Annotated in this window: 41 protein-coding genes (1 of these 41 cut by a window edge); 19 read left to right on the top strand and 22 right to left on the bottom strand. The window is 65.7% G+C overall.

The features are described from left to right. Nucleotides 1-16: 16 nt before the first annotated feature. Nucleotides 17-1,417: a TolC family protein gene (locus LGM89_RS23150; protein WP_226273999.1), complete on the bottom strand. Its 1,401-nt coding sequence runs from the start codon at nt 1,415-1,417 to the stop codon at nt 17-19. An 81-nt stretch (nt 1,418-1,498) separates the two neighbouring features. Here LGM89_RS23150 and LGM89_RS23145 point away from each other — a divergent pair, with 81 nt between their 5' ends. The 5 genes from LGM89_RS23145 to LGM89_RS23125 all read left to right on the top strand — a co-directional run bounded on the left by LGM89_RS23145 (nt 1,499) and on the right by LGM89_RS23125 (nt 9,759). Next, the gene (locus tag LGM89_RS23145) at nt 1,499-2,095 is read left to right on the top strand and encodes a TetR/AcrR family transcriptional regulator (protein ID WP_226273998.1); all 597 of its coding nucleotides are present in this window, start codon (nt 1,499-1,501) and stop codon (nt 2,093-2,095) included. 29 nt (nt 2,096-2,124) lie between these two features. After that, entirely contained in the window at nt 2,125-3,243 is a 1,119-nt protein-coding gene (locus LGM89_RS23140; RefSeq protein WP_226273997.1) for an efflux RND transporter periplasmic adaptor subunit, read from the top strand. Next, nucleotides 3,240-6,380 carry an efflux RND transporter permease subunit gene (locus tag LGM89_RS23135; RefSeq protein ID WP_226273996.1) on the top strand — a complete coding sequence of 1,047 codons (3,141 nt, stop codon included), beginning with the start codon at nt 3,240-3,242 and terminating at the stop codon, nt 6,378-6,380. Before LGM89_RS23140 ends, LGM89_RS23135 begins: the two co-directional genes overlap by 4 nt. 138 nt (nt 6,381-6,518) lie before the next feature. Next, on the top strand, nt 6,519-7,646 hold the full coding sequence (locus LGM89_RS23130) for a porin (protein WP_226273995.1): 1,128 nt from the start codon (nt 6,519-6,521) through the stop codon (nt 7,644-7,646). A gap of 490 nt (nt 7,647-8,136) precedes the next feature. After that, entirely contained in the window at nt 8,137-9,759 is a 1,623-nt protein-coding gene (locus tag LGM89_RS23125; RefSeq protein WP_226273994.1) for a long-chain-fatty-acid--CoA ligase, read from the top strand. A gap of 229 nt (nt 9,760-9,988) precedes the next feature. On the opposite strand, the gene LGM89_RS23120 is transcribed toward LGM89_RS23125, so the two are convergent. The 3 genes from LGM89_RS23120 to LGM89_RS23110 all read right to left on the bottom strand — a co-directional run bounded on the left by LGM89_RS23120 (nt 9,989) and on the right by LGM89_RS23110 (nt 16,785). Further along, nucleotides 9,989-11,173, bottom strand: a complete 1,185-nt coding sequence (locus LGM89_RS23120) for an acetyl-CoA C-acyltransferase (RefSeq protein WP_089498480.1) — start codon at nt 11,171-11,173, stop codon at nt 9,989-9,991. A gap of 54 nt (nt 11,174-11,227) precedes the next feature. Next, the gene (locus LGM89_RS23115; protein WP_226273993.1) at nt 11,228-13,051 is read right to left on the bottom strand and encodes an acyl-CoA dehydrogenase; all 1,824 of its coding nucleotides are present in this window, start codon (nt 13,049-13,051) and stop codon (nt 11,228-11,230) included. Nucleotides 13,052-13,593: 542 nt separating this feature from the next. Next, on the bottom strand, nt 13,594-16,785 hold the full coding sequence (locus LGM89_RS23110) for a cytochrome P450 (RefSeq protein ID WP_226273992.1): 3,192 nt from the start codon (nt 16,783-16,785) through the stop codon (nt 13,594-13,596). Between the two features lie 91 nt (nt 16,786-16,876). Here LGM89_RS23110 and LGM89_RS23105 point away from each other — a divergent pair, with 91 nt between their 5' ends. After that, nucleotides 16,877-17,506, top strand: a complete 630-nt coding sequence (locus LGM89_RS23105) for a TetR/AcrR family transcriptional regulator (RefSeq protein ID WP_226273991.1) — start codon at nt 16,877-16,879, stop codon at nt 17,504-17,506. A 971-nt stretch (nt 17,507-18,477) separates the two neighbouring features. Here LGM89_RS23105 and LGM89_RS23100 read toward each other — a convergent pair. After that, the gene (locus tag LGM89_RS23100; protein WP_226273990.1) at nt 18,478-19,980 is read right to left on the bottom strand and encodes an efflux transporter outer membrane subunit; all 1,503 of its coding nucleotides are present in this window, start codon (nt 19,978-19,980) and stop codon (nt 18,478-18,480) included. Between the two features lie 112 nt (nt 19,981-20,092). Between LGM89_RS23100 and LGM89_RS23095 the strand changes: the two genes are divergently transcribed. From LGM89_RS23095 to LGM89_RS23085, 3 genes are read left to right on the top strand one after another with little or no spacing between them, the layout of a single operon-like run. After that, the gene (locus tag LGM89_RS23095; protein ID WP_089499046.1) at nt 20,093-20,689 is read left to right on the top strand and encodes a TetR/AcrR family transcriptional regulator; all 597 of its coding nucleotides are present in this window, start codon (nt 20,093-20,095) and stop codon (nt 20,687-20,689) included. A gap of 46 nt (nt 20,690-20,735) precedes the next feature. Then, a complete protein-coding gene (locus LGM89_RS23090) occupies nt 20,736-21,944 on the top strand; it encodes an efflux RND transporter periplasmic adaptor subunit (RefSeq protein WP_089498485.1) in 1,209 nt (402 codons plus the stop codon). After that, a complete protein-coding gene (locus LGM89_RS23085) occupies nt 21,941-25,057 on the top strand; it encodes an efflux RND transporter permease subunit (protein WP_089498486.1) in 3,117 nt (1,038 codons plus the stop codon). The genes LGM89_RS23090 and LGM89_RS23085 overlap by 4 nt, the downstream gene beginning before the upstream one ends. A 257-nt stretch (nt 25,058-25,314) precedes the next feature. Here the strand turns inward: LGM89_RS23085 and LGM89_RS23080 are convergent, their stop codons facing one another. Both LGM89_RS23080 and LGM89_RS23075 read right to left on the bottom strand, forming a co-directional pair. Beyond that, entirely contained in the window at nt 25,315-27,021 is a 1,707-nt protein-coding gene (locus tag LGM89_RS23080; protein ID WP_089498487.1) for a DUF1302 domain-containing protein, read from the bottom strand. A gap of 17 nt (nt 27,022-27,038) precedes the next feature. Further along, nucleotides 27,039-27,311 carry a hypothetical protein gene (locus LGM89_RS23075; RefSeq protein WP_144023160.1) on the bottom strand — a complete coding sequence of 91 codons (273 nt, stop codon included), beginning with the start codon at nt 27,309-27,311 and terminating at the stop codon, nt 27,039-27,041. Between the two features lie 517 nt (nt 27,312-27,828). Between LGM89_RS23075 and LGM89_RS23070 the strand changes: the two genes are divergently transcribed. The 4 genes from LGM89_RS23070 to LGM89_RS23055 all read left to right on the top strand — a co-directional run bounded on the left by LGM89_RS23070 (nt 27,829) and on the right by LGM89_RS23055 (nt 31,147). Then, on the top strand, nt 27,829-28,113 hold the full coding sequence (locus LGM89_RS23070) for a hypothetical protein (protein ID WP_226274205.1): 285 nt from the start codon (nt 27,829-27,831) through the stop codon (nt 28,111-28,113). After that, the gene (locus LGM89_RS23065; protein WP_226273988.1) at nt 28,041-28,379 is read left to right on the top strand and encodes a transposase; all 339 of its coding nucleotides are present in this window, start codon (nt 28,041-28,043) and stop codon (nt 28,377-28,379) included. Before LGM89_RS23070 ends, LGM89_RS23065 begins: the two co-directional genes overlap by 73 nt. Before the next feature lie 543 nt (nt 28,380-28,922). Next, nucleotides 28,923-29,642, top strand: a complete 720-nt coding sequence (locus LGM89_RS23060) for a response regulator transcription factor (RefSeq protein ID WP_039353478.1) — start codon at nt 28,923-28,925, stop codon at nt 29,640-29,642. Next, a complete protein-coding gene (locus LGM89_RS23055; protein WP_226273987.1) occupies nt 29,642-31,147 on the top strand; it encodes a sensor histidine kinase in 1,506 nt (501 codons plus the stop codon). The genes LGM89_RS23060 and LGM89_RS23055 overlap by 1 nt, the downstream gene beginning before the upstream one ends. Before the next feature lie 23 nt (nt 31,148-31,170). Here the strand turns inward: LGM89_RS23055 and LGM89_RS23050 are convergent, their stop codons facing one another. Next, nucleotides 31,171-32,271 carry an AraC family transcriptional regulator gene (locus LGM89_RS23050; protein WP_089498490.1) on the bottom strand — a complete coding sequence of 367 codons (1,101 nt, stop codon included), beginning with the start codon at nt 32,269-32,271 and terminating at the stop codon, nt 31,171-31,173. A 368-nt stretch (nt 32,272-32,639) separates the two neighbouring features. Between LGM89_RS23050 and LGM89_RS23045 the strand changes: the two genes are divergently transcribed. Continuing rightward, nucleotides 32,640-34,274, top strand: coding sequence for an AMP-binding protein (locus LGM89_RS23045; RefSeq protein WP_226273986.1), 1,635 nt, complete (start codon nt 32,640-32,642; stop codon nt 34,272-34,274). Nucleotides 34,275-34,380: 106 nt separating this feature from the next. After that, entirely contained in the window at nt 34,381-35,439 is a 1,059-nt protein-coding gene (locus LGM89_RS23040) for an AraC family transcriptional regulator (protein ID WP_264172597.1), read from the top strand. A gap of 101 nt (nt 35,440-35,540) precedes the next feature. Here the strand turns inward: LGM89_RS23040 and LGM89_RS23035 are convergent, their stop codons facing one another. From LGM89_RS23035 to LGM89_RS22980, 12 genes are all read right to left on the bottom strand, one after another. Beyond that, nucleotides 35,541-36,191, bottom strand: a complete 651-nt coding sequence (locus LGM89_RS23035; protein WP_226273984.1) for a membrane integrity-associated transporter subunit PqiC — start codon at nt 36,189-36,191, stop codon at nt 35,541-35,543. Beyond that, nucleotides 36,188-37,858, bottom strand: coding sequence for an intermembrane transport protein PqiB (locus LGM89_RS23030; RefSeq protein ID WP_226273983.1), 1,671 nt, complete (start codon nt 37,856-37,858; stop codon nt 36,188-36,190). The genes LGM89_RS23035 and LGM89_RS23030 overlap by 4 nt, the downstream gene beginning before the upstream one ends. Further along, on the bottom strand, nt 37,855-38,502 hold the full coding sequence (locus LGM89_RS23025; RefSeq protein ID WP_226206258.1) for a paraquat-inducible protein A: 648 nt from the start codon (nt 38,500-38,502) through the stop codon (nt 37,855-37,857). Before LGM89_RS23025 ends, LGM89_RS23030 begins: the two co-directional genes overlap by 4 nt. After that, entirely contained in the window at nt 38,499-39,146 is a 648-nt protein-coding gene (locus tag LGM89_RS23020) for a paraquat-inducible protein A (protein ID WP_089498496.1), read from the bottom strand. Before LGM89_RS23020 ends, LGM89_RS23025 begins: the two co-directional genes overlap by 4 nt. Nucleotides 39,147-39,270: 124 nt before the next feature. Next, complete coding sequence (locus LGM89_RS23015; protein WP_226273982.1) at nt 39,271-40,845, bottom strand: Na+/H+ antiporter; 1,575 nt, start codon at nt 40,843-40,845, stop codon at nt 39,271-39,273. A 146-nt stretch (nt 40,846-40,991) separates the two neighbouring features. Then, the gene (locus LGM89_RS23010; protein WP_226273981.1) at nt 40,992-41,504 is read right to left on the bottom strand and encodes a DUF3331 domain-containing protein; all 513 of its coding nucleotides are present in this window, start codon (nt 41,502-41,504) and stop codon (nt 40,992-40,994) included. Nucleotides 41,505-41,627: 123 nt separating this feature from the next. Next, nucleotides 41,628-41,834 carry a hypothetical protein gene (locus tag LGM89_RS23005; protein WP_089498499.1) on the bottom strand — a complete coding sequence of 69 codons (207 nt, stop codon included), beginning with the start codon at nt 41,832-41,834 and terminating at the stop codon, nt 41,628-41,630. A gap of 50 nt (nt 41,835-41,884) precedes the next feature. Further along, on the bottom strand, nt 41,885-42,574 hold the full coding sequence (locus LGM89_RS23000; protein ID WP_089463835.1) for a response regulator: 690 nt from the start codon (nt 42,572-42,574) through the stop codon (nt 41,885-41,887). A gap of 112 nt (nt 42,575-42,686) precedes the next feature. Then, nucleotides 42,687-44,129 (bottom strand): efflux transporter outer membrane subunit, encoded by a 1,443-nt coding sequence (locus LGM89_RS22995; protein WP_089429472.1) that lies wholly within the window; start codon nt 44,127-44,129, stop codon nt 42,687-42,689. A 4-nt stretch (nt 44,130-44,133) separates the two neighbouring features. Then, complete coding sequence (locus tag LGM89_RS22990; RefSeq protein ID WP_089463836.1) at nt 44,134-47,277, bottom strand: multidrug efflux RND transporter permease subunit; 3,144 nt, start codon at nt 47,275-47,277, stop codon at nt 44,134-44,136. A gap of 20 nt (nt 47,278-47,297) precedes the next feature. Then, nucleotides 47,298-48,455: an efflux RND transporter periplasmic adaptor subunit gene (locus LGM89_RS22985; RefSeq protein WP_089498502.1), complete on the bottom strand. Its 1,158-nt coding sequence runs from the start codon at nt 48,453-48,455 to the stop codon at nt 47,298-47,300. 445 nt (nt 48,456-48,900) lie between these two features. Next, nucleotides 48,901-50,040: an ATP-binding protein gene (locus tag LGM89_RS22980; protein WP_226273980.1), complete on the bottom strand. Its 1,140-nt coding sequence runs from the start codon at nt 50,038-50,040 to the stop codon at nt 48,901-48,903. Between the two features lie 560 nt (nt 50,041-50,600). Between LGM89_RS22980 and LGM89_RS22975 the strand changes: the two genes are divergently transcribed. Continuing rightward, nucleotides 50,601-51,515 (top strand): alpha/beta hydrolase family protein, encoded by a 915-nt coding sequence (locus LGM89_RS22975; RefSeq protein ID WP_226273979.1) that lies wholly within the window; start codon nt 50,601-50,603, stop codon nt 51,513-51,515. A gap of 357 nt (nt 51,516-51,872) precedes the next feature. On the opposite strand, the gene LGM89_RS22970 is transcribed toward LGM89_RS22975, so the two are convergent. Further along, entirely contained in the window at nt 51,873-52,442 is a 570-nt protein-coding gene (locus LGM89_RS22970) for a hypothetical protein (protein ID WP_226273978.1), read from the bottom strand. Then, nucleotides 52,439-52,915, bottom strand: coding sequence for a hypothetical protein (locus tag LGM89_RS22965; protein ID WP_144023162.1), 477 nt, complete (start codon nt 52,913-52,915; stop codon nt 52,439-52,441). Before LGM89_RS22965 ends, LGM89_RS22970 begins: the two co-directional genes overlap by 4 nt. Nucleotides 52,916-53,504: 589 nt before the next feature. On the opposite strand from LGM89_RS22965, the gene LGM89_RS22960 reads away from it, so the two are divergent. The 3 genes from LGM89_RS22960 to bktB form a co-directional block, all read left to right on the top strand. Further along, the gene (locus LGM89_RS22960; protein WP_226273977.1) at nt 53,505-55,295 is read left to right on the top strand and encodes an acyl-CoA dehydrogenase; all 1,791 of its coding nucleotides are present in this window, start codon (nt 53,505-53,507) and stop codon (nt 55,293-55,295) included. Between the two features lie 81 nt (nt 55,296-55,376). Then, nucleotides 55,377-57,005 carry an electron transfer flavoprotein-ubiquinone oxidoreductase gene (locus LGM89_RS22955; protein WP_373452577.1) on the top strand — a complete coding sequence of 543 codons (1,629 nt, stop codon included), beginning with the start codon at nt 55,377-55,379 and terminating at the stop codon, nt 57,003-57,005. Between the two features lie 48 nt (nt 57,006-57,053). Beyond that, on the top strand, nt 57,054-57,671 hold the 5' portion of the coding sequence (gene bktB / locus LGM89_RS22950) for a beta-ketothiolase BktB (RefSeq protein ID WP_226273976.1). 576 nt of this gene lie beyond the right edge of the window; the window shows 618 of its 1,194 coding nt (coding positions 1-618); the start codon lies at nt 57,054-57,056; the stop codon falls past the right edge of the window.

Here is a 57,671-nt window from a genome sequence, read left to right as displayed (position 1 = left end):
GCATCGGCGAGGCCGCCTAGACGGCCCCGGCAAAGGTGCGGCGCAGGCCGACCGCGGCCTCCCACTGTGCGCCGATTGCCGTTTCCAGCGCGTCGCGGGACCGCAGGTGCGCGTGGCGCGCGGCGAGCACATCGCTCATGTCGGCCTGGCCGGCGTCATACAGTCTGGCCGCATTGCGTGCGGCCACCTTGCCGGCCGCCTCGGCGCGTTGCCACTCCTGCATCGAGCGATCCGATGCGGACCACCGGGCCAGGCTCGTCTCGACGTCGACGAGCGCCGCCAGCATGGCCTTTTCGTATTCGGCCATCGCTTCCCGCGCGCGCGCATCGTGTACCGCGACGTTGGCGCGAATCCGGCCGCCGTCGAGGATGGGCAGCGTCACCGACACGCCATAGCCGACCGCCACGCGAGGCGCGGCGCCATCGCCGACCGCGGCCAGCCTTTCCTTCGTCCCGGCCCACTCGATCTGGAGCCGCGGATAGACCTCTTTCCGGGCGGCGCCGGCACGGGCGAGCGCGGCGTCGAGCGCACGCGCCTGACGCTGCACGTCGGGCCTGCGCTCGAGCAGCGTGGCGGGCAACACCGTCGCGGGCGGCGCGGGCAGTGCGGCCGGCACGGCTTGCGCGCCGAGCTCGGGCGCCTGGGGGCTGCCGACGAGCAGCGCGAGCTGGTGCAAACGCACCCGGTGTTCGCCATCGAGCTGGGCAAGCGACGCCTGTTCCTGCGCCAGCTCGGCACGCCAGCGTTCGACGTCCAGCGCCGTCACCTGGCCCGCGGCGAATTTGCGCTCCGCCACGACCGCCTGCCTTTGCGCAACCTCGAGCGCCTCGCGCTTGAGCGCTGAGCGCCGCTCCAGCGTGCGCAATTCGAAGTAGGCGGTACTGACGTCCGCGGCCAGCGCGATGCGGGCCGCGCGGAGCGCCTCGCGAGCGACATCGCTGTCGGACCGTGCGGCGTCCACCAGCAACGCACCGCGTCCGAACAGATCGACTTCCCACGCGGCACGCAAGCCGACGCCGCTGCGCTCCGCACGCGGATCGACGCTGTTTTCGCGCCCGCGTTCGCCACGCGCCATCGCATCCAGCCGCGGACGGCGCTCCGCCTCGGCGCTGTCGCCGAGCGCGCGCGCCTGCGCGAGGCGCGCCGCGGCAACCTTCAGGTCGCGGTTGGCGTCGAGCGCGCTGTCCACCAGTCGATCGAGCACCGGATCGCCAAAATCCCGCCACCACCTGTCGCCGACGGCGCCCAGGTTCCCGGGCGACGTCTCGGCCCATTGCGAGGGCGCCGCAACGGCGGGCGTCGTGGCAACGTGGCTGGGCGGGGCGATCGCACAGCCGCCGAGGGCGAGTGTCGCGGCAAGAGCAAGACAGGTCAGCGCGCGGTGCGCGGAAATGGGGCGGGAAACAACGGTCGTCATGGATTTACCTTGAGTCTTGACATGGAGTTCGTGAAACTATACTGTACGTATAGTTTAGTTTCAATCCCAAGGAGATGCACCATGTCGACTTCCGAGCGACGAGCCGGCCGCAGCAGTTCACGCGACCGTCTTCTCGATGCCGCGGCCGAGCTCGTGGCCAGCCAGGGTATCCAGAACCTGACCATTGAAGCCGTGGCCGCTGCCGCGAAGGTCACGAAAGCGGGCCTTGTCTACCATTTCAAAACGCGCGACGACTTGCTGGCTGCGCTGATCGAGCGGGTGGTCGGCGAACTGGACATGCTGGACCTGCGGGCGCAGGAGGCGCGTGACACGCGTGACGCGCGTGAGGCGGACGATTCCGCGAAGCCGCTGAAGTCGTCGCTGGCCGAACTGTCGAAGCTGACCTTCGACATGCCGGAAGACCGCCGCCTGCTGCTGGCCAACCTGCTGGCCGCCACGTCGTTGTATCCGCATCTGGCCGGTCCCGTGCGGGATTTCTACACGCGCAGCTATGCACGGGTCGCGCAAAGCGGCCCCGATGCGGGGCAGGTGCTCGCGCTGGTCGTCGCCCTCGACGGCATCGCCCTGCTCGAATTGCTCAATCTGCACCGGTTCACGCCCGAGCAGCGCCAAGTGTTGCGCGACACGCTGGAAAGCGCGATTCGCAAGCTTCCCTGAGCTCCCTCATTCATTTCGAAGGTTTTACGATGCATTCCCGTTCCATGCCTCAAGCGGGCAGGCTGGTACTCTGCGCGCTCGTCTCGGCAACGCTGCTGTCGGCATGTCAGCCATCTGCCGCGCCGGTTGCCGACGTACCGCGGCCCGTCAAGGTCGAAGTGGCCGGCGGTGCCGGCCAGGCACATGCCGACACGTTCGTCGCGACGCTGCGCGCGCGTCAGCGCACCGACCTCGGCTTCGAGTCGTCGGGCCGTGTCGTCGCGATGCTGGTCGACGTGGGTGATCGCGTCCGGGCCGGGCAGGTGCTCGCGCGACTGGACGAGTCGCCGGCACGCTGGCGGCTCGACAAGGCGACGGCCGATCGTGCCGCCGCCGCCGCGACCCTGGCCGAGCGTCGCACCCACCTGCGTCAGCAGGAGGAACTCGCCCGCGACGGAATCATTTCCGCGCCCGCGTTGCAGGCCGCACAGGCATCGCATCAGCAGGCCGCGAGCCAGCTGGGTGTCGCGGAGGCCGCGGTGGCGAGCGCTCGGCGCGATCTCGCGTTCACGCGCATCACGGCCCCCTTCGACGGCGAAATCGTCGCGCGTCAGGTCCAGCCGTTCGTGGATGTCGCCGCAGGCCAGCGCGTGCTGCAGATGGAAGCTGGCCGCGCGCTGGAAGCCGTCGTGATGCTGCCGGACACGATCGCCGCGACGCTTGCACCCGGCGCCGAAGCCCACGCGGTCAGCGGCACGGATCGCGTGACGCTGACCATGGAACGGCTGTCCGGCCGGAGCGACAACGGCTCGCTGGTGCAAGCCATCTTCCGGGTCCAGGGCACCCCTTCCGGGCTGCGCAGCGGCGGCGTGCTGTCCGTGGCGCTGCCGCGCGGTGAAGCGCATGACATCACGCTGCCGGCGGCCGCCGTCATGGCCGGCACGGAAGCCGGCCGCGGCAGCGTCTTCGTCATCGACGGCGCCAGCCAGACGCTGAAGCGTCGCGCGATCCGCACGGGCGGGCAGCTGCTGCCGGGCGGGCGCGTCGCCGTGACGCAAGGCCTGCGCGCCGGCGAGCAGGTCGTGGTCGCGGGGACTTCCGTCCTGAACGAGGGCCAGTCCGTCGTCACGTATCGGGCGCAGACCCTTCTGCAGGGAGCGCGCTCGTGAAGCTGACCCAGGCCGCACTCAATTCCAGCCGGCTCACCTTCTTCGTCGCGCTGCTGATTCTCGTGACCGGCGCGTTCACGTTCCTCACGTTCCCGTCCCAGGAGGAGCCCTCCACGACCGTTCGCGACGCGCTGGTGTTCGTCGCGAACCCCGGCGTGCCGGCCGAGCGGATGGAGCAGCTCGTCGCCCGGCCGGTGGAGGAGCGCCTGCGCCAATTGAACGAACTGAAGCACGTCACGAGCACCGTGCGTGACGGCAGCGTGATCCTCCAGGTTTCGTTGCGTGAAGACGTGCATGCACTGATGCCGGTGTTGCAGCGCATGCGCGCCAAGGTCGAAGAAGCGGTGCCGCTGTTCCCGGCCGGCACGCTGCCTCCGCAGATCGACGACGACTTCGGCCGCGTGGCGATCGCGTCCATCGCGGTGACCGCGCCGGGTTTTTCGATGAGCGAGATGCGCGAACCGCTGAAGCTGCTGCGCGAAGGGCTGTACCGCGTGCCTGGCGTGCAGGGCGTCAGCTTTCATGGGCTGCAGGAGGAGCGCGTCTATATCGAATTCGACCGCGCCAGAATGGCGGGGCTGCATTTGTCCACCGCGTCGGTCATGCAACAGCTGCAGAAGCAGAACGTCGTGCAGTCCGGCGGCCGGCTCGTGGTGTCGGGCCTGAACAGCGCGGTCGTCAGCTCCGGCGAAATCCGCTCGCTGCAGGCGCTGCAGGATTTCACGCTCACCGTGCCGCCGGCCGGCGCGCGCGCGGAAGCCGCGCCGGGCACCGTGCGCCTGGGCGACATCGCGCAGGTGCAGGTCCGGCCCGTCGACCCGCCCGAGTCCGCGGCGATCTTCCGCGGCGAAGACGCGGTCGTCCTCGGCATCTCGATGCGCAAAGGCCAGAACGTCAAGGCGGTCGGCCAGGCGCTGCGTGCGCGTCTGGACGAATTGAAGCAGCAGTTGCCCGCCGGTTTTTCGCTCGACTACGTGACCTTCCAGGCGGACGTGGTCGAGCGGGAAATGGGCCGCATGAACCAGGTGATGATCGAGACGATCGTGATCGTGATGATCGTCGTCGTGCTGTTCCTCGGCTGGCGCGCCGGCGTGGTGGTGGGCGGCATCGTGCCGCTGACCATCCTGGCCACGCTGCTCGTGATGCGCTCGCTGGGCATCGAACTGCACATCGTGTCGATGGCCGCGATCATCATCGCGCTGGGCTTGCTGGTCGACAACGGCATCGTGATCGCGGAGGACGTCGAACGCCGCCTCGCCGCGGGCGAGGAGCGCCGTCACGCGTGCGTCGAAGCAGGCCGTACGCTCGCGATTCCGCTGCTGACGTCGTCGCTGGTCATCATCTTCGCGTTCTCGCCGTTCTTCTTCGGCGACACCGCCACCAACGAATACCTGCGCCCGCTCGTGGTCGTGCTCACGCTGTCGCTGCTCGGGTCGTGGCTGCTCTGTCTGACGGTGACGCCGCTGCTCTGCTATTTCTTCCTGAAATCCGGCCATCACGGCGGAGGCGATGCGCACGAGCACGATGCCGACGCGACGGTCAAGCAAAGCCGCTTCTACGGTGCCTATGCGCGCCTGATTCGCCGCGTGCTCGACCACAAGGGGCGGTTCCTGGTCGTGATGACTGCGTTGCTGGTCGGTGCGCTCGCGATCCTGGCCACGCGTCCGGCCGGGTTCCTGCCGGCTTCCGACCGGCCGCAGTTCCAGGTCGAACTCGAGCTGCAGCCCGGGAGCGATGCACGGCTCACGCGCGACGTGGTCCGCGACCTGAGCCGTTGGCTCGACGATCGCAAGCGCAATCCCGAGGTGACGACCAGCATCGGCTATGTCGCCGACGGCGGCCCGCGTGTCGTCCTGGTGCTCAATCCGCCGCTGCCTGCGTCGCATATCGGCTACGTCACGGTCAGCGTCGCGAAGCCGCAGGATCTCGACGCCGTGATCGCGCGAACCCAGGCGTGGATGACGCAACACCATCCCGAAGTGCGAACCGATGCGAAACGCTTCTCGCGCAGCGCCCACGACGCCGGCACGGTGGCGTATCGCGTGTCGGGTCCCGACGAAGCCGTGCTGCGCGAGATCGGCCGCAAGATCCAGGCGGCGTTGCATACCGAGCCGGGCATCGTGCAGATCCACGACGACTGGGGGCCGCGCGTGCCGCGTGTCGACGTCGAGATCGACCAGAACAAGGCACGGCGCCTGGGCGTCAGCAGCGAGGACATCACCACGGCGCTGGCCACGCGCTATACCGGCGTCAACGTGTCGGTGTTGCGCGACGGCGATACGCTGGTGCCGCTGGTCGTGCGCGGCGCGCAAGCCGAGCGCACGCGGCCCGAAGATCTCGCCAATACGCTGATCCATCCGGCGGCGGGCGGCGCGCCGGTTCCGCTGTCCGCGGTCGCGACGGTCACGTTGAATACCGAGCCGTCGACGATTCGACGCCGCGACCTGATGCGCACGCTCACCGTGAAGGGCCGCAATGCCCACGGCACCGCGCAGCAGGCGGTCGATCAGCTCGCGCCGACCATCGGCCGGATCGCGTTGCCGCCGGGGTACCGGATCGAGCTGGGCGCCGAAATCGAGGAGTCCGCCGAGGCCAACGTGGCGCTCAGCGAGTATCTGCCGCACGCGGTGGTCGCGATGCTGGTGCTGTTCATCTGGCAGTTCGGCTCGTTCCGCAAGCTGCTGCTGATCGTCGGGATCATTCCGTTCGCGATGATCGGCGTCGGGCCCGCGCTGATCATCGCCGGCGAACCGTTGGGCTTCATGGCGAACTTCGGCCTGCTGTCGCTGGCCGGGATCATCGTCAACAACGCGGTGCTGCTGCTGGAGCGTATCGAGGTCGAGCTGGCGGCCGGCAAATCGCGCCGCGAAGCGGTCGTCGCGGCGGCCGTGGCGCGCCTGCGGCCGATCGTGATGACCAAGCTGACCTGCATCGCCGGCTTGATTCCGCTGCTGCTGTTCGCCGGCACGCTGTGGACCGGCATGGCCGTCACCATCATGGGTGGGCTGCTGCTCGGGACGCTGATCACGCTCGGCATGGTGCCGGTGCTGTACGAACTGCTGTTCAGCGACAGGCTGTCCGGCTGGAGCCGGAAGTTCTTCGGTTCCGGCGCCGTCGATGCGCCCGGGAAATGTTGAAACGGATCGCCTGACCCTATGGCGCCCGTCGATGCGGGCGCATTGGAACCCGGGGGTGACCAACAGGACAAGGTCCTCCCGATTTTTTATGAACGAGGTCGCGAGACCTGCCTCTTTTTTTTGAATGGAGCTTCACGAATGAACAAGACGCTGATCGCTGCAGCAGCTGCAGTATCGTTCTCCACCGTCGCACACGCGCAAAGCAGCGTCTCGCTGTACGGCGTGCTGGACGCGGGCCTGACCTATCAAAGCAACGTCCAGACCGCATCAGGCCAAGGCAAGTCGCGCTTCTCGATGGGCTCGGGCATTGACCAGAGCCGTTTCGGCCTGCGTGGCTCGGAAGATCTCGGTGGCGGCCTGAAGGCGATCTTCACGCTGGAAAGCGGTTTCAACCTCGGTAACGGCAAGTTCGCGAACGGCAACGGCGGCATGTTCAACCGCCAGGCTTTCGTCGGCCTGTCGAGCCAGTACGGCACGGTCACGCTGGGCAAGCAATACGACGCGACGCAAGACTACCTGGCACCGCTGACGGCAACGGGCTCGTGGGGCGGCACGTACTTCGCGCACCCGCTGAACAATGACCGCCTGAGCACGAACGGCGACGTCGCGCTGAACAACACGATCAAGTACACGAGCGTGAACTATGCCGGTTTGCAGTTCGGCGGCACGTACTCGTTCTCGAACAGCACGAACTTTGCGAACAACCGCGCATACAGCGCCGGCGTGTCGTACCAGTTTGAAGGCCTGAAGCTGGGTGCGGCGTACTCGCAAGCGAACAACGCCGGTCTGTCCGCGACGGGCGCGGTGAACCCGTCGGTCGATTCGATCAATGGCACTGCATACGGAATCCAGGGCCGCAGCCGCACGTATGGCATCGCGGCAAAGTATGCATTTGGCCCGGCACTGGTTGGCGCGGCATGGACGCAATCGCGCCTCGATAACCAGACGAACGGTGCCGGTACGCTGCGCGCCGACAACTACGAAGTCAACGCGAAGTACAACCTCACGGCGGCTCTCGGCCTGGGCGCAGCCTATACGTATACGAATGCGAAACTGAACGGTAACAGCACGCACTGGAATCAGTTCGGCGTGCAAGCCGACTACTTCCTGTCGAAGCGTACGGACGTCTACGCTCAGATGGTGTATCAGCGTGGTACGAAGGGTGCCGGTTTGGGTTCGTCGATCTACAACGGCGATATCAACGCGTTCCCGAGCTCGAAGGTCAGCCAGACTGCGGCAACGGTTGGCCTGCGTCACCGCTTCTAAGCGTCACGGCGGTCGTTCCGCATGGGCGGAACAAACGGGCACGATTCGCGTTTTAATGGACGCCTCGCGCAACCTCGACGAACTTCAACACCGACGATCCGTGTTTCGGTTCGAGTATGGCGTCGACAGATCCCGCGTCGCAGCCTCGTGCAACTACCAAGTTGCCGCAAGTTTCCCTGTATGGTCAAATGACCATATCATTTGACCAGTTTTGGTGTAGCCCCCTGATTCGGAAGTCGCGTCTCGGGGGGCAAGAATTTGCCTGCCAAGCAGGGTGCGATGAAGGCGAAACAAACGGATGGTGGCCGTCGCCCGTCAACTGTCTGCCGACAACGTGATCCACGGCGCCGCTGACTGTCGGCCGACCACGCAGCCCTATCGTTGCGACGAGGGATGTGTCTCGCGTGTTCGAGGCATCCCGGCATATTCACGCGCGTGATGAGGAGATTGGCGTCGCGCAATTATTCAAACGGGACAGAGGAGATTGGGTATGGAAAAGATCTGGCTTGATGCCTATCCGCCGGGGGTTCCGGCAGAGCTTGATTCAAGCGCGTATCGAAACATCACTGCGTTGATCGAACAAAGCTTCAGCAGGTTTCACGCGAAGCCGGCGTTTGCGTGCGATGGCAAGCAGATCACCTATGGTGAGCTCGACGTGATGTCCCGAGCACTGGCCGCGTGGCTGCAGTCACGCGGCCTCGAGCGGGGTGCGCGGGTCGCCATCATGATGCCGAATGTGTTGCAGTACCCGATCTCGATTTGTGCGGTGTTGCGCGCCGGCTACGTTGTCGTCAACGTCAACCCGCTCTATACGCCCCGCGAGCTGCAACACCAACTGAATGACAGCGGCGCGGAGGCGATCGTCATTCTCGACGGCTGCACGGCAACGCTGGATGCCATCCTTGCGCACACGCAGGTGAAGCATGCACTGGTTGTCGCGCAGGGCAACGCTTCCGGCGCGGAACGGAAGCCGAGCCCGTATACGACATTTGACGACGCGATCGAGGAGGGACGTCGGGGCACATTCGTACCGGCTTCCCAGTCGCCGGACGATATCGCTTTTCTCCAATATACGGGCGGGACAACCGGGGTGTCGAAAGGCGCGACGCTGTTGCATCGGAACATCGTCGCGAATGTAGTGCAGTCGGACGTCTGGCTCAAACCGGCTCGCGATTTGCGCCCTGACGTGACGCAGCTCATCACGGTGGCTGCACTTCCGCTCTATCACATCTTTGCGCTCAATGTTTGCTGCCTGTTGACGATTCACATGGGTGCGCTTTCCGTACTGGTGCCGAATCCGCGGGACATCGGCGGGATGATCGAGTCGCTCGCCGGATACAAGATCACGAATTTTCCGGGCGTCAACACGCTCTTCAACGCGATGCTCCATCATCCTGAATTCCCGCGCCTCGATTTCTCCAATCTGCTGCTGGCCAGCGGTGGCGGGATGGCCACGCAGGAAGCCGTCGCCAGGCGCTGGAAGGAGATGACCGGCGCGCCGATCATCGACGGATACGGGCTGTCCGAGACATCACCTTGCGTCGCGGTCAATCCCGTGACCGGGAGTGAGTTCAACGGCACCATCGGCCTGCCGTTGCCTTCCACGGAAGTGTCGATCCGGGACGACGACGGCAACGAATTGCCGCCCGGCGCAGCCGGAGAGCTGTGCATTCGTGGCCCGCAGGTGATGGCGGGTTACTGGCAGCGGCCGGACGAGACCGCGAAGGTGATGACCGCGGATGGCTTCTTCAGATCGGGTGATATTGCGTCGATCTCGGAAGCGGGCTTCGTGCGAATCGTCGACCGCAAGAAGGACATGATTCTCGTATCCGGTTTCAACGTCTACCCGAACGAGATCGAAGAGGTCGTCGCCAACCACCCCGGCGTATACGAGGTCGCGGCGATCGGCGTGCCCGACGAGCATTCCGGAGAGGCCGTCAAGCTGTTCGTGGTCAGGAAGGATCCGGCGCTGACGTTCGAAGACCTGATGGCGTTCTGTAAAGGCCAGCTGACGGGTTACAAGCGCCCGAAAAGCATCGAGTTTCGCGACAGCCTGCCAAAGAGCAACGTCGGGAAGATCCTCCGGCGCGAGTTGCGGGTGTTGAACAATTGACGTGGTGACCGAGGTGATGCCGGGAGATTGAGTGGCCGGCATCACCCGTCTCCTAACCGGCACGTGAATGGCAGCGCGGAAAAAGTCCGGCGCGCGTCGGCGCCTGGTGCGATGGCGCATCAGGCGCGCTGGCGACACAAAGTCCGCTCAAGCATCCGCGGAAACGTAGGCAAGGCCCGCAAGAGCGGGGCTGCCGCCCCATTCGTGCTGCGGGTAAAGGCGCGTTCCGTCAGACGACTTCGAACAAGCCGGCTGCCCCCATGCCGCCCCCCACGCACATCGATACGACGACGTAGCGCGCGCCGCGTCGTTTGCCTTCGATCAGTGCGTGTCCAACCAGGCGGGCGCCCGTCATCCCGTACGGATGGCCGATCGAAATGCTGCCGCCGTTGACGTTGTATCGGGCCGGATCGATTCCCAGCTTGTCGCGGCAGTACAGCACCTGGCAGGCAAATGCCTCGTTGAGCTCCCACAGTCCGATGTCGTCGACTGTCAGGCCATGAAGCTTCAGGAGCTTGGGGATCGCGTAGAGGGGGCCGATGCCCATCTCCTCGGGCGCATTGCCGACGACGGTCATGCCGCGATAGATGCCGAGGGGCGTTGCGCCGATCTGTTCGGCGGTCTTGCCGTTCATCAGCACGCAGGCGCTTGCACCGTCCGACAGCTGGCTGGCGTTCCCGGCGGTCACCACGCCACCGTCAATCACCGGTGCGAGCGCTGCGAGCGATTCGAGCGTCGTGCCGGGACGATTCCCCTCATCCTGCGAGAGCGTGACCTCCCTCCGCCACGTTTCGCCGGTCGCCTTGTCGACGACCAGCATCTGTGTCGTGATCGGGACGATTTCGTCCGAGAAGCGGCCTTCCTTTTGTGCGGCGGCAGTGCGCAGCTGGGAATCGAGCGCGTACTGATCCTGCACGTCCCGCGCGATCCCGTATTTGCGGGAAACGAACTCGGCGGTCTCGAGCATCGGCATGTAGGCGGCGGGCTGCACGGCCAGCACGTTGGGATCCTGGTCGGCGCGCGTCCACTCGAAGTAGCGCGTCTGTACCGCCGAGATGTTTTCCTGGCCGCCCGCGACCACCACCTGCATCCCGTCGCACATGATCTGTTTGGCGGCCGTGGCGATCGCCATCAGGCCCGATGCACATTGGCGGTCAAGCGTTTGCGCGCCGACCGAAGCAGGCAGCCCGGCCGCCAGCGCACCTTGTCGGGCGACATTGTTGCCGGCGGTACCCGCGTTGAGCACCGAACCGATGACGGCGTCCTCGATGCGATCCGGTTCGATCCCGGCGCGCAGCACGGCATGCCTGATTGCGTGACCGAGCAGGGTGGGCGAGTGCGTGAGGTTGAATGCGCCACGATAGGCCTTGCCGATCGGCGTGCGCGCGGTGGAAACGATGACGGCATCAATCATATGACATCCTCATGAATTAAACGAAAGCAACGAAATGGAGGCTGCGCGCACGGGTCAGAACCAATGCTCCGGCATCGTCAGGGGCGTGGTTTCCACGGGATTGAGCACCGCCAGCCACGCGGCCACCTTGGGCATTTCCCACCCGAAGAAGTAGTCGCACGCGGCGAGCTTGCCGCGATGGAAGTCGCTGCCGGTGGGGCCGCTCTCGAGCGTGCTGGCCACGAGCGCCTGATCGAGCCAAAGCCAGCCGACGACGACATGGCCAAATGCTTCGAGGTAGGCCGCCGCATTCGCCAGCTGGAGCTCCGGGTCGTCGAGCCGGTGCAGCGCGTGGGTGACGAGTCGGATGCGCTCCCACGCGCATTCGAGCGTGTCGGCATGGCCATGGAGCGGACGGATCGACCGTGCCTTGAACACCGTCGCGGCGATTTTCCGGTCGAGCGCATTCATCGCGGCGCCGCCGTTTGCACGTGTCTTTCGACCCAGCAGGTCGAGCGCCTGGATACCGAATGTGCCTTCGTGTATCGGGTTGAGCCGATTGTCGCGATAGAACTGTTCGACGTTGTATTCGCGCGTGTAACCGTAGCCGCCATGAACCTGAATGGCGAGATCGTTGGCGACGAGACCCCATTGGGACGACCAGCTCTTGACGACGGGCGTGAGCAGGTCAAGCAGGCCATGCGCGTCCTCGCGGTCGCAGGCGTCTTCCTGCGAATGGATATCGTCGCTCAGTCGAGCCGCATACAGGCACAACGCGAGTGCCCCCGACACATAGGCCTTTTGCGCGAGCAGCATGCGCCGGACATCGGCATGACGAATGATGGGGACCTGTCCCGACGCGGGCGATCGGTCTCCGCGTGTCCGGCCCTGCAGGCGCGTCTTCGCATAATCCAGCGAGTGAAGGTAGCCGGTATAGCCGATCGCGGCGGCGCCGAGGCCGACCGAGATACGCGCCTCGTTCATCATGTGGAACATGTAGGCCAGGCCTTTGCCGGGCTCGCCGACGATCTCACCGATGGCGCCCGCTTCGCCTTCCGGGCGGTAGCGACCCTCACCAAAGTTCAGCAGGCAATTGACGGTGCCGCGGTACCCCATCTTGTGATTGATGCCGGCGAGTACGACATCGTTTCGCTCGCCGGGCAGCCCGTCGGCGTCGATCAACTTGCGCGGTACGGTGAAGAGCGATATCCCTTGAATGCCCGGAGGAAGCTGGCCGTTTTCGTCGGGAATCTTGGCCAGTACCAGGTGGACGATGTTCTCGGCAATCTCGTGATCGCCGCCGGAGATCCACATCTTGTTGCCGAACAGGCGGTAGCGGCCATCCCGGGCCGGAACCGCGCGCGTGCGGATATCGGCAAGACTCGACCCGGCTTGCGGTTCCGACAGGCACATCGTGCCAAAACATCGCCCTTCCGCCATGGCCTTGACGTAGGGCTCGACCCGGTCGCGCTCGCCGTGGGCCATCAGCAAATTGGCGTTGGCGATCGTGAGAAAGGCGTAGCCCGCGGTTCCCGGATTGGCTGCCAGCAAATACGCCATGCCGGCCCGCTCCACGGTGCTCGGCAGGCTCATGCCGTTCCACTCGTTCGGGAACGACGCGCTGATCAGGCCGGCGGCCGCAAATGCGCGCAATGCGACCCCCACTTCCGGGTTGATGGTGACGCGTTCTCCGTCGAATGCGGGTTCGTTGCTGTCGTTCTTCTTGTTGTGCGGTTTGAAGAGATCCGTGGCAAGCGATTCGTACACATCCAGCACGGAGGTGTAGTCGAAGCGGTCCTGCCCGGCAAATCGTGGCCGATGGGTAAGCGATTCGACCTGCAGCCAGTCGAAAAGAATGAACTCCACGTCGCGGCGGGAGAGGGTGAGTTCGCTAGTCATGGCATCGAATGAGTGTGTATCTGGTGTCTTGGCGCGATTTCGAATCGCTTCAATAAATTCAGGAATGCGAAATTATGGGTTCGAAGCGATCGAGATGGGAGACGCTGGAGGACATCATGGGGTGATCGGCATCGTCCATCCCGCCACGACATCGGGGTGATCGATCACGCATATCCAGAGGCGGCATGCATGGAGCGATTCACGTGGTTTCCAGGGGGACGGCATATCCATACCAATGTTGATCAAATGACCAAGTCATGTGGCCGATGAAATTAGCATGGTGTTCATCGACGGTCGATCGTGGTTAACCCGTCGCTTTCCGAACCGTCCGTCATTGAAAGAGGTGCGGTCGATTCGACGCAGTCATGCGGTGTGTGATCAATCCCTGGTTCCGGTCGGAACTCGACCGGAACCAGGGTGAAGGACGCAAGGAAAACAGGGCACGGGCCGGGATCGAAGCACGTGTCGCATCCGTTCCGGAAAGCGGTGGCGGGGCAGCTCAGATGTCTGAAGCAACCGGACGTGGCATGATCACGTCACCGTCATGCAAACACGTCGGCAACATATCTGCCATGCTCCCGCTCCATCGTGTCGATCCACGCGCTGGCGATTTCATCGTTCGCTCCCGTTGCCTCCTGATAAATGCGGGCAAGCGTGGCGCGTACGGCAGGCGCCATATTCTTTCCATCCCCGCAGACGAAGACGGTGGCGCCTTGCGCAAACAGTGCGGCGATCTTCTCGCGCTCCAGCCAGACTTTGTCCTGAACGAACCGGGCACCTTCCTCCGGTCGGTTCGAGTAAGCCGGCATCACTTCGACCACACCGCATCGAGCCCATTCGTCGAGTTCGTCGCGATAAAGAAAGTCGACGTCGGGGTCATCGATTCCGAAGAAGAGCAACGACTTGCCGACGGTTTCCCCCTGCTGCTTCTGTAGTGCGCGCTCTTGCAGGAAGCCGCGGAATGGGGCGATACCGGAACCGGCACAGATCAGGATCATCGGAAGGCCGGTCTCGGCGGGTGGCCGAAAGTGTGCATTCGATGGCCTGACTGCAACGGACAGGCTGTCCCCGGTGTCGAGTCGCGCAAGATACGACGACGCCACCCCTTCATGGCGACCATTGCCGGAGAGCGCCGGTGCATCGACCACGGCTACCGTCAGCGTGACATGGTCTGCTTTCCAAAGCGGGGAAGACGAGATCGAATACTGGCGTGCTTTCAGCGCGGGCAGCATATCGAGGAATTTTTCGAGCGGCAGATCGACGGATCCGAAGCGTTCGAGCAGATCCATGACGGTGGTCCGCTTTCCGAGGATCTCGCCTTCGAAATCGTCGGCGCTCAGGCGCTCGAGCTCGACCTTCTCGGGAGGGCAACGCGTGGCGGCGGCCAGGGTCGATACTTGTGATCGGGTGGCAGGAACGGCGAGTTCGACATAGCTCGAGAACAGGTCACCACAACTGATGGGCTGGCCGAGCGGAAGGCGCGGATTACTTGACGTGCCTTCAATCACCACCGGCGTGTCCCAGCTCACGCGAAACCGGCGCAAGACGCGATCGACGTTGTTTTTCGAGTTGCGCGGCAGAACAGCCAGGTAATCTCCCGATCGATACGTCATCGCTTCCGGCAGTTTCAGTTCGATATGCTTTTTGGAGCGGCTTCCGGCCACGCTGATATCGACCAGTTCCCTGTTGTCGACGATGGACGCATGCGCCATGTCGCCGAAGTTCAGCAATTTTTCACGGGTGTTCTCGGCGAAACTGACTTTCAGTGCGGTATCACCATGTTGCACGGTCGAGACTTCCTTCCCGGCACTGATCGCAAAGCGGTCCCACATTTCGGTATACCAATTGTCAAATTCACCGAAGAAGTCGCCACCGGAATCGAGTTCGCCTCTGACGTGCACTCTCGTGGCACCGGCCTTCTCGAGCGCCTCATCGACTCGCTTGGGAATCGCCTGGTAGGTCCGTGCCCATTGTTTGTTGCCGCACCCGAGTACCGAAAAATGGACACCGTCCAGCGCGCCTTCGCCGAGTGCTTCGACATACGGGACGAATGATCTGGCGTTGTCGGGCGGCTGTCCTTCGTAGGAAGCGGTGACGATCACGATGGCCGGATACCCGTCGAGCTTTCCCGCGAAATCGTCGAGGGGCGCGCACGTCGCGTGAAATCCGTGACGACTCGCGTCTCCTGCAATGCGTCTTGCAAAGGATTCGGCGGAGCCCGTATTTCCCCCGAAGAGGACGAGCATGCTCGACACGTCTTCGCTGGCAGGGAGCGACTGAACCGGGGCGACGCTCGGGTTTTGCGCGCTCGGGCGGGCGCGAACGGCCGTATCGGGCACTTTGAGCGCACCCCGGGCCCGCGGTTTCACGTTGATCCGGAAACCGGTCGGCTTAAGCGTAAGCGTTTCGGCGACGTCCAGCTCGTAGTCCGGATCGGCGAACGAGAAATCGAATCGCTGAAGCAGCATGATCAGGACGAGATGCGCTTCCTGCATCGCAAACGGGCGGCCGATACAGGCACGTGCCCCATTGCCGAAGGGCTTCCATGCATTGGGCGGGAGTTGCTCCGCATTCTCCGGGGCAAATCGCTCCGGACGAAACGCCTCGACGTCCTCGCCCCAGACGCTCACATCCCGATGCAACATGGGCGTCAGGATCATGATGATGTCGTCGGGAGAAACGGCATATTTCCCGCCGAACGTGGTGTCGGCGAGCGGCGACACGGCGAATGCCGGCGCGGTCGGCCAGATTCGCAATGTCTCCATGAGGATGTGTTCGATGTAACGCAGTCGCGCGAGATGCTCGATCCGCGGGGTCTCGCTGCCCACCACCTCGTCGACCAGGTCCCGTGCTTTTTGCAGGATGTCCGGGTTCTTGAGGAGGAAATAGGTGGCAAAGGACAGGAGCCCGCTGGTCGTTTCATGTCCGGCGATGAGAAAGGTAATCATCTGGAAGACGATGTTCTCGTCATCGAGTTTTTCTCCCGTCACCGGATCGACGCCGTTCAGCATTCGGTCGAGCAGGTCCATCGACGCCTCGCTGTCGTGCGGGTGCTTGCGCCGGTCCTCGATCATCTTGGTCGCGAGCGATCGCATGACTTCGATGTCGGCGTCGAACTTGCGACTGCGATTGATCATCAGCTTCGACACCAGTTTGGGTCGCAACTCGCGCTTTCCGGCCTCGCTGAGGGTGTTGACCATGGCATCGACAAACGGATGCTGATCTTCACGGTAGAAGCTGTTGAAACGACAATCGAACGCACACAGGGCAATCGTATCGAGCGTCAGTCGCGTCATGTGATCGGACACGTCGACCGGCGTCTCCGGGCCGAACCGCTCCCAATGGAGAAACATCTGGTCGGCGATGTCGACCATTTTGTCGAACATCGACCAGATACTGAGCGGGCCGAACGCCTGCATCAGCACGCGATGCGCCTTGGCCCAGTTCGGTTCGTCCCCGAATGCCGTAAATAACCCGTCGCCGATCGCCGGTCTGAGTTCGAGCAGCGACTGGTGCACGCACTTCTGAAATCGGCTTTCATCACACACTTCATTCACGAGTGTTTGGCCGCTGACAACGTAGTAACCTTGGCCGAACACCTCGAACCAGTAGACCGGCCCGTACTTGCGCGCGAGATCCATCATCTTGGCAAGCGGAGACGGCCCGAGGACCTCCATCAGATGACCGATGACGGGTTTCAGGGGCGGCTGGGGGACGAGGGATGAGGATTTCATTTCAATAGCCTTTCAGAGGTATGTCGACGCATCACATCTCAATCTATTGAACGAATGTAAAATAGACAAAACCACGTGTCCAGAGCTTTTTATGCCACCTGATGTAAGCCCTAATCCCGCCGATCCCCGCTTTCAACGGAGTTACGACGCGCTCGTTCGCGCCGCGACCGAGCTGCTCGACGACGCGCCGCTGAACACGCTCAGCATTGCCCAGCTGGTGCAGCGCGCGGGCGTCGCGCGTCCCACGTTCTATCAGCACTTTCCCGACCTTCAATCGGCTGCTCGGCGGGCGGCGATGGTGAGGCTCGACCACGCGTTTGCATTCGTCGAGGAGCAAGGCAAGCTGATTAACCCGCCGAATACCACGTTCATCCGGTCAATGGAGGTGGAAACCGCGCTGATTCTCGAGCATCTGCATGCGCATCAGTCGTTCTATCTGACCGTATTCAACGACGCGGCAACATCGGCGTTTTTCGATGAACTGGTGACCTTCGTTTCCGGCCGGCTCCTTCCGCCCTATGAAGGCGTCCGGACGCAAGCAGAGCAGGATTGCCTGACGGTGCTAGGCGGGGGATTGGTCTGGACGGCGGTGCACTGGCTTCGCCAGGGCGCCATGCGCGAAACGCCGGAGGCCATGGCGAAGCGCATGGCCCGCACCGCGGCGACGATCCTCGACGCGTTCGGGCTGACGCTCGGGTTCGCTCAGGCGGATTCGGAGTAGCGAGAGAGGGCGCACGGGAGGCGGGCGGGTTGATCGACATGCGCCGCCCGTGTGCCGAAGCGACTCGGATCGAACGCGTTGCGCAGGAATGGCATCTTCGGTCGTGTCACCAACCGGCAGTTATTGGCCGATACCGATGATCGCGAGGCTCAGTTGGTGTGATCTTCGCTTTGAAAAGCAGTTTGCATTGCTTATTGTGCGTGCGTTAGCTGCGACGACTCATTGCACTGCTTCCACATGCTCCGCAAATGGAATGCGGTGGGGAATGCTGGCGCAGCGTGCCGAGGCGTCGGCGCGCTTCCGCCAGTGGTCACCGATTACCGCTTCATCGCCTCCGCCTTTTCGTGCCCACGTCGCGCTCACATCGGCTGATGAAATCGCCCGCGAGCGGCCGGATCGGGAAGCCATGCCCATATTGACTCGCGGCGCGGGCGCCGGCAAAAGCTGGATGAAATGTGACGTCCGTAGTGTTCCGTGGGGAGGGCGGCGGAATCCGTTGACGCTCCGACTGGCAAGGGCCTTCGAATGGGTGAGCGGTTGATGTTTGCCGAGCACCTGTTCGCGCCGAGATTTTCAGTGCTCGCCGGGTGGCACGGCGAATCCGGACTTTGGTTGGCCAATTGAATCGACTGGGACACGAGCGTTGTTTGACTATGGATGCGAATCACACCGAGCGTCTGATGTGCATTGATGGACGGAACCTTACCCCTGCGGCACGATCGTCCGTTCAGACTCAGGCTCCGCACAACGCGTGGCACCGGCTATCGGCGCTCCGGGGGGGCACCGGTCTCTGCGACGCCGGGCTCGATGGCAACTTTAATTCTCGTCGGACAATCCCTTGATTCACAAGGGTCTCGCGTTTCTTGGTCGGCTGAGACCGGCGCAGTGACATTTTTCCTTCGCAAGCGGCGACGACTTTATTTTGGTCTACGCACGATGTGCCGCGTTCCGTGTTCATCGTCATGCGCCGCTCAGCCGTCGCGCTCGATCGCCGCGCCGCCGACAGCCTTGTGCAGCGCGACAACCGCGAGGCTTTGCTTCTCGATCGCCTCGACCGAGGCCAGGTCGGCCTCGCGGGTCGCCAAGCCTGCTTCAATGCGCTCGATCCGGCTTGCCATCCCGCGTTGCCAGAGCAGCGCGGTGTGAGCGTCCGTGCGCCGCGCGGCGTCGACGTGCAGTGCGAGGTCCGCCGCGCGGCGCCGCTCGGCCGCGAGCGCGTTCAGCGCGTTTTCGGTTTCCTCTATGCCTTCGAGCACGGCGTGCCGGTACGCGACGATCGCGGCAGCGAGTTCCGCTTCGCGTGCACGCACGGCCGCGCGGCGCGCGCCCCAGTCGAGCAGCGGGATCGTCACGGAGAGCGCGCCCGAGCCGACCGTGTTGCGTCCCGGCAGTGGCATGCCGACCAGATTGCCGCTGATGACGATGTTGCCGACCAGGTTCAGGCGCGGATAGAGTTCTGCGGTCGACACGCGCAGCTCGGCCGCCGCCTGCTCGACCGCACGCTCAGCGCGGCGGATGTCGGGCCGTGTGCGCAACAGGTTCGCCGGCACGGCCTGTAGCGCGATGGGCGGCACGGCGGGTTGTGCGCGTGCGGCGAGCCAGCGGTCGTCCGGTTCCGGCTCGCCGGTGAGCAGCGCAATGCGTTGCGCTGCTTGCTGCTCGACCTGATCCGATGCCGCGCGGCGGGTCGCGAGCTCGGCGGCGCTGGCGAGCGCGCGCTCGACGTCGAAATCGCTGGCGACGCCCGCCTTGCGTTTCTCGCGGGTCAGCACGATCCGTTCGCGCTGGTCGGCAACGCTCTGCGCGAGCAGCGCGCTGCGGCGCTGTGCACCGCGTAGCTCGATGTAACAGCGCACCAGCTCGGCGACAACCGTCATGCGCGCCTGCTGCCAGTCGGCCTGCGCGATACCCACACCCGCGCGCGCCGACGCGGCGGTGGCCGCGAGACGGCCGAACAGGTCGATTTCCCACGACGCATCGAAGCCCGCCTGGTAGTAGCCGCTGGCGCGGTCGGATGGCACGAACGGCGCGTCGTCGGACGGAAATGCCGTGCCGCCCGCTTCGCTGGCGTATTCGCGGGATCCGTCCGCGCCCGATATGCGCTGCTGCCGCTGCAGCTCGCCGCTCATACCGATCTGCGGCAAGCGCGACGCGTCCGCCTGCCGGGCGATCGCGCGCGCGGCCTGCAGGCGATAGCCGGCCTCGGCGAGCGTCAGGTTGCGTGACAGCACGGCGGCGACCAGCGCGTCGAGCGCCGGATCGCGGAACACGGCCCACCAGTCAGCGGGCGCAGGCGCGACCGTCGGCGCGGGCTCGCCGCGATTGCGCCAGTCGGCCGGCACAGGCTGATGCGCATCGGGCAACAGCGCCGGTTGGACGCAGCCGGAAAGCAGGCCCACACCAACCACCAGCGCGAGACCGCGCATCCACAGGCCGAGCAGCCGGCCTGGCTTCCTGTCATCCATGACGCTCATGTTCGCACTCATTCTCGGCAACGCGGCTTGACGCATCGACCCAGCCGCATAATAATAGATCGAGTAGTCAGTCTATTAAATATTCGAAGCAACGTCCAGTGCGGAGTGCATGGTGAGAAAGGTCGATCCGGAAAAAGTGGAAGCGAAGCGGCGTCAGATTCTGGACGCGGCGATCGAATGTTTTGCGCGCAACGGTTTCCATGGCACATCGACGGCGGCGATCTGCGCCGCCGCAGGCATGAGCCCCGGCAACCTGTTTCATTATTTCCCGACCAAGGCGGCGATCATCGAGGCGATCGCGCAGGAAGACCGGCAGGAGTCGGCCGAGCTGTTTGCGCGATGGGCGGGCGCTGACGACGTTGTTGCCGCGATCGAAGCACTGGCGCTCGAAAAGATGAAGGCAGCCAGCGAGCCAATCTATGCGCGCATCAGCATCGAGGTCGCGGCCGAGGCATCGCGCAATCCGGAGATTGCCGCGCTGTTCGCCGAAAACGAGGCGCATGAGAAGGGCTTGCTCGCCGCGTTGGTCAAGCGCGGCATCGCGCAGGGGCAGATCGACCCGACGCTGAAGCCGGATCTGGTCGCTACGTGGCTGATCGCGCTCGCGGAAGGCGCGGTCGGTCGGGTCGTGTTCGAGCCCGGCTTCAAGACAAAGACGCATGCACCGATGTACCTGCTGATCATCCGGAGAATGCTGCAGCCGCAATGACGCGCGCGGCCGTTCGCCGCGTGACTCCCTTCCTCTGAAGACTCCCATGATTCGGAAACAACCCGCGACGGGTGCCTTGTTGTGCTGGAAAGCCGTTGCGCGCGTGCGCTGCGGCCTCGTCACGTACATGCTGCTGATGGCGCTGGTGGGCGGCGCAGTGAGCCTGATGCCGTCGCTAGCGCATGGCGAGGTCGCGCCGCGACCCGCGCCGGCCATGCAGCGCGTTACGGTCGCGACCGCCGGGCCGGCCGTGTTCGCGCGCACGATCCGGCTGACGGGCACAGTCGTTGCGCGTGACGACATCGCGATCGGTACGCCGCTGCAGGATCAGCGCGTGACGGCCGTGCTCGTCGAGGAAGGCGATCGCGTGAAAGCCGGCCAGATCCTCGCGAGGCTCGACACCACGACGCTCGACGCGCGGGTGCGCGACGCACGCTCGGCCGTCGATCGCGCACGTGCCGCAGTCGCGCAGCAGCAGGCGCTCGATGCCGACGCGCAGGCCGTGTGGCGCCGCATCGAGCCGCTGGGCCGGTCCGGCGCGGTGAGCGACCAGCAGGTCGACCAGCAGCGCGCGCAGGTCGCGGCGGCAGCGGCAAACCTGCGCGGTGCGCGCGCGGACGAGGAACAGGCGCTCGCGCGGCTCGCCGAGGCGCGCGCGGAACGCGACAAGGCCATCGTCAGCGCGCCGACCGATGGCGTGATCGCAAGCCGCGCCGTGCGCGCCGGGGCGCTGGCCGGCGGCGAGCCGCTGTTCCGGCTGATCGCCCGCGGCGAACTTGAATTCGATGGTGACGTGGCCGAACGCGAGTTGGGCGCGATCCGCGCCGGGCAGCGCGCGACGATCGTGTTGCCGGACACGCCAGGCACCGTCGACGGCACCGTGCGTCTCATCGCACCGCGTATCGACCCGCAAACCCGGATGGGCAAGGTGCGCGTCGCACTGGGCGATGCGTCGCGTTTGCGGGCCGGCGGCTTTGCGCGCGCGGAGCTTGCGGCCGATCGTATCGAGGTGCCGGTGGCCGTGCCGCAACGCGCAGTCACGTTCGGCGCGCAGGATGCGGCATTCGTGTCGCAGGTCGACGCGGCGGGCCGCGTGACCCGCCGCGCGATCGTTGCGGGACGGCGCGACGGTGCATGGATCGAGGTGCGTAGTGGCCTCAAGGCGGGCGATCACGTCGTTGCAGTGGCGTCGGCGCTGGTGCGCGACGGCGACATCGTGCAGGCAGCCGGCAACGGCGTGGCGGGGGCGAAATGAGTCTCCGGCTGTCGTCGTGGGCGATCCGCCGCCCGATTCCGACCATCGTGCTGTTCGTCGTGCTCGCGGTGGCGGGCTGGATGGCGTTCCTCAAGCTGCCGATCAACGCTAATCCGCGCGTGGATTTTCCGATCGTCGCGGTGGCGATCGCGCAGGCGGGCACCGCGCCCGCCGATCTCGAACATGCGGTCACGCTGCCGGTCGAGCGTGCGGTGTCGGGGCTCGCGGGTGTGCGGCACATCACGTCGACGGTCGGCGACGGTCTGTCGGTCACGGCCGTCGAGTTTCAGCTCGGCGTCGATACGGCGCGCGCGTTCAACGACGTGCGCGAGGTCGTGGCGCAGAACCGCGCGAACCTGCCGCAGTCGATCGAGGAGCCGATCGTCACGCGGTTCGAAGTCGAAGGCGGCGCGATCCTCAACTATGCGCTGCGCGCGAAAGGACGCAGCGTCGTCGAGCAGTCGTGGTTCGTCGACGATACGCTCAGCCGCGAATTGCTGGCCGTACCGGGCGTGCAGCGCGTGCAGCGGCTCGGCGGCGTCGACCGCGAGATCCGCGTGCAGCTGCGCCCGGAGCGGCTCGAGGCGCTCGGCGTGACGACCGACCAGGTCAATGCGCAACTGGTGCGTACCAGTGTCGACGTGCCGGGCGGCCGCGCGGTACTGGCCGGCAGCGAGCAGTCGGTGCGCACGCTCGGCGGCGCGACGTCGGTCGACGCGCTCGCCGCAATGCCGATCGCGCTGTCCGACGGGCGCTGGGCCACGCTGTCCGACCTCGCGACGATCCGCGATGGCGCGAGCGACGCTCGCTCGCTCGCGCGGCTCGACGGCGCGGAAGTGGTCGGCTTCGCCGTGTATCGCGCGAAGGGCTCGAGCGATACGATAGTCGCGTCCGGCGTACAGGCGGCGCTCGAACGCCTGCGGCGCCAGCACCCAGACATCGAGATTCGCGAGGTGGCGTCGATGGTCGACTACACGCTCGCAAGCTACGACGCGACGATGGCGACGCTGATCGAAGGCGCGGTGCTCACGGTGCTGGTGGTGTTCTTCTTCCTGCGCAGCTGGCGCGCGACGCTGGTCGCGGCCGTCGCGCTGCCGCTGTCGATGCTGCCGACTTTCGCGGTGATGCTAGGGTTCGGCTACACGCTGAACAGCATCACGCTGCTGGCGCTGACGCTCGTGATCGGCATCCTGGTCGACGATGCGATCGTCGAGATCGAGAACATCGAGCGCCATCTGGATCTCGGCAAGCGGCCGTTTCAGGCCGCAATCGACGCGGCCGACGCGATCGGCTTCGCGGTGGTCGCGATCACCGCGACGATCGTCGCGGTATTCCTGCCGGTGAGCTTCATCGGCGGTATCGTCGGCCGGTATTTCACGCCGTTCGGCGTTACGGTGTCGGTCGCCGTGCTTGCGTCGCTGTTGGTCGCGCGGCTCGTCACTCCTTTGCTGGCCGCCTACCTGATGCAGCCGAAGCCCGCCGGCGCGCTGGGGCACGCATCGGCTGCCGGTGCGCCGCCCGGGCGCGTGCTCGGCCGCTACCTGGCGCTGCTGGACTGGGCGCTTCGGCACCGGCGCACATGCGTGTTCGCGGGCGCGGCGTTCTTCGCCGTGTCGCTCGCGATCGTGCCGCTGCTGCCGTCCGGCTTTCTGCCGACCAACGACGTCAGTCAGTCACGGATCGAGGTGACGCTGCCGCCGGGCACGCCGCTCGCGAAAACCGACGCGGTGCTGCAGCAGATCGCCGCGGAGGCGCGTCGCCGCCCCGAAGTGCTCGCCGCGTTCACGACGGCGGGCGGCGAAGATGCGTCGGGCACTACCGACGTGTCCACCGGCACGGTGATGCTGAGACTCCTGCCGGCGGGGCAGCGCGAACTCGGCCAGAAGGCGTTCGAGCAGTCGCTGCGCCCGGCGCTCGACAAGCTCGCGGACATCCGCTACGCGTTCCGCGCGGACGGCGCCGCGCGTGACGTGTCGATTATCCTCGTCGGTGCCGATCCGGCACGACTGTCGGCAGCCGCGTCGGCGCTGCAGCGCGACATGCGCAATGTGCCGGGCATCGCGAACGTGCAGGTCAACGAACCGCTGGCGCGCCCCGAGATCCAGGTGCGGCCGCGTTTCGACGAGGCGGCGCGCGCGGGCGTGACGACCCACGCGATCGGCACCGTCGCGCGCATCGCGACCGTCGGCGACATCAATGCGAATTCGGCACGCTTCAACCTGCGCGACCGGCAGGTGCCGGTGCGCGTCGCGTTGCCGGAGGCCGAGCGCGGCGACCTGAATACACTGCGGCAACTGCGCGTGGCGACCGACGGCGGAACGAGCGTACCGCTGCAGGCGGTCGCGGACGTCGATTTCGGCAGCGGGCCATCGCGGATCGAGCGTTTCGACCGCTTGCGGCGCGTGTCGGTGGATGCCGACCTGACGAACGGCATGACGCTAGGGACGGTGCTCGATGCGGTCGACGCGCTGCCGTCGATGCGCGCGCTGCCCGACGGCGTGCGCCGCGCTGAGTACGGCGACGCCGAGTACATGAGCGAGATGTTCTCCCGGTTCGGTGCGGCGATGACGTTCGGTATCCTGATGGTGCTCGCAGTGCTAACGCTGCTGTTCCGCGACTTCCTGCAGCCGCTGACGATCCTGACGGCGCTGCCGCTGTCGGTCGGCGGTGCGCTCGGCGCGCTGCTGCTGTATGGCGCCGCGATCGACCTGCCGGTAGTGATCGGCATGCTGATGCTGATGGGCATCGTCACGAAGAACTCGATCCTGATGGTCGACTTCGCGATCGAGAAGCGGCGCGAAGGCATGCCGCGCCACCAGGCGCTGCTGCAATCCGGCGCTGAGCGCGCGCGGCCGATCATCATGACGACGATCGCGATGGTGGCCGGCATGGTGCCGTCGGTGATCAGCACGGGTGCCGATGCGGGCTTTCGCGCGCCGATGGCCGTCGCGGTGATCGGCGGCCTGATTACGTCGACGCTGCTCAGTCTCGTGTTCGTGCCGGTCGCCTATACCTGCATGGACGACTTGCGGGCCTGGTTCGCCGTGCGGCTCGCGCGACTGACGTCGGTGACGGCGGATGATCGCGCGCAAGCTGACCGGCGTGGAGACTAGCGAAGCCCCCAGTTTCGAATAGGCTGCAGGGGAACATGGGCATGCGCGGCTCTGCCGCCGTCGCAGTTGCCGAATAGGTCCGACGCAGCGGAATCGATCCACGCCTGATCGAGGTGCGCTATTCGGCAACGTAGGTCTTGCCTCTCGCTCATACAGTCTGATGCCAGCTGTTCACGTAGACACGTAGCATCAGAGTGTCGCGATTTCTACACAAGAGTGTCGTTGCTCGATCGCTTACGTTGCGATTCGTATTGACCTCAGAAATTTCGAGATGCGACGATTGCCACGAAGTCTCGATCACGTAGCGGATTGACCAGCGGGTTGGTGGGACCCATGAAGCGGCTGTAGTTCAATCCGACCTGCCAGTTCGCCGGGTTCTGTATGAGGTTCACGTACAGGTTCATGGAGGTAACACCTCGCATGAACTGGGAGTTGATGGACGGCGTGTTACCGAACAGGCCATATCGGATGAATATCCCCGGATTGACCCGCCATCCAGAAATGAGTGTGCCGTCGTAAACCCAGTTGAAGTCGACGTCAATCCCGCCGGAGTATTTCGTTCCTTGTGCACTACCCGGTGAGTTGGGTGCGCCGCTCGAGGACAAGTCATTGAATTCATTTCCCCACGCGAGCCCGCCCGACGCGATAGGTGATCCACCATAGCTTTTGTGAAGCCCGGGATAACCAATGATCACCGTCTCGGTCGTCAGCGTAGCGGTTTGGGCACCGAGCAGCTTGAGGAACGCGCCGGAATTGCTTGGCTGGAACGAGTAGAGTGACGTCAGATGCCACTGGAATCGCTTCTCGTCGACCCAGCAGTTTCCACCTTGTGCGACGCATCCACTGGCCGGATTCAGGGGAACGGCATCTCGCGGACGGTACGAGAGCTCGGTGCCGATCGCCCAGTCGCCAACGGGGAAGTTGGCGCTGAGACCGATCATGTGACGGTCTTCCGGAAATCTGAAGACCGTCCCACCCGTCGAGCTCAGCGAGACTTGCTGGAACTTGTCGTGGTACGCGATCGTGTAGAAGCCGAGATTCAGGTCCGTTCCAGCGGGTTGGTAGCGAATGGAAAAGCCATACTGCCCGCCGTTTTTCGGATGGACGGTCGCAATGCCATACGTGTTGTTGCCGGGCCCTGTGATCTGATTGGACCAATAGCTGCCAACCGGGGGCAGATAATTCTGATTCCAGTTACTCTGGATGTAACCCTCGACGTTCACGCCGTGACCCACACCAGACGCGACACTCAGTATCGGTGCAGGAAGGACCGTTTCCTTGACTTGCGCGCCTGGTTGGGCAGCGCGATTCATGTCGATGGCATTTGTCGCATTGATCCCCCCGACTTCCCAGATGCTCTCGCCCCAGCTGACGACCTGATTACCCACACGGATGCGTGCAATCTGGTCGCCTACGTTGAACTGTTTGCTCACCCACAAGTCAAGCAACCGAGGTTTGAACCGGATGTTGCTCTCGGCGTCGGGCGGGAACCCGCCGCTGAGGCTGGGTGGGGGGGTATAGAAAAGGTTCTGTCCGCTGGTTGCGCCTGTCGTGCGGGTGCCGGAGTAATCGTATTGCCAGGTGCCTCGCGCCATGAACGCCAGCCCTTGGGAGGGCATCTTCAGGAGCAGCTCGTGGTTGCCCTTGAGATAGCTCGTGAACGGATCTCCCTTGCCGTAGTTGATGTTGCCTTGATCGGAGAGGCCACTCAACTGGCCGAGCTGACCGCCACCGGTCCTTGCGCCGGTGGCCTGGTTGTAGGTCGGCGATACGAGATTGGAACTTGGCGAGGCAGTTCGAATGCCGATGCCCGCCGATATCGTCGAATCGAAACTGCCTTCAACATTCCCGACCGTGAAAATGAACGCGTGCGCGCAGCTGGACCCGAGGGCGACCAGCGCCAAGATCGCCGTGCGTACGAAAGCCATGCTGGGCCGGCGCTTAAATGAGGACGTGATAGCCATCTGGTTGTCGGCTCCTGTCAACGCTCGCTCAATGCACGGAGATTACCTGCGAGCGTCCATGCGGGAATGCCGCTCGCGGTGCCGGCGACTTCGGTGCCCGACGGCGTATGAGCCGAATCCGTACCTTCCGCCAGCGCACCGGTCAAAGTCATCGAGACCGCGGAAGCAATGAGTGGCAATTTCGCTGTCGATCGGACGTGCGAAGCGGATTTCTTGAAAGCATGAGTCTTGACCACGGCTATCTCCTTGACCTTGACCTGGTAACGTGCGCCCGCCAAAAGGGTGCGCATAGACGAATGCAGATGAACGATCTGAAAGTTCAGTCTATTTATTAGCTATGCGAAATTATTAAGGGTGTGTTTTGCTTTATTTTCTTGAATCTGCTGACTCCAGGTCATCGTCATGACGTAGGAGTCCGCATTGCCGGGAACCCTGATGGCGTGCCGACAGTTTGCTAATGCATACAGCTATCGTGCGCTGGCCGGCCATGGTGATTACCTTTCGCGCACGAGGGGAAGTTGTCGTTCGGCGATGACGTCTATAAGCGACCGTGTCGAAGTGCAGTACTTTGCGAATTGCTCACCGCCTGGCTATCCGGGACAAAGTTTGACAAATGACTTGGTCAAATGACCATAAAATAGAAAGAAATCGGAAAGAGATTGGAAAATATTGTCATATCAATTCCGTGTCGATAAAGGTTAACCCTCTGTGGTATGAAGTCATCGTCTACAAGGCCGTTGACCTGCTCCCCGCGTTTAGTGCGGTGACGGTGGAGAGTCCGTTCCGGAGTGAGCGGTCTGAATCTTGATGACAGAACGCGCCGTGGGTGTTGTGCGGGCCTGCGGGCCGGGAGGGATGTCGCGCTCGCTGGTTCACGACGAATCACACCGCCGAATTGACGACGAAGCGCTGACTGGCTGGATGATGGCCATCGCCGCGCAGAAGCGCCGCTACGATAGAAGAAGCGGGAGGACCATACGATTGGTTTCTGGCGGGCCGGCCTTTGGTCGGCGGTTTCGATGCCTGAACGTGGTCGACGATTACACGTGCGAGTGTTTGGTCATCGAAATCGATACTTCGCTACCGGGCTGACGAGTGCAGCAAGTGCTCGAGCGGCTCACGGTGATACGAGGCGTGCCCGGATCAATCACGGTCAAAAACAGGCCGGGGTTCGTTGGCAAGGTCTGGTGCACGCGCCTACGAAGCCGGTGGAGAATGCCTATGTCGAGAGCTTCAACGGGCGGTTCCGCGATGAATGCCTGAACGAGCACTGGTTCGTCTCAATGCGGCACGCCAAGCGGTTGATTCAGGAGTGGCGTAGCCGCGACGAAAGTGGCGAGAACCTGACTAGTCAGTGAGGTCATTTCACCAATCTGGATTGGTCTGTCTTGAACAAGAAGACAGCGTTTTCACGATACACGTGCAAAAATTCAGGAAGCTAGTTGAGCAAGCACGGGGCTGACCATGCAGTCAGCTGAAAAGGTGATACTGACGACGCGCGAGCTGGACAGGTTACAGGTCTTCGGCACATGCCGGACGGCAAGGCCAAACCATGGCGTGCGGCGGAACGACCGGGATTGACGCCACGGCAGACAGTACGGCTGATCATCGGGACGCGCGGGCTTGTATCGTCGCTTGGGACGTATCACGTCCGCTTTTTCGTGTTCGGACTGGAGTGAGTAGCGATTCATTTTTGGGGCCGGCCTTGGAGACCTTGCGGGCATTGGTTCACAGCGCCGGCACAATCCAAAGTTAAATGAAATGTGATCACTCCCCGCCGCGCCGCAAAATTTTGCACAATGGCGGCAGCGCGGCCGTTGCCGCGATTCCCCCCGGAGAACCCGGCCAGCCGGACCGGGCCCGAACCGATACCCGGCACCGACGTGCCGCCGCCCGCCGCCATGGACCAACCGAAACGCATCCTGATCGTCGAGGACGACGCCGATATCGCCGATGTACTGAGCCTGCACCTGCGCGACGAGCGCTACGAGGTCGTGCACAGCGCGGACGGCGCCGAGGGGCTGCGCCTGCTCGAACAGGGCGGCTGGGATGCGCTGATCCTCGACCTGATGCTGCCGGGCGTCGACGGCCTCGAAATCTGCCGGCGCGCGCGTGCGATGACGCGCTACACGCCGATCATCATCACCAGTGCGCGTTCGAGCGAGGTGCATCGGATCCTCGGCCTCGAGCTCGGCGCCGACGACTATCTGGCCAAGCCGTTCTCGGTGCTCGAACTCGTCGCGCGCGTGAAGGCGCTGCTGCGGCGCGTCGATGCGCTGGCGCGCGATTCGCGGATCGACGCGGGCACGCTCGACGTCGCGGGGCTGGCGATCGACCCGATCGCGCGCGAGGCGAGCGTGGACGGCGCGCGCATCGACCTCACGCCGCGCGAATTCGACCTGCTGTATTTCTTCGCGCGGCATCCGGGCAAGGTGTTCTCGCGGATGGACCTGCTCAATGCCGTGTGGGGTTACCAGCACGAAGGCTACGAGCACACGGTCAACACCCACATCAACCGGCTGCGCGCGAAGATCGAGGCCGATCCGGCCGAGCCCGTGCGGATCCTCACCGTGTGGGGCCGCGGCTACAAGCTCGCCGCGCCGGGCCAGCGGGACGCATGATGAAGCTCACCCTTACCCAGCGGCTGTCGCTCGTGTTCTCGGTGCTGCTGCTTGCGTGCTCGGGCGCGTCCGCGTGGCTGCAGATCCGCGCGAACGACATGCGCGAGCAGGAAGTCGTGCAGGGGCTGTCGCGCGACCTGGCCGCCAACATCGTCAACAGCGTGACCCACAGCGCGCCGCTGATGGACGCGAACGGGCTGCGGCCGGACGCCGTGCGCACGCTGTTCGGGCAGTTGATGGGCGTGAACCCGAGCGTCGAGGTGTATCTGCTCGACAACGCGGGGCGGATCAAGGGCGACGATGCGCCGCCCGGCCACGTGAAGCGCGAGCGCGTCGATCTCGCGCCCGTGCAGCGCTTCATCGCGGGCGAGCCGCTGCCGATCCTCGGCGACGACCCGCGCAGCCCCGATGCGCGCAAGGTGTTCAGCGCCGCGCCGCTGCAGCTGGCGGGGCAGCCGCCGTCGGGCTACATCTACGTGGTGCTGCTCGGCGAGGCGCACGACCAGCTGGCCGCGCGTGTCGACGCCGGCAACGTGTTGCGCACGACGCTGTGGTCGATGGCGCTGGTCGCGCTGCTCGGCCTGCTCGCGGGCCTCACCGCATTCAGCTTCATCACGCGTCCGCTGCGCCGGCTGACGGACGCGATGCGCCGCTTCGACGCGAACGGCACGCCCGACACGCAGCCGCCGGTGCCGCGCTCGCGGCCGGGCCGGCGCGGCGACGACATCGTGGTGCTCGAATCCGCATTCGCGCAGATGGCCGACCGGATCGGCGACCAGTGGCGCGCGCTGACGCACCAGGACCAGCAGCGGCGCGAACTGATCACGAACATCTCGCACGACCTGCGCACGCCGCTTACGTCGCTGCACGGCTACCTGGAGACGCTGTCGCTGAAGTCGGACACGCTCGCCGAAAACGAGCGGCGGCGTTACCTGTCGATCGCGCTCGCGCAAAGCGCGAAGGTCGGCCGGCTCGCGCAGGCGCTGTTCGAGCTCGCGCGGCTGGAATCGGGCGGTGTGCAGGCCGAGCGCGAGCCGTTCTCGCTCGTCGACCTCGTGCAGGACGTGTTCCAGAAATTCGAGCTGACCGCGCAGGCGCGCGGCGTCGCGCTGCATGCGCGGATTCCGCCGCGGGTGCCGGTCGTGTCGGCCGATCTCGGGATGATCGAGCGCGTGCTGACCAACCTGCTTGACAACGCGCTGCGGCACACGCCCGCGCACGGCGAGGTCGAGGTCGCGCTCGAGCCGCGCGGCGACCGCGTGCTCGTGACCGTGGCCGATACCGGCGAAGGGATTCCGGCGGCGCGGCGCGAAGGGCTGTTCCAGCGGCCGCAGCGACCGATGAGCGGCGGCGCGGTGACGAGCGGCGGGCTCGGGCTGCTGATCGTGCACCGGATGCTGGCGCTCAACGGCAGCCGTATCCGGCTGGTCGACCGGGCCGGGCGCGGGGCGGTGTTCGAGTTCGCGCTGGCGGTGGCCACCCCTGCGGCCGGCGACGGGCGCTGACCGTCCCCAGGCAATGCCCGCGTTCAACCGCCGCGCTTGCGCCGCACGTCGCTCGGCGTCATCCCTGTCCAGCGCTTGAACGCGTGGCGGAACCCCACCGCGTCGCTGAAGCCGAGCGTCGATGCGATGTCCTCGGTGCTGAGCGTGGTCGTGCTGAGATAGTCGATCGCGAGCGCCTTGCGCACGCTCGCCAGCAGTTCGCTGTACGACGTGCCTTCGGCTTCGAGCTTGCGGCGCAGCGTGCGCGACGTGATGCACAGGATCGCCGCGATCGCGTCGATGTCCGGAAACTGCCCGGGCGTGCGCGTGAGTTCCTGGTACACGCGCCGCGTGACGCCGGCCTGGCTGCGCAATTCGTCGAGCAGGCTCGCGCAATGCGACGACACCTGCGCGGCGGTGATCGGATTCGCGAGCTGCGGCGCGCGCGTGAGCCAGGCGGCCGGGTAGCTGAGCACATGATGCGGCTGGTCGAAGGCGATCGGGCATTCGAGCGCGTCGGCCAGCCGCGCCGCGTGCGCCGGCTGCGGCTGCGCGAACTGCGCGCGCGCCGGCACGCACCACGCCCCCATCACGTCCTTGATGATCGTCACGTGCAGCGCGAACTGCATGTCGATCAGGAAACGGTACAGCGGCTCGTCGAGGTCGGGGAGCGCGACTTCGTGCCGGTCGGGAAACTGCCACGACACGATGTCGCCCTGTTCGACCCAGCGGATCGCGAGCATGCCGTTCGCGAGCCGGTGATACTTGACGGCGGATTCGAACGCGTGCGCGAGCGATTCCGAACACAGCATCGCGTAGCCGTACATCCCGTAGCTCGACGCGTGCAGCCGGTGGCCGACGCGCACGCCGAGATCGGTGCCGTCGTAGCGGCCGATCGCATTGCGCGCGGCCGTGAGGAACTGCAGCGGCGACGTGAGCGTGAACGGGTCCGCGACGGCGGCCGGCGTGAGACCGGTGCCGTCGAGCACCGCGGCCGGGTCGAGGCCGGCTTGCGTGGCCACGTCGAGCAGCACGGCCAGCTTGGCCGGCGTGAAGCGCTGCTGGCGCAACGCGTGGGTCGGCTCGACGTCCGGCAGGCGGGCTGCGCGGGCGGTCGTCGGGGTCAAGAGCGCACTGCGCGGCATGGGAGCATCCTGCGTCCGAATCGATATCGTTGACGGCACGCAATTCTGCTCGGGATCGGTCCCATGCGCCACAGGGTTCACCCTGATGCGCGCGCCGGTGCGACCCGGTGCAGCGGGCGTCGGTGGCACCCCTGCCGCCGCAGCCGGCCTGGCGCGTGCCGGCCGGCCAGGTCGGCGGTGTCCGCCGACGTTACCTGGACAGGTGCGGCCCGTATGTCCGTTTCGATCATCTTTTCGGCCGCCCGGATCATTTTCAAAGTGCGCCGCGCGGGCGATAGTCGCCGATCAGGCGATGGTCCGCGCTTCTCCGGCGTGCAGGCCGTCGTGCGAACGGCGCGGCCGGCGCGCCGTCCCCCGTGGAGTGAGACATGACGAAGAGACACTGGACCGGGTCGTATGGCTCGATCCCCGCCGAGATCGATCCCGATCGCTTTCCTTCCGTAAGCGCGTTGCTGGACGACGCAATGCGCCGATTCGCCGGTCGCCCGGCGTTCCACTCGTATGGCCGCACGCTGACCTATGGCGACGTCGATCGCCTGTCGACCGCGCTGGCCGCCTATCTGCAGCAGGTCGTGGGCGTGCGCAAGGGCGATCGCGTGGCCGTGATGCTGCCGAACGTGCTCGCGTTTGCGGTCGCGTTCGTCGCGGTCGCGAAGATCGGTGCGATCCAGGTCAACGTGAACCCGCTCTACACGGCGCGCGAGCTCGAGCATCAGCTGAACGACGCGGGTGTCGAGGTCGCGCTGGTGTGCGGCGGGTCGATGGGCACGTTCGCCGAAGTGGTCGGCGGCACGCGCGTGCGTACCGTGCTGAGCGTCGGGCGCGGCGATCTCGGCGTCGTCGATGCGCCGGCCGGGACATGCGACGCGCTGCCGCCCGGTTCGATCCCGCTCGCGGATGCGATTGCCGCCGGCGAATCGCTCGCGCTCGAGCCGGTTGCGCTCGGCGGCGCGGACCTGCTGCTGCTGCAGTACACGGGCGGCACGACCGGCTTGTCGAAGGGCGCGGCGCTGTCGCACCGCAACCTCGTCGCGAACATCGAGCAGTTCGGGGCGATCGTGCCGGCCGCGCGCGTGCCGGGCGAGGAGGTCGTCGTCACGGCGATCCCGATGTATCACATCTTCGCGCTGACGGTGAACTTCCTGTCCTACTTCGCGATCGGTGCGCAGAACTGGCTGATCGCGAACCCGCGCGACATGGACGGCTTCATCGACGTGCTGAAGGCCGCGCGGCCGACGGTGTTCGTCGGCGTGAACACGCTGTACGCGGGGCTCGCCGGCCATCCGCGCCTGACGGAAGTCGACTGGTCGCGGCTGAAGCTGTCGGCCGGCGGCGGCGCGGCCGTGATCGACGTGATCTCGTCGCGCTGGAAGGCGGTGACGGGCAACTTCATCCGCGAGGGCTACGGGCTGTCGGAAACGTCGCCGGTCGTGTCGTTCAACCCGCAGTCGATCGACTCGTTCACGGGCACCACCGGCCTGCCGCTGCCGTCGACCGACGTGAAGCTGCTCGACGACCAGGACAACGAGGTGGCGATCGGCGGCGCAGGCGAGATCTGCGTGAAGGGGCCGCAGGTGATGGGCGGCTACTGGCGGAAACCGGACGCGAACGCGGCCGCGTTCACGGCCGACGGCTATTTCCGCACCGGCGACGTCGGCGTGTTCGACGAAGCCGGGTTCCTGCGGATCGTCGACCGCAAGAAGGACATGATCATCGTGTCGGGCTTCAACGTGTATCCGAACGAGGTGGAAGCGGTCGCGACCGCCGTGCCGGGCGTGGCCGAATGCGCGTGCATCGGCGTGCCGGACGCGCGCACGGGCGAGGCGGTGAAACTGTTCGTGGTGCTGGCGCAGGACGCCGACGTGACGGAGGAGCAACTCGTCGCGCATTGCCGCGAGAGCCTCGCGGGCTACAAGGTGCCGAAGCTGATTCGCTTCGTCGACCGGCTGCCGAAGTCGACCGTCGGCAAGATCCTGCGCCGGGAACTCAGCCGCACCGACTGATGGCGTCGGCGCGCCGCGCCGCGCAGTGTCCGGCGTGCCGATAGCCCGGAAGCCTCCGCGCGGGCCGCTCAAGTACAATGCGAGCGGTTCGATCGACGGGGACGCGATGACCGGTTCAGATTCACTTTCCGCCCAGCCCGGGCCCGCACCCGGGCGGACGCTGCCGTCGCCGAGCGCGACGGTGCCGATCTCGCTCGTCAACGGCTTCCTCGCGAGCGCGGCCGTGCAGCGCGACGTGGTCGAGCGCTACCTGGGCGGGGCCGGCATCCCGATCGAGCTGCTCGGCGAACCGCACGCGCGCGTGACGGAGGAACAGTTCTCGACGCTGTACCGCACGCTCGCGATCGAACTCGACGACGAGATGCCCGGCATCTTCTCGCGCCCGCTGCGCGGCGGTACGCTGAAGTACCTGTGCCTGAGCCTGCTCGACGCGCGCAACCTCGAAACGGCGCTGCATCGTTTCGGGCAATTCTTCCATATCCTGCTCGACGATTTCTTCGTCGAATCGAAGCGCGACGGCCTCGTCGCGCAGACGGTGCTGCGCCCGAACGACGCCATCGGCCCGATCGGCGCGCTCGGCCAGGAGCTGATGCTCAAGCTCGTGCACGGCGTGTGCTCCTGGCTGATCGGGCAGAAGATCCCGTTGCTGCAGATCGAGTTCGCGTGCCCGCGGCCGCGCCATGCGGTCGAGCACCTGTACTTCTTCACCGGCGCCGTGCGGTTCGACTGCGAGCGCACGCTGATGCGTTTCAGCGCGGATTACCTCGACGCGCCGATCCGGCAGAGCAAGCGCAACCTGCGCAAGTTCCTCGCGCGCGCACCGGGCGACTGGATCTTCGAATCGTTCAGCGAACAACTCGTGTGCCATCGCGTGCGGCAGTACCTGTCGGAAGCGTTGCCCGACCTGCCGGTGATCGACCAGGCGGCCGAGCACCTGCATTGCTCGGTGCGCACGCTGAGCCGCCACCTGGCCGCCGAAGGGACGACGTTCCAGGCGCTCAAGGACGAACTGCGGCGCGACATCGCGATCCAGCGGCTGACCGATACGCCCGACACGATCGCGGCGATCGGCGCCGACATCGGCTTCGACGATCCGAGCGCGTTCCATCGCGCGTTCCGGCACTGGACAGGGAGCACGCCGGGCACTTACCGGCGGCGCGCGTAACGCGTCATGCGTCATGCGTCTTGCATCGCTTCAAGGTAGCCGGTTCCCATAACCGGATACCTTCGCGCGCTCCCATGGACGGCTCCCCTGGGCGGGACGGTTTACGAATCGGCGGGACAGGCAGGGCGGCCGTTGCCGAAGCTGCGCACCGTGCTCGCGATCCGCGTGGCGAACTGCTCGATCATGCGCTGTTGCACCCGCACCATGTCCGCGTAGCCGCCGGGTGCCGCCTCGTTGAGCCGCGTGCTGCACGAAATGCGCGTGCCCGGCGTGCCCGGCGTGTCCTGCTGCACGCCGACGACCCAATCCGCTTCGAACTGGGCCATGCTGCCGGGCCACGCATCGAAGCGGCGCACCTGCGTGCGGATGCTCATGACGGTCTGGTTCGACGGACGCGGCAGGCCGGTGACATTGCGCGCGCCCAGCTGCTCGACGAGCGCCGACGAAAGCGCCGCGCGCAGCTCGTCGCCGAGCGGCGCGACCCAGCGTTCGTTGTCGAGTATCCGCGCGGCGCCGGTCCCGCTGCGCACGACCATCTGCTGCTGGTCGAGCTGGGCGGGGATGCCGACCGGCAACACGTTGATCGCCAGCGGCGCCGCGGCGCGCGCGGTGGTCGACGTTGCCGTTGTCGTCGCGGACGTGGCCGGCGAGACCAGCGTGTAGTAATGCACCGGGTTCGACGCGCAGGCGGTCAGCGCGATGGCGGCGCCGGCGCCCAGGGCGATCGTCCTGGCGCGAATCGGGAAGCTCATGGTTGTCGTGGCTCCTGCTGGACAGGCGAGGTGGAAGGGGCGACCGGCGCGATCGGCGCGTGATCGGCGCCGGTGCCCCGGAGCAGCGCGTCGGGACGGCGGCCCAGCATGTCGGTGAGCGTGCGCAACGAGCGCGCTGTGCGCTGGACTTCGGTCAGCGTGTTCGTGAGGTTTTCCTGAAGCGGGCCGTCCTCGGCGATGCCCTGGCGCAACGCGCCGAACGTCTGGTTCGCCTGGTCGAGCGCGCGCGTCGTCGACGGCAGCACCTGGCCGTTGACCTGCCTGAGCGTCGCGTCCAGGTTCGTCAGGCTCGAATCGACATGCTTGCCGATCGACGCCAGCGGCAGCTTGTTGATCTTGTCGACGATGTCGGCGAGCTGCTCCGGCAGCTTGTCGAACGTACTCGGCACGGTGGGCAACGTCAGCGGCGTGGCATTCGCATCGAACGGCACCTTCGGCGCGTTCTTCACGAAATCGAACGAAATGTAGAGCTGCTCCGTCAGCAGGTTGCCGGTACGCGCCTGCGCACGGAGCCCATGCTCGACCAGGCCCGCGAGAAACTGGGCCGCGCGCGGATTGCCGTTGCCTTCGGTCTTCTGCAGCTTCTCGATGACGGGGCCGAGCCGATACGGATAGACCTTGACCATGACGATGGACTGGAAGCGCCGGGTGCTACGGTCGAAGTCGAGCTGGGTCGACACCACCTTGCCCATGTTGACGCCGGAGAATTCCACCGGCGCCCCGACCGCGAGCCCGCGCAACGGCTGCGCGAAACGGAGTCGAATGAGTTGGGATGGGCCGTCCGGGGCCGCCATCGCGGACGTTTCGTTGTCGGCGAGCGTAAACAGGTGGTTTGCACGGGCCGCCGCCGCATCGCTGTCTTCCGGCGTCGCGAACGCGATGCCGCCGCCCACGATCGTCGCGACCGACTGGGTCTTCAGCTTCAGGCCGTTCGCGTCGAGCGACAGATCCATCCCGCTCGCGTTCCAGAAGCGCGTATCGGTCGTCACCAGCCGGTCGTACGGCGCATCGATGAACACCTGCAGGTTCATGTCGCGGCGCTGCATGTCGAGCTTGTACGACGCGACGTGCCCGACCATCAGGTGGCGGTAATAGACCGGCGAGCCGATATCGAGCGAGCCGAGATCGGTGGCGCGCAGCGCGAAGCTCGTCCCCGGCATGCCGTTGATGACGGTGGGCGGCGTCTCGAGCCCGGTGTAGGCCTTGCGCGATTGCGTCGAGCCGCCCGTGTCCATGCCGATGTAAGCGCCGGAGAACAGCGTATCGATGCCCGATACGCCGCTCATGCCGACGCGCGGCCGCACGACCCAGAAGCGCGTGTCGTCGCGAATGAGGTTGCGCGCATTCTTCACGAACGCGACCGTAGCGACGACGTGCGAACTGTCGTCGCTCAGCGAGATGGCGGTCACGGTGCCGATCACGACGTCCTTGTACTTGACGGGCGTCTTGCCGGCTTCGAGGCCTTGCGCGGTGTTGAACGTGATCGTGATTTCCGGTCCGACGGACAACCACGCGTGGATCACCATCGACAGGCCGATCAATGCCGCGACGAGCGGCACGAGCCAGACGAGCGACAGCCGCAGGCGGTTGCGCGTCACGGGCGGGTCGTGGGGTTCGAGGCCTTGCGGGCCGGATGGAGGATTCATGCTTCTTCGGCGTCCCAAATGAGGCGTGGGTCAAAACTCATCGCTGACAGCATCGTGAGAATGACGACCATGCCGAAAAACAAAATGCCGGCGCGCGGCTCGATCTCGGACAGCGGACCGAACTTCACCAGCGCACAGATGATCGCGACGACCAGCACGTCGAGCATCGACCAGTAGCCGACCAGCTCGACCGCGCGATACAGCACGGCCCGCTCGCGCATGGCCGACACGCTGCGCCGGCCCGTCGTGACGAGCAACATGCCGAGCGCGAGAAACTTCGTGCACGGCACGACGACGCTCGCGATGAAGATCACTGACGCGATGCCGTACGAGCCGGCTTTCCAGAACACCACGACGCCGCTGAGAATCGTCGATTCGCTGTGGCTGCCGAGCAGCGTGGTGCGCATCACCGGCAACAGGTTGGCCGGGAGATAGAAGATCAGGCTGGCGATCAGCAGCGCCCACGCGCGCACGAGGCTGTCCGGGCGACGCGCGTGCAGCGCCGACCCGCAGCGCGGGCAGCGTGCCGCTTCGGCGCCACGCGCGTGCACATCCTGCGCGGCGCAGGCATGGGTCCGGCAGACGAGGCCGCACGCATGGCACCCGACCATGCCCATCTGACTGGCGCGCACGGGCAGGCTCACGAGCGGCCTCCGGCGGGTTCCACCGGCACGACCCAGTCCCACAGCTGGCGCGCATCGTGGCCCGCGATCAGCGGGATCAGCACCATCAGCACGGCCGTGGCCCACAAGCCCGCGCCGGGAATGATCTGCATGATGCTGGACAGCTTGATGATGGCGATCAGGATGCCGAGCAATCCGACCTCGATCATGCTCCACGGCCGCAGCGCGACGAGCAGCCGCATCAGCGGGCCGAACGCGGGCGCGCGATGCCCGGCGCGGGCAAACGCCAGCAACCAGATCAGCGTGGCGATCTGCAGGAACGGCACCACCACGATGGCGAGCGCCGTCGGAATCGCGATCGGCGCGGCGTAGCCTTTGGCCAGCGCGAGCGCGGATTGCCACAGCGTGGCTTCGCTGTGCAGCCCCTGCACGCTGATCCGCATGATCGGGCAGAGGTTGGCGATGGCAAACACCACGCCTGCCGCCATCGCCAGCGCGAGCCACCGGTCGATATCGAGCCAGCTCGAGCGAAACAGCACCGCCGAACAGCGCTCGCACCGCGCGACCTCGTGCGGCGCCAGCGCGCGGCGTCGGTAGACGCTGTCGCAATGCTCACAGGCGATCAGGGCTGGAAACGTGTCCATGGGTTCGTGTTGCTCGCGCATGCGGTCTCGGTGATGGGCTTCGCAGTGTGCTTCGCGTCGATGGACGCTTTGGTGCGGTTTGATGGAGAAATGATGGAGGCGGAGCGGGCTTGAAGGCGTTGCGTCTCCATCGATGGCGATCGCCTCATGCCTTGGCGGAAATGGCGCGGAGTTCCTCGAGATCGAGGTCGCGCGTCAGTTCGTGTAGCGTGTGCTCGTCGATGTCGCCGGCGCGGTAGAGGCGCATGAGCTCGGCCCGTCCCGCCGCGATCAGTTCCAGCACGGTGTCCGAACGCGCCACGAGGTGGGGCTTGTATTCGTCGGCGTGCCGCGCGTAGCGGGCCATGTCCTCGGCCTTGTGCCGGTGAATGTCCAGGAGCATCGGGTGAACGAGTTCGCCTGCCGCGTTGTAGGCCCGTTTTGCCATCAACTCGTACTGCACCTTGGCGATCACGGCCTGCGCCTCGCTCATGCTCAGGCGAGGCTGGTCGCTTTCCGGCGCCGCGAGCCCGGTCCAGCGGATCACGGCGCCGAGCGATTGCCCCTGCACCAGCACGGTGGCGAGGATGACGGCGATGGCGGTGACGAGGATGAAATCGCGCCCCGGAAAACTCTCCGGCAGGCTGGCGGCGAGCGTCAGGGTGATCACCCCGCGCATCCCGGCCCAGCTCAATACCGTGGCATCGGCCAGCCCGAGCGGATGGAAGCGGGTCACGCCCAGCTTGCGCAGCACGATGAGCGCGCCGTCCGACACATACACCCACGCAAACCGCGCGAGGATGACGGCCAGCACGACGATCAGCACCGGCACGCCCATCTCCGCGAGCATCGAGTCGAGCCCGTCGCCCCGCTGGATCAACTCATGCAGCGAGGATCCGATGATCAGGAACACGAACGCCTCGAGAATGAAGATCGTGACGGACCAGAAGCCGGTGCCGTACAGGCGCGCCGACGCGCCGAGCACGCGGTGCTGGAACCAGGCGCAGATGAGCCCCGTCGTCACCGTGGCGATCACCCCCGACACGTGGAAGCGCTCGGCCAGCAGATAGGAGCCCCACGCACACAGCGGGCCGGCGGCGATGATCAGGCTGTCTTCGTCGAGATGGCGCATCAGGATCACCCAGGCGCCCCCCACGAGCGCGCCGACCAGTACGCCGCCCAGCGCCAGCAGGGCGAAGCTGCCGAGGGCTTCGGCCGGACTGAACAGGCCCGTCACGCCCGCGGCCACCGCGAAGCGGAACAGCACGAGGCCCGTTGCGTCGTTGAACAGGCTCTCGCCCTCCAGGAGGATCAGGAGGCGGCGCGGCAGGTTCACCTGCTGCAGCGCGGCGCGGGCCGACACCGCATCCGGCGGCGCGACCAGCGCGCCCAGGGCCGCGCAGGCCGCCCAGGGCAGGGCGGGCACGAGCCAGTGGGCGACGAGGGCCACCACGGTCGTGGTGAAGAGCACCGCCCCGATCGCCAACGCGCCGACGCCCAGCATGTGCCGGCGCAGATGGTCGAGTGAGATGCCCAGCGCGCTGTCCATCAGCAACGGGGGCAGAAAAATCACCAGCACCAGTTCCGGATCGATATGCACCTCGGGCAGGCCGGGCAGAAAGGCGATGAAACCGCCGCCGATGATCAGCGCGACGGCAGGGGGCAGCCCGAGCTTGTGCCCGACGTAGTGCAAGACAAGGATCGCCAGGAGCAGCGCGATCATCAATTCGAAAATAGCCATGGTGAGGGTTCTGTAGTCGGCGCTTCAGCGCTTCGGTGGTGAGTGGCCCATGAGCGCTTCGGCCGGATGGAAGGCGCACTGAGCGGCCCGGTTTCCAGGAGCCGGAGAGCGTCGGCGCCCGGCCGGGAGCGGGAAGGGCGTCACGTCTATGTCGTGATCCGCGCAAAGTCGATGCAGGCGATGTGAATCGCGAGAATCATCGCGGACGCGTTCGTCGGCCGGCCATTTCGCGCGCTTGGACGAAATATCTCGTCGCCCGGGGTGATGGGCACCCCGCTCATCGCGCATATCCCTGCCCGTCTGGCGAATCCTTTGTGCCAGTTTTGATAGCCGTAATGTCCGCCCGTCGAATCCCGCCACGAAAGCACCACCGTGCTGGACGTCGGTTGATCCAGGATATCGATCGTCGCGCTGCATCTCGATCGATCGCCCGAAGTCACCTTTCTGCGTGAATCGACCACGCCATCCTTGCGCTGCCGGTTGATGCGCGCGCCGTCGCTGCATGCGTTGAGCGAGTGCATCATGTGGCGCCAACGTTCCTCCGGTTCGATTGCGTCGATCGGAATCGACGTTACGCGGCCGATCCGTGCATCGTCGCTGCTTTCCCGTTCGCGAGCATCGCCATCGATCGACGAAGAGACATTGCCCTGATTGCTCATTTCGACCCTCGCTGCGCGCATGCGGTTGATCAGATCTCTGGAAAAGGCGTTTTTCCGATAACGATTCGAAAACAACGGAACCGCAGCGTGGCACGCCGGCGTGCAATGCGCGTCGGCCTGTTGCTACGAGCCCGTTCTGCGCGCCAGTCTGACGAGATCGACGATCGTCGCGACCAGCGCGGCCAGCAATACGGCTGCCAGCATCGGATAGCTCGGCGTCTCCCGGATCATCACCGCGATCGGGTTGCCGGTCGCCGGAGACGACACGGCCAGGATCAGGCCGTAGGCGACGAACCATCCGGTCGCGATCGTCAGCACGACAGCAACCATCAGGAGTCCGACGATCCTCGCCCCGCGCCGCCGCGATCCGTGACGCGCATTCACTGCGTGCTGCGCAGCCGGTAGCCGACCCCGCGCATCACCTCCGGCATCCCGGACGCGCCCGCGCATTCGAGCTTCTTGCGCAGCCGGCTGATGTGGCTGTCGACGGTGCGCTCCAGCGCATCGACGTCGGCGAGGCAGGCGTCGATCAGTTCGCTGCGCGTGAACACGCGGTTCGGCGAGCCGGCCAGGTGCGCGAGCAGCCGGAATTCGGTCAACGTCAGCGAGACGCCGGTTGCTCCGGTGTCGGTGCGAACCGTGGTCAGATAGCTTTGCGTGTCGATTTCAAGGTTGCCGACCTTGATGAAGCGCCCGGACGTGGCCGTTTCGAAACGACGCAGGATCGCGCGGATGCGCGCGACCACCTCGGCCGGATTGAACGGCTTCGTGATGTAGTCGTCCGCGCCGAAACGCAGCCCCTGCAAGCGATCGATCTCGCGGTCGAGCGCCGTGATGATGACGATCGGCGTGTCGCTGCGGCGGCGCAGTTCGACCAGGACTTCCCAGCCGTCCTTCTTCGGCATCCTGACGTCGAGCAGGATCAGGTCGGGCTTCAGGACGGGCTCCACGTCGAGCACGGCCTGGCCGTGATCGACGCGGTAGGTGCGAAAGCCGTCGTGGGCGAGGTACGCGTCGAGTATGTCGGCGATCTCCGGATCGTCTTCGGCAATGAGTATCAGAGGGTTCATCGGGTTCACTGGAAGTGAGCGTGTCCTTGGGCGGGCCGGCGGCGCGGCACGTGCGCCGCCGGACTTCACCGTGCTTTCGGTCGTCGCGGACGGATGGGCGACGGCCCATTGCTCAGTTTTTTGCCACGCTGTTGGCGGGGGGCACGTCGGTGTCGGTCAGCCCGCCACCGAGCGCCTTGTAGAGCGCGACCGCGTTGCCCAGTTCGGCGTTGCGCAGATCCAGCAACGTCTGGCGCGCGGCATACAGCTGGCGCTGCGAGTCGAGCAGTTCCAGCCGATCCTCGATGCCGGCGCGATAGCGCAGGTTCACGAGATCGGTCCGGCGCTCGGCACTCTTGACGACCTTGGTCTGCGCGTCGATCTGGCGGCTGAAGGTCTCGCGCCCGGCGAGGCCGTCGGCCACTTCGCGGAACGCGGTCTGGATCGAGCGTTCGTACTCGACGACCGCGCTGGACTTGCGCACTTCCGCGAGATTCAGCTCGGAACGCAGCCGGCCGCCCTGGAAGATCGGCAGCGTGACCTGCGGCGCGAAACTCCACACGCGCTGGCCGCCGTCGAACAGGCTGCCCAGCCCCGGGCTGAGGAAGCCGATCGACGACGTCAGCGACAGGCGCGGGAAGAATGCCGCGCGCGCCGCGCCGATGTCGGCGTTGGCGGCGACGAGATTCTGCTCGGCCTGCTGGATGTCCGGCCGGCGGTACAGCAGTTCCGACGGCAGTCCGGCCGGCAGCTTGGTCATCACCGGCTGGCGTTCCAGCGACAGCGGATCGGGCAGGTTCTTCGGCAGGTCGGTGCCGACCAGCAGCCGCAGCGCGTTGCCCGCCTGCTCGACGGCGCGCGAACGCGCCTCGAGATCGGCGCTGGCGCTCGCGACCTGGCCTTCGGCCTGTGCGATGTCGACGCCGCTCGCCTGGTCGGCGAGCTTGAGGCGGCGCGCGAGGTCGAGCGACTGGCGCCAGTCGTTCAGCGTGCGTTCCGACAGCGCGCGCTGCTCTTGCGCGAGGCGCTCGGCGAAATACGCGTTGGCCACGGAGCCGACGAGCGCGATCTGCACCGCCCGGCGGCCGTGATCGGTCGCGAGGTAGCGCGCGAACGCGGCATCCGACAGCGACTTCACGCGGCCGAACAGGTCGATCTCGAACGCGCTGAGACCGATGTTCACGCCGTACTGGTTCTGCGTGTTCTCGAGCAGCGGCGGGTTCGATTGCGAGTCGGCGGCCGTGCGCTGGCGCGTGAAGCTCGCGCCGGCGCCGATCGACGGCAGGCGCGCGGAACGCTGGATGCCGTACTGCGCTTCGGCGGCCTGGACGTTCAGCGCGGCCAGGCGCAGGTCGCGGTTGTTCTCGAGCGCGAGCTCGATCAGGCGCTGCAGGCGACGGTCGCCGAACATCGAGCGCCAGCCGAGATCGGCCGCGTTCGCGTGCTGGTCGGCCGCGACGGCGGTCGTATAGGCGGTCGGCACCGGCAGCTCGGGCTTGACCAGCTTCGGCGCCATCGAGCACGCCGACAGCGCGAGCGCGGCGGAAACCGCGGCGGAAAGAATGAGTAATCGCATGGCATCAACCTTCATGTTCGTGGGTCACGGCGGCGGGCTTCTTGCCGGATGCGCGCCATGCCGAGAGGCGTTCCTGGATGCTCATCACGAACACGTAGAAAACCGGAACGAAGAAAATGGCCAGCACGGTGGCGGTCACCATGCCGCCGAACACGCCGGTGCCGATCGCGTGCTGCGTCTCGGCGCTGGCGCCGGTCGCGATCATCAGCGGGACGACGCCGAGGCCGAACGCGAGCGAGGTCATCAGGATCGGGCGCAGCCGCAGCTTGGATGCCTGCACGGCCGACTCGATCAGCCCCATGCCTTCCTCGCGCAACTGCTTCGCGACTTCCACGATCAGGATCGCGTTCTTCGCCGACAGGCCGATCACGGTGATCATCCCGACCTTGAAGAACACGTCGTTCGGCATCCCGCGCAACATCACCGCGGCGAGCGCGCCGATCAGGCCGAGCGGCACCACCAGCATCACCGACAGCGGAATCGCCCAGCTCTCGTAGAGCGCCGCGAGCACCAGGAACACGACGACCATCGACAGCGCCATCAGCATCGGCGCCTGCGAAGCCGACTCACGCTCCTGCAGCGACTGGCCGGTCCACGCGACCGTGAAGCCCGGCGGCAACTGCGCGGCCAGATGCTCCATCTCGGCCATCGCCGCGCCGCTGGAGTAGCCGGGGGCCGAGCCGCCCGAGATCCGTGCGGACGGGTAACCCTGGAAGCGCACCAGTTGCAGCGGGGTTTCCGACCAGACCGGACGCACCACTTCGGACAGCGGCACCATGCCGCCGGTCGCGTTGCGCACGTAGAGCTTCATCACGTTCTCGATCTGCATGCGGGCCGGCGCATCCGCCTGGATGATCACCTGCTGCATGCGGCCCGCGTTCGGGAAGTCGTTCACGTAGGTCGAACCCATCGCGGCCGACAGCGTGTCGCTGATGGTCGTGAACGACACGCCGAGCGCTTCGGCCTTGTCGCGGTCGATGTCCAGCTTCACGCTCGTGCCGGCCGGCAGGCTGTCCGGATAGACGCCGGTCACCACCTTGCTTTGCGCGGCCAGTTCGAGCAGCTTGGCTTCAGCCGCCTTGAGTGCCGCGTAGCCCTGGTTCGCGCGATCCTGCAGGCGCATCGTGAAGCCCGAGCTGGTGCCCAGCCCGTCGATCGCCGGCGGCAACAGGCTCATGACCGTGCCTTCCGTCACGCCGCCCATCGCGGCCTGCGCGCGCATCGCTTCGTCCATCGCGTTTGCCCCGTCGCGCTTGTCCCAGTCCTTGAGCACCGCGTAGTTCAGCGCCGCGTTGGAGCCGAGGCCCGAGAAGCCGTAGCCGATGATGGAGATGCTCGACTCGATGCCCGGACGCGACGCGAGATGCTTCTCGAGGGTCTTGACCACGTCGCCCGTGCGCTCGACGGTCGAATCCGACGGGAGCAGGAAGCCGGTCATGAAGTAGCCCTGGTCTTCCTCGGGCAGGAACGACGACGGCAGCATGCGGAAGCCGAACACCAGCGCGGTGGAGATCGCGACGAACAGCAGCATCACGCGGCCCGTGCGGCCGACCAGCTTGCCGACGCGCGTTTCGTACCAGCTCGTCATGCGGTCGAAGCGGCGGTTGAACCAGCCGAAGAAGCCGCGCTTCTCGTGGTGGCCATGCTCGACCGGCTTGAGCATCGTCGCGCACAGGGCCGGCGTCAGCGTCAGCGCGAGCAGGGCCGAGAACATGATCGACACGGCCATCGACATCGTGAACTGCTGGTAAATCACGCCGACCGAACCGCTCGACATCGCCATCGGCAGGAACACGGCCGTCAGCACCAGCGTGATGCCGATGATCGCGCCGGTGATTTCCTTCATGGCCTTGATCGTCGCGTCCTTCGGCGACAGGCCTTCTTCCACCATCAGGCGTTCGACGTTCTCCACGACGACGATCGCATCGTCGACGATGATGCCGATCGCGAGCACCATGCCGAACATCGTCAGCACGTTGATTGAGAAGCCCGTCATCAGCATGACCGTGAAGGTGCCGAGCATCGCCACCGGCGCGACGATCGCCGGGATCAGCGTGTAGCGCACGTTCTGCAGGAACAGGTACATCACCAGGAACACGAGCACCATCGCTTCGATCAGCGTGTGAATCACCTTCTCGATCGAGATCTTCACGAACGGCGCGGTATCGAACGGGATCGAGTAGGTCATGCCGGACGGCATCGTCTTGGCGATCATGTCCAGTTGCTCGCGCACGGCCTCGGCGGTCTTCACCGCGTTGGCGCCCGGCGCCAGCTGCACGCCGGCGAAGGTCGCGGGTTTGCCGTTCTCGCTGTTGACGAAGGTGAACGACTGCGGGCCGAGCTCGACCCGCGCGACGTCGCCGAGCACGACCTTCGAGCCGTTCGCGTTCGCGCGCAGCACGATCTTCGCGAACTGCTCGGGCGACGTGAGCTGGCCTTGCGCGGTGAGCGGTACCGTGACGCGCTGGCCCGGCAGCGCGGGCGCCGCACCGAGGCTGCCCGGGGCGATCTGCACGTTCTGCTGGGCGACGGCCGTCGTCAGGTCGTTCATCGACAGGCCGTAGGTGATCAGCTTCTGCGGATCGACCCAGATGCGCATCGCCTGTTCGGAGCCGAACAGCTGCACCTTGCCGACGCCTTCGACACGGCGCAGGTCCTCGACGACGTTGCGCGCCATGTAGTCGGCCAGCGCGTTTTCGTCATAGCGGCCGCTGTCCGACTTCAGGCCGACGAACAACAGGAAGCCGGTGGAGGCGGACTCGACGATCACGCCGTTTTGCCGCACGACGGGCGGCAGGCGCGGCTCGACCGACTTGAGCTTGTTCTGCACCTCGACCTGCGCCATCGCCGAATCGGTGCCGGGCTTGAAGGTCGCGGTGATCTTCGCCTGGCCGGACGTATCCGACGCCGATTCGAAGTACAGCAGGTTGCGGACGCCGGACAGCTCGCGCTCGATGAGGCTCAGCACGCTGTCGGTCATCGTCTGCGGCGTGGCGCCCGGGTAGGTGGCGGTAATGGTGACGGTCGGCGGCGCGACCGACGGATAGCGCGCAACCGGCAGTTCGGGGATGGCGATCAGGCCCAGCAGGATGATGAAGAGGGCGATCACCCACGCGAAGACCGGGCGCCGGATGAAGAATTGGGACATGACTGGATGCTCCCCGTGACTCAGTGCGACGAAGCGGTCTTGACCGCTTCAGGCGCCTTCCAGGCGGTCGCCGTCACGGGCGCACCGTCGCTCAGGCGCTCCATGCCTTCGACGACGACCTTCTGGCCCGCCTGCAGACCCGACTTGATCCGATAGCTGCGGTTCGTCAGCTCGCCCACTTCGATGGCCTTCAGGTGTGCCTGGCTCTTTGCGTCGAGCACCCAGACCTGCGGCTTGCCGCCCGCGCGGACGATCGCCTGTTGCGGCACGGTCAGTGCATTCTCGAAGTGCCCGCGCGGGATGCGGGCACGCACGTACATGCCCGGCAGCAGCTCGCGCTTCGGGTTGTCGACCAGCACGCGCAGCAGCACGTCGCCGGTGCCCGGGTCGACGTTGACGCCCGAGAACAGCATGCGGCCCTTCACGTCGTAGCGCGAGTCGTCGTCGCGCAGCACGTCGACCGGCAGCCCGTTGCCCGCGGTGTCCGGCTGGGCCGCGAGCGCGCCGCGCAGCGCTTCGAGCGACGCGGCCGGCTGGCGCACGTCCACATAGACCTGGTCGATCTGCTGGATGCGTGCCATCGGCTGGCTGTCGCTGCTCGCGACGAGCGCACCCTCGGTCACGAGGGCCTGGTCGATGCGGCCCGTGATCGGCGCTTCGACGGTCGCGAACTTCAGGTCGAGCTGGCGGCGGGCGAGCGTCGCGCGCGCCTGCGCGACGTCGGCGGCAGCCTGGTCGCGTTGCGACACCGAGTCGTCGTACACCTGGCGGCTGATCGCGTCGGCCTCGACCAGCGGCTTCAGACGGGTGGTCTGCACCTTGGCCCGCGCGAGCGCGGCTTCCGCGCGTTGCAGGGCCGCCGCGGCCGTGTCCATGTCGGCCTTGAACGGCGCCGGGTTGATCTGGAACAGCGGCTGGCCGGCACGGACTTCCGTGCCCTGCTCGAACAGCCGCCGCTGCACGATGCCGCTGACCTGCGGCCGGATCTCGGCGATCCGGACAGCCGCGACGCGGCCCGGCAGGTCTTCGGTCAGGTCGAGGGGGGCGCCTGCCAGCGTCATCGCCGCAACCGGGGTGGCCGGCGCGGCGGCCTGCTGTTCGGTGGGCCCGCAGCCCGCCAGCATCGCCGCCACCAGTGCGCACACGGCGCCGTAGCAGGCTCGTTTCTGATTTTTCATGTGGACTCCATGGGACGCAGGCACCCAGTGGCCCGCATGTTCGGATCGAAGTGTGCGTGCGCCCGATGGAGTTTTTTGTGCGGAAAGATGGAGGTTCGATGGAGGGCGTGAAGGATTCGCGGAAGGGCGATTCGCAGGCGGGGCGGGCCGGAAGATGATGGGCGCCGGGGCGGCTTGGCGCTATCCGGCGGCGGGGTGGGCGGCGCGCGAGTCCCGGAATGACGCAATCGTCTGATGAAATGCCGGTGGCTGTGTGTGCCATCGGCATCCCCCGGCCGGCGCCCGGGGGATGCCATTGCGAGGTTCGCGTCGGTGGAGGCGGCGCGGGATCGATCAGGGCCGGCACGCCTCCCGTTCCGCTGCTGCGGCGGCCGGGGGCGCGAGGCGGCGAGGCGGCGAGGCGGCGGCACGGCGCACAAGGCGCGTCGACCGCTCGCCGGGAGGTTTACCGCGGGTCGGTGTCGACGGTGCGCTGCGTGGTGGACGGCAGGTCCTTCCGGCTCGATGCCGCCGCGCGTACCGATACAGGGCGGTCGGGCCAGCGCAACGCGAACGACGTGCCGCCGCACGCGGTTGGGCGACACGATGCTTCGCCGTCGTGCGCCTGCGCAATGGCCGCCACCACGGCCAGCCCCAGGCCGCTGCCGCCCTTCTGGTCGGAATGCGTATCGTCCACGCGCCGGAAGGCATCGAAGATCCGGGCTGCGCAATCGGCGGGGATGCCCGGACCTTCGTCTTCGACCACCAACTGGCACGTACCGTTTTCGACCCGCGTGTGAATGCGGATCGCACCGGGCACCGCGTAGCGCCGTGCATTCTCCAGCAGCGCGAGCAGCGCCTGGCGCATCCGGAACGCGTCGCAGCGCACGGGCCGCGTATCGAGATCGAGCACCATGTATTGACCGGCCGCGGCCAGCGAATCCTCGAGCATCTCGACGACCGCCTTGACGTGCGTCGCCAGGTCGGTCTCCTGGATACTGACGCTCAGATGCCCGCTTTCGGCGAGGCTGATCACGCGCAGATCCTCGATCAGGCGCGTCAATCCTTCCGCCTGGGTCAACAGGCTTCGGAACAGCGCCTCGCCCGGCTGGAAGACGCCTTCGGCCAGCCCCTGCAACCGCCCGCGCAGGACCGTGACCGGCGTCCGCAGTTCGTGCGCGATCGCGGCATTCCAGAATGCCTGCTCGTCCGTCATGCGCTGCAGCTGGGCGGCGAGCGCATTGAAGTCGTCCGCGATCAGTGCGGCTTCGTGAATCGATCGATCGCCGGCGACGGCGCGCGCGGTCAGGTCGCCCCTGGCGACGCGACGAATGCTGTCCGCGACCGAGTTGAGCGGCACCAGGATCCGATGCGCGAGCCGGGCCGACACGACAATGGCGAGTATCAGGCCGATCAGCAGCGTGATACCCAGGCATATCCACTCGGGGTTGGACGGAATCCAGCTTGCCTGGTGGCAAAACTCGCTCCAGTGCCGGAGCATCACGTAGTAAAAAACATAGGTCATCAGCACGACGATCAGCATGATGCCGAGCGCCAGCTCCGCCATCGACACCGCAATCTTGCGGCCCAGCCCACCGAGTTTCATTTCGTGCTCCCAAGCGTGGTGTTGCGTCGATTCACGACGGGACAGTCGTGCGGTTGGATGGCCGTGGCGTCAAGGGAGGGGTGTGATCGAGGCGGGCGAGCGGTATGCCTCGGTGCGTCGAGGTTTCCCGCGGCAGGTGTGTCGGAGGTGCGATGTGGCTCGAGACCGGAAAAGGCCGGGCTTGCATCGACGGGATCGTTCCCGGCCGACAGGGACAGCGGCCGGACAGCGCGATGTGTGCGGGACGGTATGCGTTCTTCAATCATGGTGTCCGCTTGGGATTCTGCTATTCACTTCATCGAATCGCAATATTACCGCACGTAATTGGCCATCGGATGACACGATGATTCGGTGTACGTTGGAACGCGCGCGGCGAGATCGTCGTTTTTCCGCTGCCGTTGGGGGTGGGTAAGTTCGGCTTGAAGTTGCAGCGCCGGTCTATCCGCCCGTAAATGGAGTCGCGGCAGCGTGCACCTTCGCCACCCGGATACACTGACGCCTTCGCCGTATCCGTCGCGGCAGCGTGGGCCGTCGGCTGCGGATTCGTGGAGAGATCACCCATGAGCATCGTCGTTCGTCGAAACCGGATCGCCAGCCGATTAGGCCGGGTGCTCATCTCGGGCGCGTTGATCGCTTCCGTCGTCGGCTGTGCCGCGACGGCGGTCGACGACACGTCCATCGCGCCGGATCTGCATGAAACCGTCGTCAAGCTGCCGGTCGACGAGGGGGCGAGCACGCGGGACATCGTCGCCACCACCTACATGCCGGAGGGCCCCGGACCCTTTCCGCTGATCGTGCTGAGCCACGGCAGCCCGCCCGATCCGCGCGACCGGCCGAAGGTGCGCCGCTATCGCGCATTGCCGCAGATCCGGACGTTCGTGAAGCTCGGCTTCGCGGTCATCGTGCCGATCCGCCGCGGGTACGGGGCGACGGGCGGGGTCGATGAAGAGGATGCCGGTTCGTGCCGGCATCCGGATTACCTTGCTGCGGGGCTGCAGGCCGCGCGCGATGTGCTCGCGGCCGTGCGGTATGCGCAGACGTTGCCGCAGGTGGATCGAAACCGTGTCGTGCTGGTCGGGCAATCGGCGGGTGGTTTTGCTTCGCTGGCGGCGGCGAGCTACGCGCCGCAGGGGGTGGTCGCGGTGGTGAACTTCTCGGGTGGGCGTGGCGGGAACCCGACGACTCATCCCGGCATGCCGTGCGATCCGAAGCAGATGGCCGACACGATCGGGCATTTCGCGAGTACGACGCGGGTGCCGGTGCTGTGGCATTACGTGCAGAACGACAAGTATTTCGCGCCTGAAGTCGTGGCGACCTGGTTTGCCGCGTTTCAGGGGGCGGGTGGGCGCGGGCAGATGGTTGTTGAACCGCCGTTTGGCAAGAACGGGCACGGGATGTTTGCGGTCAAGGAGGCGATACCGATCTGGTTGCCGCACTTCGAGGCGTTTGTGGGGCCGTTGGTGGTGGTGAAGTAGGGGGCTGATTCGGGGGCGGTCGAATCGGGTCGCAGGGAGCGGGCACTTGCCTGTTGTGATCGTCGGCCGCAGGTCGAACGGTGGAGCGCGCTTGCGGGTCGTGGTTGCTGGCAGATTCGCATGGTCAAGTGGACCTTTCCCGCGTGATGAGGACACTAACGTTCCCGTGCGTCTGCGAGCGGTACTTCAATGACCGGTAGTGCCTGTCCTTTGCTTGAAAGGGCCCCGGTCAGAAAGATGAGCCTAGGCCCGCGCTACAGGGTGTTGCAGCGGCCGTTGCCGGCCCGAAACAGGCATCCCCCGCGCCAGACCGAATGACCCAAGCTCACTCGTCGACGGCCGACTGCATCGCCACGTTCAAGAACATCGCCGAATGATTTCGAGGTCCTCAACACGCTCGACGGAGTAGTGTCCGTCGCGGCTGTCAATGTGATACACATCGACCTTCATCGGCGTTCCAAAACGGACTGTTACCTCATAATTTTCCCCGGATTTGGGGGTGAAGCGAAAGGCGCTGTCGTATTGGTCTCGTCCCGGAAGGGCAACGCGCAGCGTCAGCAAGTGATCGGCTTGCATCCTGAGTTCGAAGTAACTTTGGTCGATATATTTATCGGCGATCGGCATTCCCAGCCTCGGCTGTTGTCGATGCGTCGAAAAGAGAATGATCGTGTGATCGTCTTTGAAACGAATACCCGCCACGCCAATGGGTTCGCCGCCCAGCGGATCGCTCGGCACGTAGCAACCCGGCAACGGAGGGGGTTGATAGAGGTAGAACGTACCTTCGCCGATTTCACGGAAGCGAACGTTTGCAGTCGGCACGCCTGGCGGTGGCATGTAGTTTGTTGTTACACACCCTGTCACCGACAAGGAGAATGCAAACATCGCCAATCGAGTCACGAGTTTCGCCGCCGATGCTTTAACTTTCATTGGTGCGCAACCTCGTGTTTTACCTCTACCGTGCCGCTATAAGCATTGGGGATCGCCCACCGTTTGCCGGTTTGTGCCGTGAGAATCATCCGATCGGATTCTGACGAAGCCGAGTAGAGGATGAAGAATCGTGCGCCAGAAGGGACGATGAAGTAGGCTTGTCTGTAGTGGCCCTTCACGAAGGTCGATCCGTCGGTGCTCTCGAATGACTCGACGTTGCTGACAACGCGCTTGTCGGCATCGAGGAACATGACATACGGCTTCAGCACCGTTGCCAGCGGCAACCACGAACTCGAAAACCATGTGCGGACGCGCAAAGTGGTTGCCGTGGACTGTTGATCCAGGGAGAAGGGAGCATAGACGCCAAGGCCGTCTGGAAATCGAGCCACCGGAGAAGTGCTCGCGTCGAAGTCAATCGTCTTTGCATCGTTCAGTGCAAGTGGTTGATAAGACATCTCTGCGTAGCTCTTCACGCCGATCCGTGATTCAGCCAAAGGCGTAGCCACAAGTTGCCGGGTTGCACATCCACTAAGCGCCGCACAAATTAGCCCGATTCCAATCCAGAATTGCCGTTTCACGTCGTTCCCGAAACTCGATTTCCCAATAGATCCCTGATTACGGCAATCGGAGGCGATTCTTTAGTTCAAACGCGTGGATGAGCAATGTCCACCGAAAACAGGCCGGAACTCGGTGTCCGATGGCCGACGCAAAACGGACGTCTCACCTGTCTCGGCGTACGTGTCGCCTTGGCCGGCAAGCGACCGCCATTGCGGCAATCCAGCCGCGGCTGCCACTCGGATAGCCCCGGCCGGGTATGTCGATTGCTCGCCGATATATCGGAAGAATAAAAACCACCCCCGCCCAAACCCCCACCCAGCCAGCCTTCCCCCGCCCAACCCCCCAATCCCGTGGCCGATTTTGTCACCACATGGGCCGGATATGACAATGAGAATCGCCTGCCCTAGGATTACGATGCCTCACGTCGTCGCCCGGGCCTGAGCCGTTTTTCCCGCCTCTCGCCCGAGAGCGCCCCTCATAAAACGTCTGATTGGAACATCGACCATGAGCTATCACGCCCCCGTCAAGGACATGCTGTTCGTGCTGAAGGAACTGGCCGGCATCGACGCCGTTGCGCAGTTGCCGGGCTTCGAGGATGCCGGTTACGACACGGCGCAGGCCGTGCTCGACGAATCCGCGAAGTTCTGCGGCGAGGTGCTGGCCCCGCTGAACGTCGAAGGCGACCGCAACCCGAGCAGCTGGAAAGACGGCGTCGTGACCGCAACGCCGGGCTTCGGCGAAGCATTCCGCCAGTTCGTCGAAGGCGGCTGGCAGGGGCTGCAGCATCCGTCCGAATACGACGGCCAGGGGCTGCCGAAGCTGATCGCGACGCCGTGCATCGAGATGCTGAACGCATCGAACCTGTCGTTCGCGCTCTGTCCGCTGCTCACCGACGGCACGATCGAAGCGCTGCTGACGGCCGGCACCGACGAGCAGAAGCAACGCTACGTGCCGAAGCTGATCTCCGGCGAATGGACCGGCACGATGAACCTGACCGAGCCGCAGGCCGGCTCCGATCTCGCGCTGGTGCGCTCGCGCGCGGAGCCGCAGGGCGACGGCACGTACAAGGTGTTCGGCACGAAGATCTTCATCACGTGGGGCGAGCACGACATGGCGGACAACATCGTCCATCTGGTGCTGGCGCGCACGCCGAACGCGCCGGAAGGCGTGAAGGGCATTTCGCTGTTCATCGTGCCGAAGTTCCTGGTCAACGACGACGGCTCGCTCGGCGCACGCAACGACGTGCACTGCGTGTCGATCGAGCACAAGCTCGGGATCAAGGCGAGCCCGACGGCGGTGCTGCAGTACGGCGACCACGGCGGCGCGATCGGCTACCTGGTCGGCGAGGAAAACCGCGGCCTCGAATACATGTTCATCATGATGAACGCGGCGCGCTTCGGCGTCGGGATGCAGGGGATCGGCGTGGCCGATCGCGCCTACCAGAAGGCCGCGGAGTTCGCGAAGGAACGCGTGCAGAGCCGCCCGGTGGACGGTTCGGCCAAGCAGTCGGTGACGATCATCCATCACCCGGACGTGCGTCGCATGCTCGGCACGATGCGCGCGCTGACCGAAGGCGCGCGGGCGCTGGCCTACGTGGCCGCCGCGCACAGCGACATTGCCCACCGCCATTCGGACGAGGCGACGCGGTCGCGTCATCAGGCAATCTACGAGTATCTGGTGCCGGTGGTGAAGGGCTGGAGCACGGAGATGGTGAACGACGTGGCGAGCCTGGGCGTGCAGGTGCACGGCGGGATGGGCTTCATCGAGGAGACGGGTGCAGCGCAGTATTACCGCGATGCCCGTATCCTGGCGATCTACGAAGGCACGACGGCGATCCAGGCGAACGACCTGGTGGGCCGCAAGACGATGCGCGACGGCGGCGCCGTGGCGAAGGCGCTGATCGCGGAGATCGGCGACACGGTGGCGGCGCTGGGCAAGCTGGACGGCGCGGCGGCTGCGTCGGTGAAGGCGCAGCTGGAGAAGGGCGCGAAGGCGCTGTCGTCGGTGGTCGATTACGTGGTGGCGAACGTGAAGCAGGATCCGAACGCGGTGTTCGCGGGCAGCGTGCCGTACCTGAAGCTGGCGGGCGTGGTGCTGTGCGGGTGGCAGATGGGCCGCGCGCTGGTGGCGGCGCATGCGAACCGCGCGAGCGATCCGGCGTTCTTCGATGCGAAGATCGCGATCGCGCAATGCTATGCGGAGCACGTGCTGGTGCAGGCGGGCGCATTCGAAGCGTCGATCGTCGGCACGAAGGGCAACGAGGGCGTGCTCGCGTTGACGGAAGACCAGTTCTGACCGGCTGACGGTCGGGACGCAGGAGGAGACAGGATTTTGACCACACAGGACTTGCTCGCGCAGTACGGCCCGCGCGAATCGATGGAATACGACGTCGTGATCGTCGGCGGCGGCCCCGCCGGGCTGTCGGCGGCGATCCGGCTCAAGCAGCTGGCCGCCGAGAAAGGCACCGAAATCGGCGTGTGCGTGCTCGAGAAGGGTTCCGAGATCGGCGCGCACATCCTGTCGGGCGCGGTGATGGACCCGCGCGCGATCAACGAGCTGTTTCCCGACTGGAAGGAACGCGGCGCACCGCTCGACGTCGAGGTGACGGAAGACCGCTTCCTGTTCCTGTCCGAGAAGAGCGCGGTCACCACGCCGAACTGGGCGCTGCCCGCCAACTTCCAGAACCACGGCAACTACGTGATTTCACTGGGCAACGTCACGCGCTGGCTTGGACAGCAGGCCGAGGCGCTGGGCGTCGAGATCTTCCCGGGCTTCCCGGCCGCCGAGATTCTCTACAACGACGACGGTTCGGTCAAAGGCGTCGCCACCGGCAACATGGGCGTGGGCAAGGACGGCGAGCCGACCGAGAACTTCCAGCTCGGCATGGAACTGCATGCGAAGTACACGCTGTTCGCCGAAGGCTGCCGCGGCCATCTGGGCCGCCAGCTGATCTCGAAGTTCAAGCTCGACGCGAACGCGGATCCGCAGGCCTACGGGATCGGCATCAAGGAACTGTGGGAAATCGACCCGGCCAAGCACAAGCCGGGCCTCGTGATCCACACGGCCGGCTGGCCGCTGAAGTCGGATACCTACGGCGGCTCGTTCCTGTATCACATGGACAACAACCAGGTCGTGGTCGGCTTCGTGGTCGGCCTCGGCTACACGAACCCGTACCTGTCGCCGTTCGAGGAATTCCAGCGCTACAAGACGCACCCGTCGATCCGTGCGTTCCTGGAAGGCGGCAAGCGCGTGTCGTACGGCGCGCGCGCGATCACGGCCGGCGGGCTGCTGTCGCTGCCGAAGACGGTGTTCCCGGGCGGCGCGCTGATCGGCGACGATGCGGGCTTCCTGAACGCGTCGCGGATCAAGGGCAGCCACGCGGCGATCAAGACCGGCATGCTGGCCGCCGACGCCGCGTTCGACGCGGTGCAGGCCGGCCGCCAGTCGGACGAGCTCAACGCGTACCCGGATGCGTTCAAGCAGTCGTGGCTGTACACGGAGCTGTACCGCGCGCGCAACTTCAAGCAGTGGATGGCGAAGGGGCTGTATCTCGGCACGCTGATGGTCGGGCTCGAGCAGAAGGTGATGGGCGGCAACGTGCCGTGGACGCTGCATCACAAGCATGCGGACCACGAGATGCTGAAGCCGGCGTCGCAATGCCAGCCGATCGAGTATCCGAAGCCGGACGGCAAGCTGACGTTCGATCGCCTCTCGTCGGTGTTCATCTCGAACACGAACCACGAGGAGAACCAGCCGGCGCACCTGACGCTGAAGGATGCGAACGTGCCGGTGAACGTGAACCTGCGCACGTACGCGGGGCCGGAGGGGCGTTTCTGCCCGGCGGCCGTGTATGAGTTCGTGAAGAACGACGACGGCAGCGATCGCCTGGTGATCAACGCGCAGAACTGCGTGCACTGCAAGACCTGCGACATCAAGGACCCGACGCAGAACATCGTGTGGGTCACGCCGGAAGGCGGTGGCGGGCCGAATTACCCGAACATGTAACGCAACGCATCCCCGCGCCAGCGGGCGCGAACGAACCGGAGTGAGACGATGAGCAATGCAGCGAAAGAAGTCGTGGTGGTGAGCGGTGTCCGTACCGCGATCGGTGATTTCGGCGGCAGCCTGAAGGATTTCTCGCCGACCGACCTCGGTGCGAAGGTGGTCGCCGAAGTGCTGTCGCGTGCGAACGTGTCGGGCGACGCAGTCGGGCATGTCGTGTTCGGCCACGTGGTGAACACCGAGCCGAAGGACATGTATCTCGCGCGCGTCGCGGCGATCAACGGCGGCGTGGCGCAGCATACTCCCGCGCTGACCGTGAACCGCCTGTGCGGTTCGGGCCTGCAGGCGATCGTGTCGGCCGCGCAGACGATCATGCTCGGCGACGCCGACATCGCGATCGGCGGCGGCTCGGAAAGCATGAGCCGCGCCCCGTACACCGTGCCGGCCGCGCGCTTCGGCCAGCGCATGGGCGACGGCAAGCTCGTCGACATGATGCTCGGCGCGCTGCACGACCCGTTCCAGACGATCCACATGGGCGTGACGGCCGAGAACGTCGCGGCGAAGTACGGCATCTCGCGCGACGCGCAGGATGCGCTGGCGCTTGAATCGCATCGTCGCGCGGCGCGTGCGATCGCGGAAGGGCGCTTCAAGGATCAGATCCTGCCGATC

The sequence above is a fragment of the Burkholderia sp. AU31624 genome, assembly GCF_020420065.1.
Taxonomy (GTDB): domain Bacteria; phylum Pseudomonadota; class Gammaproteobacteria; order Burkholderiales; family Burkholderiaceae; genus Burkholderia.
Note: the sequence above shows the minus strand (reverse complement) of the source record. Positions and strands in the feature narration are given on the sequence as shown.

What these genes read in the sequence shown, in the direction of transcription:
- LGM89_RS23150 (WP_226273999.1), bottom strand. Translation starts at nt 1,417, where the DNA reads ATGACGACCGTTGTTTCCCGCCCCATTTCCGCGCACCGCGCGCTGACC.
- LGM89_RS23145 (WP_226273998.1), top strand. Translation starts at nt 1,499, where the DNA reads ATGTCGACTTCCGAGCGACGAGCCGGCCGCAGCAGTTCACGCGACCGT.
- LGM89_RS23140 (WP_226273997.1), top strand. Translation starts at nt 2,125, where the DNA reads ATGCATTCCCGTTCCATGCCTCAAGCGGGCAGGCTGGTACTCTGCGCG.
- LGM89_RS23130 (WP_226273995.1), top strand. Translation starts at nt 6,519, where the DNA reads ATGAACAAGACGCTGATCGCTGCAGCAGCTGCAGTATCGTTCTCCACC.
- LGM89_RS23125 (WP_226273994.1), top strand. Translation starts at nt 8,137, where the DNA reads ATGGAAAAGATCTGGCTTGATGCCTATCCGCCGGGGGTTCCGGCAGAG.
- LGM89_RS23120 (WP_089498480.1), bottom strand. Translation starts at nt 11,173, where the DNA reads ATGATTGATGCCGTCATCGTTTCCACCGCGCGCACGCCGATCGGCAAG.
- LGM89_RS23115 (WP_226273993.1), bottom strand. Translation starts at nt 13,051, where the DNA reads ATGACTAGCGAACTCACCCTCTCCCGCCGCGACGTGGAGTTCATTCTT.
- LGM89_RS23110 (WP_226273992.1), bottom strand. Translation starts at nt 16,785, where the DNA reads ATGAAATCCTCATCCCTCGTCCCCCAGCCGCCCCTGAAACCCGTCATC.
- LGM89_RS23105 (WP_226273991.1), top strand. Translation starts at nt 16,877, where the DNA reads ATGCCACCTGATGTAAGCCCTAATCCCGCCGATCCCCGCTTTCAACGG.
- LGM89_RS23100 (WP_226273990.1), bottom strand. Translation starts at nt 19,980, where the DNA reads ATGAGCGTCATGGATGACAGGAAGCCAGGCCGGCTGCTCGGCCTGTGG.
- LGM89_RS23090 (WP_089498485.1), top strand. Translation starts at nt 20,736, where the DNA reads ATGATTCGGAAACAACCCGCGACGGGTGCCTTGTTGTGCTGGAAAGCC.
- LGM89_RS23085 (WP_089498486.1), top strand. Translation starts at nt 21,941, where the DNA reads ATGAGTCTCCGGCTGTCGTCGTGGGCGATCCGCCGCCCGATTCCGACC.
- LGM89_RS23080 (WP_089498487.1), bottom strand. Translation starts at nt 27,021, where the DNA reads ATGGCTATCACGTCCTCATTTAAGCGCCGGCCCAGCATGGCTTTCGTA.
- LGM89_RS23075 (WP_144023160.1), bottom strand. Translation starts at nt 27,311, where the DNA reads ATGCGCACCCTTTTGGCGGGCGCACGTTACCAGGTCAAGGTCAAGGAG.
- LGM89_RS23070 (WP_226274205.1), top strand. Translation starts at nt 27,829, where the DNA reads ATGACAGAACGCGCCGTGGGTGTTGTGCGGGCCTGCGGGCCGGGAGGG.
- LGM89_RS23065 (WP_226273988.1), top strand. Translation starts at nt 28,041, where the DNA reads ATGCCTGAACGTGGTCGACGATTACACGTGCGAGTGTTTGGTCATCGA.
- LGM89_RS23060 (WP_039353478.1), top strand. Translation starts at nt 28,923, where the DNA reads ATGGACCAACCGAAACGCATCCTGATCGTCGAGGACGACGCCGATATC.
- LGM89_RS23055 (WP_226273987.1), top strand. Translation starts at nt 29,642, where the DNA reads ATGAAGCTCACCCTTACCCAGCGGCTGTCGCTCGTGTTCTCGGTGCTG.
- LGM89_RS23050 (WP_089498490.1), bottom strand. Translation starts at nt 32,271, where the DNA reads ATGCCGCGCAGTGCGCTCTTGACCCCGACGACCGCCCGCGCAGCCCGC.
- LGM89_RS23045 (WP_226273986.1), top strand. Translation starts at nt 32,640, where the DNA reads ATGACGAAGAGACACTGGACCGGGTCGTATGGCTCGATCCCCGCCGAG.
- LGM89_RS23040 (WP_264172597.1), top strand. Translation starts at nt 34,381, where the DNA reads ATGACCGGTTCAGATTCACTTTCCGCCCAGCCCGGGCCCGCACCCGGG.
- LGM89_RS23035 (WP_226273984.1), bottom strand. Translation starts at nt 36,191, where the DNA reads ATGAGCTTCCCGATTCGCGCCAGGACGATCGCCCTGGGCGCCGGCGCC.
- LGM89_RS23030 (WP_226273983.1), bottom strand. Translation starts at nt 37,858, where the DNA reads ATGAATCCTCCATCCGGCCCGCAAGGCCTCGAACCCCACGACCCGCCC.
- LGM89_RS23020 (WP_089498496.1), bottom strand. Translation starts at nt 39,146, where the DNA reads ATGCGCGAGCAACACGAACCCATGGACACGTTTCCAGCCCTGATCGCC.
- LGM89_RS23015 (WP_226273982.1), bottom strand. Translation starts at nt 40,845, where the DNA reads ATGGCTATTTTCGAATTGATGATCGCGCTGCTCCTGGCGATCCTTGTC.
- LGM89_RS23010 (WP_226273981.1), bottom strand. Translation starts at nt 41,504, where the DNA reads ATGAGCAATCAGGGCAATGTCTCTTCGTCGATCGATGGCGATGCTCGC.
- LGM89_RS23005 (WP_089498499.1), bottom strand. Translation starts at nt 41,834, where the DNA reads ATGGTTGCTGTCGTGCTGACGATCGCGACCGGATGGTTCGTCGCCTAC.
- LGM89_RS23000 (WP_089463835.1), bottom strand. Translation starts at nt 42,574, where the DNA reads ATGAACCCTCTGATACTCATTGCCGAAGACGATCCGGAGATCGCCGAC.
- LGM89_RS22995 (WP_089429472.1), bottom strand. Translation starts at nt 44,129, where the DNA reads ATGCGATTACTCATTCTTTCCGCCGCGGTTTCCGCCGCGCTCGCGCTG.
- LGM89_RS22990 (WP_089463836.1), bottom strand. Translation starts at nt 47,277, where the DNA reads ATGTCCCAATTCTTCATCCGGCGCCCGGTCTTCGCGTGGGTGATCGCC.
- LGM89_RS22985 (WP_089498502.1), bottom strand. Translation starts at nt 48,455, where the DNA reads ATGAAAAATCAGAAACGAGCCTGCTACGGCGCCGTGTGCGCACTGGTG.
- LGM89_RS22980 (WP_226273980.1), bottom strand. Translation starts at nt 50,040, where the DNA reads ATGAAACTCGGTGGGCTGGGCCGCAAGATTGCGGTGTCGATGGCGGAG.
- LGM89_RS22975 (WP_226273979.1), top strand. Translation starts at nt 50,601, where the DNA reads ATGAGCATCGTCGTTCGTCGAAACCGGATCGCCAGCCGATTAGGCCGG.
- LGM89_RS22970 (WP_226273978.1), bottom strand. Translation starts at nt 52,442, where the DNA reads ATGAAAGTTAAAGCATCGGCGGCGAAACTCGTGACTCGATTGGCGATG.
- LGM89_RS22960 (WP_226273977.1), top strand. Translation starts at nt 53,505, where the DNA reads ATGAGCTATCACGCCCCCGTCAAGGACATGCTGTTCGTGCTGAAGGAA.
- LGM89_RS22955 (WP_373452577.1), top strand. Translation starts at nt 55,377, where the DNA reads ATGGAATACGACGTCGTGATCGTCGGCGGCGGCCCCGCCGGGCTGTCG.